General features: G+C 64.9%; 47 protein-coding genes (1 of these 47 only partly in view). 29 read left to right on the top strand and 18 right to left on the bottom strand.

The annotated features are described in order from the left end of the window. Both modC and AC4HIX_RS18465 read left to right on the top strand, forming a co-directional pair. Positions 1-444, top strand: the final stretch of a protein-coding gene (modC, locus tag AC4HIX_RS18470) for a molybdenum ABC transporter ATP-binding protein (protein ID WP_490400050.1). It extends 642 nt beyond the left edge of the window; 444 of the gene's 1086 nt are visible here — the last part of the coding sequence; its start codon lies beyond the left edge, outside the window; the stop codon is at positions 442-444. 125 nt (positions 445-569) lie between these two features. Further along, positions 570-1400, top strand: coding sequence for a bifunctional allantoicase/(S)-ureidoglycine aminohydrolase (locus AC4HIX_RS18465; RefSeq protein WP_490400049.1), 831 nt, complete (start codon positions 570-572; stop codon positions 1398-1400). A gap of 51 nt (positions 1401-1451) precedes the next feature. Here AC4HIX_RS18465 and bhcR read toward each other — a convergent pair whose 3' ends face one another. Beyond that, positions 1452-2285, bottom strand: a complete 834-nt coding sequence (gene bhcR / locus AC4HIX_RS18460) for an HTH-type transcriptional regulator BhcR (RefSeq protein WP_490400048.1) — start codon at positions 2283-2285, stop codon at positions 1452-1454. Between the two features lie 198 nt (positions 2286-2483). On the opposite strand from bhcR, the gene bhcA reads away from it, so the two are divergent. From bhcA to AC4HIX_RS18435, 5 genes are all read left to right on the top strand, one after another. Then, the gene (gene bhcA / locus AC4HIX_RS18455) at positions 2484-3674 is read left to right on the top strand and encodes an L-aspartate--glyoxylate aminotransferase BhcA (protein WP_490400047.1); all 1191 of its coding nucleotides are present in this window, start codon (positions 2484-2486) and stop codon (positions 3672-3674) included. Next, positions 3674-4642 carry a beta-hydroxyaspartate dehydratase BhcB gene (gene bhcB, locus AC4HIX_RS18450; protein ID WP_490400046.1) on the top strand — a complete coding sequence of 323 codons (969 nt, stop codon included), beginning with the start codon at positions 3674-3676 and terminating at the stop codon, positions 4640-4642. The genes bhcA and bhcB overlap by 1 nt, the downstream gene beginning before the upstream one ends. Positions 4643-4658: 16 nt before the next feature. Further along, entirely contained in the window at positions 4659-5822 is a 1164-nt protein-coding gene (gene bhcC, locus AC4HIX_RS18445; protein WP_490400045.1) for a 3-hydroxy-D-aspartate aldolase BhcC, read from the top strand. A gap of 72 nt (positions 5823-5894) precedes the next feature. Beyond that, on the top strand, positions 5895-6860 hold the full coding sequence (bhcD, locus tag AC4HIX_RS18440; RefSeq protein WP_490400044.1) for an iminosuccinate reductase BhcD: 966 nt from the start codon (positions 5895-5897) through the stop codon (positions 6858-6860). A 96-nt stretch (positions 6861-6956) separates the two neighbouring features. Then, on the top strand, positions 6957-7469 hold the full coding sequence (locus AC4HIX_RS18435; protein WP_490400043.1) for an AmiS/UreI family transporter: 513 nt from the start codon (positions 6957-6959) through the stop codon (positions 7467-7469). Positions 7470-7533: 64 nt separating this feature from the next. Here AC4HIX_RS18435 and AC4HIX_RS18430 read toward each other — a convergent pair whose 3' ends face one another. The 3 genes from AC4HIX_RS18430 to puuE all read right to left on the bottom strand — a co-directional run bounded on the left by AC4HIX_RS18430 (position 7534) and on the right by puuE (position 10984). Further along, the gene (locus AC4HIX_RS18430) at positions 7534-9006 is read right to left on the bottom strand and encodes a uracil-xanthine permease family protein (RefSeq protein WP_490400042.1); all 1473 of its coding nucleotides are present in this window, start codon (positions 9004-9006) and stop codon (positions 7534-7536) included. 74 nt (positions 9007-9080) lie between these two features. Then, entirely contained in the window at positions 9081-9572 is a 492-nt protein-coding gene (locus tag AC4HIX_RS18425; protein WP_490400041.1) for an ureidoglycolate lyase, read from the bottom strand. Further along, on the bottom strand, positions 9569-10984 hold the full coding sequence (gene puuE / locus AC4HIX_RS18420) for an allantoinase PuuE (protein ID WP_490400040.1): 1416 nt from the start codon (positions 10982-10984) through the stop codon (positions 9569-9571). The genes AC4HIX_RS18425 and puuE overlap by 4 nt, the downstream gene beginning before the upstream one ends. Before the next feature lie 151 nt (positions 10985-11135). On the opposite strand from puuE, the gene uraH reads away from it, so the two are divergent. Continuing rightward, on the top strand, positions 11136-11492 hold the full coding sequence (gene uraH, locus AC4HIX_RS18415) for a hydroxyisourate hydrolase (RefSeq protein ID WP_490400039.1): 357 nt from the start codon (positions 11136-11138) through the stop codon (positions 11490-11492). Positions 11493-11571: 79 nt separating this feature from the next. Here uraH and AC4HIX_RS18410 read toward each other — a convergent pair whose 3' ends face one another. Continuing rightward, a complete protein-coding gene (locus AC4HIX_RS18410) occupies positions 11572-12480 on the bottom strand; it encodes a LysR family transcriptional regulator (RefSeq protein WP_490400038.1) in 909 nt (302 codons plus the stop codon). Between the two features lie 105 nt (positions 12481-12585). Between AC4HIX_RS18410 and AC4HIX_RS18405 the strand changes: the two genes are divergently transcribed. After that, positions 12586-13845: a urate hydroxylase PuuD gene (locus AC4HIX_RS18405; protein ID WP_490400037.1), complete on the top strand. Its 1260-nt coding sequence runs from the start codon at positions 12586-12588 to the stop codon at positions 13843-13845. A 300-nt stretch (positions 13846-14145) separates the two neighbouring features. After that, positions 14146-14349, top strand: coding sequence for a hypothetical protein (locus AC4HIX_RS18400; protein WP_475054622.1), 204 nt, complete (start codon positions 14146-14148; stop codon positions 14347-14349). A 101-nt stretch (positions 14350-14450) separates the two neighbouring features. Here the strand turns inward: AC4HIX_RS18400 and AC4HIX_RS18395 are convergent, their stop codons facing one another. Next, the gene (locus AC4HIX_RS18395) at positions 14451-15368 is read right to left on the bottom strand and encodes a LysR family transcriptional regulator (RefSeq protein ID WP_490400036.1); all 918 of its coding nucleotides are present in this window, start codon (positions 15366-15368) and stop codon (positions 14451-14453) included. Positions 15369-15575: 207 nt separating this feature from the next. On the opposite strand from AC4HIX_RS18395, the gene xdhA reads away from it, so the two are divergent. The 5 genes from xdhA to guaD all read left to right on the top strand — a co-directional run bounded on the left by xdhA (position 15576) and on the right by guaD (position 23262). After that, positions 15576-17039, top strand: coding sequence for a xanthine dehydrogenase small subunit (gene xdhA, locus AC4HIX_RS18390; protein WP_490400035.1), 1464 nt, complete (start codon positions 15576-15578; stop codon positions 17037-17039). Positions 17040-17051: 12 nt separating this feature from the next. Next, a complete protein-coding gene (gene xdhB / locus AC4HIX_RS18385) occupies positions 17052-19370 on the top strand; it encodes a xanthine dehydrogenase molybdopterin binding subunit (RefSeq protein WP_490400034.1) in 2319 nt (772 codons plus the stop codon). A 3-nt stretch (positions 19371-19373) separates the two neighbouring features. Then, on the top strand, positions 19374-20267 hold the full coding sequence (gene xdhC / locus AC4HIX_RS18380) for a xanthine dehydrogenase accessory protein XdhC (protein WP_490400033.1): 894 nt from the start codon (positions 19374-19376) through the stop codon (positions 20265-20267). 31 nt (positions 20268-20298) lie between these two features. Continuing rightward, on the top strand, positions 20299-21894 hold the full coding sequence (locus AC4HIX_RS18375; protein ID WP_490400032.1) for a xanthine/uracil/vitamin C permease: 1596 nt from the start codon (positions 20299-20301) through the stop codon (positions 21892-21894). A gap of 63 nt (positions 21895-21957) precedes the next feature. Beyond that, the gene (gene guaD, locus AC4HIX_RS18370) at positions 21958-23262 is read left to right on the top strand and encodes a guanine deaminase (protein WP_490400031.1); all 1305 of its coding nucleotides are present in this window, start codon (positions 21958-21960) and stop codon (positions 23260-23262) included. 72 nt (positions 23263-23334) lie between these two features. Here guaD and AC4HIX_RS18365 read toward each other — a convergent pair whose 3' ends face one another. Then, positions 23335-24699 (bottom strand): sensor histidine kinase, encoded by a 1365-nt coding sequence (locus tag AC4HIX_RS18365; RefSeq protein WP_490400030.1) that lies wholly within the window; start codon positions 24697-24699, stop codon positions 23335-23337. After that, positions 24689-25360, bottom strand: a complete 672-nt coding sequence (locus AC4HIX_RS18360) for a winged helix-turn-helix domain-containing protein (protein ID WP_490400029.1) — start codon at positions 25358-25360, stop codon at positions 24689-24691. The genes AC4HIX_RS18365 and AC4HIX_RS18360 overlap by 11 nt, the downstream gene beginning before the upstream one ends. A gap of 142 nt (positions 25361-25502) precedes the next feature. Here AC4HIX_RS18360 and AC4HIX_RS18355 point away from each other — a divergent pair, with 142 nt between their 5' ends. Together AC4HIX_RS18355 and AC4HIX_RS18350 are read left to right on the top strand one after the other, a co-directional pair. Further along, positions 25503-26618: a Do family serine endopeptidase gene (locus AC4HIX_RS18355; protein WP_490400028.1), complete on the top strand. Its 1116-nt coding sequence runs from the start codon at positions 25503-25505 to the stop codon at positions 26616-26618. A gap of 245 nt (positions 26619-26863) precedes the next feature. Further along, positions 26864-29404 (top strand): AMP-binding protein, encoded by a 2541-nt coding sequence (locus AC4HIX_RS18350; protein WP_490400027.1) that lies wholly within the window; start codon positions 26864-26866, stop codon positions 29402-29404. Here AC4HIX_RS18350 and AC4HIX_RS18345 read toward each other — a convergent pair. From AC4HIX_RS18345 to AC4HIX_RS18335, 3 genes are all read right to left on the bottom strand, one after another. Then, entirely contained in the window at positions 29401-30609 is a 1209-nt protein-coding gene (locus tag AC4HIX_RS18345) for a pyridoxal phosphate-dependent aminotransferase (protein WP_490400026.1), read from the bottom strand. The two genes, AC4HIX_RS18350 and AC4HIX_RS18345, sit on opposite strands and share 4 nt — an antisense overlap. Positions 30610-30836: 227 nt before the next feature. Next, complete coding sequence (locus AC4HIX_RS18340; protein WP_490400025.1) at positions 30837-31724, bottom strand: LysR substrate-binding domain-containing protein; 888 nt, start codon at positions 31722-31724, stop codon at positions 30837-30839. A 1-nt stretch (position 31725) separates the two neighbouring features. Then, positions 31726-32616, bottom strand: a complete 891-nt coding sequence (locus AC4HIX_RS18335) for a LysR substrate-binding domain-containing protein (RefSeq protein ID WP_490400024.1) — start codon at positions 32614-32616, stop codon at positions 31726-31728. A gap of 153 nt (positions 32617-32769) precedes the next feature. Here AC4HIX_RS18335 and amaB point away from each other — a divergent pair, with 153 nt between their 5' ends. Together amaB and AC4HIX_RS18325 are read left to right on the top strand one after the other, a co-directional pair. Continuing rightward, a complete protein-coding gene (amaB, locus tag AC4HIX_RS18330; RefSeq protein WP_490400023.1) occupies positions 32770-34272 on the top strand; it encodes an L-piperidine-6-carboxylate dehydrogenase in 1503 nt (500 codons plus the stop codon). Continuing rightward, a complete protein-coding gene (locus AC4HIX_RS18325) occupies positions 34262-35533 on the top strand; it encodes an NAD(P)/FAD-dependent oxidoreductase (RefSeq protein WP_490400022.1) in 1272 nt (423 codons plus the stop codon). The genes amaB and AC4HIX_RS18325 overlap by 11 nt, the downstream gene beginning before the upstream one ends. A gap of 30 nt (positions 35534-35563) precedes the next feature. On the opposite strand, the gene AC4HIX_RS18320 is transcribed toward AC4HIX_RS18325, so the two are convergent. After that, positions 35564-36646 carry a zinc ABC transporter substrate-binding protein gene (locus AC4HIX_RS18320; RefSeq protein WP_490400021.1) on the bottom strand — a complete coding sequence of 361 codons (1083 nt, stop codon included), beginning with the start codon at positions 36644-36646 and terminating at the stop codon, positions 35564-35566. Between the two features lie 101 nt (positions 36647-36747). Here AC4HIX_RS18320 and AC4HIX_RS18315 point away from each other — a divergent pair, with 101 nt between their 5' ends. Genes AC4HIX_RS18315 through AC4HIX_RS18305 form a run of 3 tightly spaced genes read left to right on the top strand, consistent with a single transcriptional unit; the run spans position 36748 to position 38779 of the window. Beyond that, positions 36748-37230: a Fur family transcriptional regulator gene (locus tag AC4HIX_RS18315; RefSeq protein WP_475054595.1), complete on the top strand. Its 483-nt coding sequence runs from the start codon at positions 36748-36750 to the stop codon at positions 37228-37230. Beyond that, positions 37227-37976, top strand: a complete 750-nt coding sequence (locus AC4HIX_RS18310) for an ATP-binding cassette domain-containing protein (RefSeq protein WP_490400020.1) — start codon at positions 37227-37229, stop codon at positions 37974-37976. Before AC4HIX_RS18315 ends, AC4HIX_RS18310 begins: the two co-directional genes overlap by 4 nt. Then, on the top strand, positions 37973-38779 hold the full coding sequence (locus AC4HIX_RS18305) for a metal ABC transporter permease (RefSeq protein WP_490400019.1): 807 nt from the start codon (positions 37973-37975) through the stop codon (positions 38777-38779). Before AC4HIX_RS18310 ends, AC4HIX_RS18305 begins: the two co-directional genes overlap by 4 nt. Before the next feature lie 68 nt (positions 38780-38847). On the opposite strand, the gene AC4HIX_RS18300 is transcribed toward AC4HIX_RS18305, so the two are convergent. Both AC4HIX_RS18300 and AC4HIX_RS18295 read right to left on the bottom strand, forming a co-directional pair. Beyond that, on the bottom strand, positions 38848-41133 hold the full coding sequence (locus AC4HIX_RS18300; RefSeq protein ID WP_490400018.1) for a response regulator: 2286 nt from the start codon (positions 41131-41133) through the stop codon (positions 38848-38850). 18 nt (positions 41134-41151) lie between these two features. Beyond that, on the bottom strand, positions 41152-42048 hold the full coding sequence (locus AC4HIX_RS18295) for a PhnD/SsuA/transferrin family substrate-binding protein (protein WP_490400017.1): 897 nt from the start codon (positions 42046-42048) through the stop codon (positions 41152-41154). 409 nt (positions 42049-42457) lie between these two features. Between AC4HIX_RS18295 and AC4HIX_RS18290 the strand changes: the two genes are divergently transcribed. From AC4HIX_RS18290 to AC4HIX_RS18275, 4 genes are all read left to right on the top strand, one after another. Beyond that, complete coding sequence (locus AC4HIX_RS18290; protein ID WP_490400053.1) at positions 42458-46315, top strand: PEP/pyruvate-binding domain-containing protein; 3858 nt, start codon at positions 42458-42460, stop codon at positions 46313-46315. Between the two features lie 143 nt (positions 46316-46458). Continuing rightward, the gene (locus AC4HIX_RS18285) at positions 46459-46695 is read left to right on the top strand and encodes a type II toxin-antitoxin system ParD family antitoxin (protein ID WP_490400016.1); all 237 of its coding nucleotides are present in this window, start codon (positions 46459-46461) and stop codon (positions 46693-46695) included. After that, on the top strand, positions 46688-46990 hold the full coding sequence (locus AC4HIX_RS18280) for a type II toxin-antitoxin system RelE/ParE family toxin (protein WP_490400015.1): 303 nt from the start codon (positions 46688-46690) through the stop codon (positions 46988-46990). Before AC4HIX_RS18285 ends, AC4HIX_RS18280 begins: the two co-directional genes overlap by 8 nt. Before the next feature lie 49 nt (positions 46991-47039). Continuing rightward, complete coding sequence (locus AC4HIX_RS18275; protein WP_490400014.1) at positions 47040-47951, top strand: MurR/RpiR family transcriptional regulator; 912 nt, start codon at positions 47040-47042, stop codon at positions 47949-47951. Between the two features lie 9 nt (positions 47952-47960). Here AC4HIX_RS18275 and AC4HIX_RS18270 read toward each other — a convergent pair whose 3' ends face one another. The 3 genes from AC4HIX_RS18270 to AC4HIX_RS18260 all read right to left on the bottom strand — a co-directional run bounded on the left by AC4HIX_RS18270 (position 47961) and on the right by AC4HIX_RS18260 (position 50527). Beyond that, positions 47961-48395: a GFA family protein gene (locus AC4HIX_RS18270; RefSeq protein WP_490400013.1), complete on the bottom strand. Its 435-nt coding sequence runs from the start codon at positions 48393-48395 to the stop codon at positions 47961-47963. Between the two features lie 67 nt (positions 48396-48462). Then, a complete protein-coding gene (tviB, locus tag AC4HIX_RS18265) occupies positions 48463-49737 on the bottom strand; it encodes a Vi polysaccharide biosynthesis UDP-N-acetylglucosamine C-6 dehydrogenase TviB (RefSeq protein WP_490400012.1) in 1275 nt (424 codons plus the stop codon). Between the two features lie 106 nt (positions 49738-49843). After that, a complete protein-coding gene (locus AC4HIX_RS18260; protein ID WP_490400011.1) occupies positions 49844-50527 on the bottom strand; it encodes a DnaA N-terminal domain-containing protein in 684 nt (227 codons plus the stop codon). 554 nt (positions 50528-51081) lie between these two features. Here AC4HIX_RS18260 and AC4HIX_RS18255 point away from each other — a divergent pair. Then, complete coding sequence (locus AC4HIX_RS18255; RefSeq protein ID WP_490400010.1) at positions 51082-52386, top strand: AAA family ATPase; 1305 nt, start codon at positions 51082-51084, stop codon at positions 52384-52386. Further along, positions 52383-53483 (top strand): ParB/RepB/Spo0J family partition protein, encoded by a 1101-nt coding sequence (locus AC4HIX_RS18250; protein WP_490400009.1) that lies wholly within the window; start codon positions 52383-52385, stop codon positions 53481-53483. The genes AC4HIX_RS18255 and AC4HIX_RS18250 overlap by 4 nt, the downstream gene beginning before the upstream one ends. Before the next feature lie 951 nt (positions 53484-54434). Here the strand turns inward: AC4HIX_RS18250 and AC4HIX_RS18245 are convergent. Then, positions 54435-55475 (bottom strand): OmpA family protein, encoded by a 1041-nt coding sequence (locus tag AC4HIX_RS18245; RefSeq protein WP_490400008.1) that lies wholly within the window; start codon positions 55473-55475, stop codon positions 54435-54437. Positions 55476-55663: 188 nt separating this feature from the next. Here AC4HIX_RS18245 and AC4HIX_RS18240 point away from each other — a divergent pair, with 188 nt between their 5' ends. Next, a complete protein-coding gene (locus AC4HIX_RS18240) occupies positions 55664-57178 on the top strand; it encodes a caspase family protein (protein WP_490400007.1) in 1515 nt (504 codons plus the stop codon). The last annotated feature ends 263 nt before the right edge of the window (positions 57179-57441 follow it).

Below are 57441 nucleotides of genomic sequence, written 5' to 3'. Positions count from 1 at the left end.
AGCGCGGCGGAGGTGCTGGGGGATCCGGCGGTCATGCCCGCAGGCGTGCGCGCCGCGGGCGCCCTGCTGGAGGCGCGGGTCGCCCGCCACCACTCCGACGGGCTGACAGAGCTGGAGGCGGGCGGCGTGCCGCTGTTCCTGCCGCAAATCGCCAAGGCACCGGGCAGCCCGGTGCGGATACGGATTTCGGCGCATGAGGTGATCCTGTCGCGCCAGCGTCCCGAAGGGTTGTCGGCACTCAACATCCTGCCGGGCACGGTTGAGCATGTCCGCACCGGCAGCGGTCCCGGCGCCATGGTCTCACTGCAGACACCCGCAGGCCGGGTGCTGGCCCGGGTCACCCGGCGGTCGGCGCATGCATTGGAGCTGGAGCCGGGGGCGGACTGCTTTGCCGTGGTCAAAACCGTCTCCATCGCACCACAAGATATCGGCGGGGCCGGATAGGGCGGAGTCCCCTGCTTTCAAAATTTCCGCAATAATCCTTCAGGTAATCTTGATACGGAAATAAGTTCGGTTGCGCGCGCAGCGCGGGTATCAATAGGGCAGCAGTTCAGCAGGAAAGGCAGCCCATGACCAAACGATCCTATTACGCACCGGAAGGCGGGCTGCCGCCGCAGACCCAGCTGCTCACCGACCGGGCCATGTTCACCGAGGCCTATGCGGTGATCCCCAAGGGCACGATGAGCGATATCGTGGCAAGCCTTCTGCCGTTCTGGGACAAGGCGCGCTTCTGGGTGCTGTCGCGGCCCCTGTCCGGCTTCGCCGAGACGTTTTCCCAGTACATCGCCGAAGTGCAGCCCGGCGGCGGCAGCGACCGGCCGGAAACCGAACCCGGCACCGAGGCGGTCCTGTTTGTCGTCCAAGGCTCCATGACGCTGACCATCGACGGCGCAGCGCATGAGATGGACGAGGGCGGCTATGCCTACCTGCCGCCCGATGCCGCCTGGAGCTTGCGCAACAACGGCAGCGCGCCGGTGCGGTTCCACTGGATCCGCAAGGCCTATCAGCCGGTTGCCGGGCTGGACGCGCCGGAGGCCTTCGTCACCAACGAAAACCACGTCGACCCAACCCCGATGCCCGAAACCGAGGGCAAATGGGCAACCACGCGTTTCGTCGACCCCAATGACCTGCGCCACGATATGCATGTGACCATCGTCACCTTTGAGCCCGGCGCGGTGATCCCCTTTGCCGAGACACACGTGATGGAACACGGCCTGTATGTGCTGGAGGGCAAGGCGGTTTACCGGCTAAACCAGGACTGGGTCGAGGTCGAGGCCGGCGATTACATGTGGCTGCGCGCCTTCTGCCCGCAGGCCTGTTATGCCGGCGGTCCGGGCAAGTTCCGCTATCTGCTGTACAAAGACGTGAACCGGCACATGCCGCTGGTACCGCTGCGCTGACGGCGGGGTAAGCGCCCGGCCTGAAAATGTGCCCGGGCGCTGCCCGGCTTGTCAGCCGGGCGGGGATTGCTCCGCCGGCGGCGCGCCCAGCCCATAAGACAGTTTCTCTGCGGCGCCCCTGACCAGGGCGCCAATGTCGTTGATGCGCGCGTCGGGCATCCTGGACGTGGGACCAGAGACGGAGATCCCGGCCAGCACTTCGCCCTGCATTCCGAACACCGGCGCTGCCACACAACGCATGCCCGGCGCCTTTTCCTCGTCGTCGAAGGACCAGCCGAGGCTGCGGATCTGCGCCAGATCTTCGCGCAAGGTGTCGGCCGAGGTCAGGGTTTTATCCGTGAACTTTTGCAGCGTCCGCCCGCGCAGGAAACGGCTCAGTTGGTCCTCGCCGAAACAGCTGAGCAGCGCCTTGCCGATACCCGAGGCGTGCATTGGAGACGTCGTGCCAGGCGGGAAGAAGGCGCGGATCGATTCATGGGTCTCCACTTGGCTCACGAACATCACATCGCCGCCGCGCTCAATCCCGAGGTTTGAGGTCTCGCCCGTTGCCTCCATCAATTCCCGCATCACCGGCCGCGCCCGTTCGATCACGCTGGAGCGCCGCAGGAAAGCAGAGCCGAGGCGGAAAGCCATCGCGCCGATGTGCCAGGTCTGCGACTGCGGCTCCATCTCGACGATCTGGCGCGCCTCCAGGGTGGCCAGCACCCGGTACATGGTGGCCGCCGACTGATCCAGCGCCGTGGACAGTTCCGTCAGTGTCATACCACTGGCGCCCGCCAGCGCATCCAGCACGTCCAGCGCCCGGTCAAGCGATTGAATCGTCGGCGGCTGACTGGCGGAATCAAAGCTTTTGGGGCGGCCTTTGCGGCGCGGTGCTTGCGGCATTTTCAAGCCTCCCGAGGCAATTCAATAAGCAGCTTATGGATAAAACTGAAAATCACTTCTGTACAGTGAAAAAACTAAAGCCTTTGTTATTATGCACAAAATCGCCACTTTTTGCATTTCTGAAATCTTTTTTCAAAAAAATTTCCCTGCGCGCATCTTGCCTTTAGAGTGAAGGAAATCGCCACAGGAGGGCACGACATGAGCTTTCAAAATCCGGTTTTCATTCCCGGTCCGACCAATATGCCCGAAGCACTGCGCAAGGCAGTGGACATGCCGACGCTGGACCACCGCTCGCCGCTGTTCGGCCAGATCCTGCACCCGGCACTGGCCGGTGTGAAGAAGGTTCTGAAAAGCGAGAGCGCCGAGATTTTCGTGTTCCCGTCGACCGGCACTGGCGGCTGGGAAACCGCGATCACCAACACGCTGAACGCGGGCGACAAGATCCTGGCGGCGCGCAACGGCATGTTCAGCCACCGCTGGATCGACATGTGCCAGCGCCACGGGCTGGACGTTCAGGTTGTTGAAACCCCCTGGGGCGAGGGCCTGCCCGCGGACCGGTATGAGGAAATCCTGACCGCTGACACTTCCCACCAGATCAAGGCGGTTCTGGCGACCCATAACGAGACCGCAACTGGCGTCAAATCCGACATCGCCGCGGTCCGCCGCGCGCTGGACGCCGCAGGCCACCCGGCACTGCTGTTTGTTGATGGCGTGTCCTCGATCGCCTCGATGGACTTCCGGATGGATGAATGGGGCGTCGATATCGCCGTTACCGGCTCGCAGAAGGGTTTCATGCTGCCGCCGGGCCTGGCCATCGTTGGCTTCTCGCCCAAGGCAATGAAAGCTGCCGAAACCGCGACCCTGCCGCGCACCTTCTTTGATATCAAGGACATGGCCGCCGGTTATGCCAACAGCGCCTATCCCTACACGCCGTCGGTCGGATTGCTGAACGGTCTGAACATGGCCTGTGGTATGCTGCTGGACGAGGGGCTGGAGAACGTCTTTGCTCGCCACCACCGGATTGCCGAGGGCGTCCGCGCCGCGGTCCGCGCCTGGGGACTGGAGCTGTGCGCCATGTCGCCGGATGTCTACTCCGACAGCGTCAGCGCGATCCGCACCCCGGACGGCTTTGACGCCAACAAGTTCGTCAGCCTGGCGGCCGAGAAATACGGCGTCGCCTTTGGCACCGGTCTGGGCGAGGTCGCAGGCAAGGTGTTCCGCATCGGCCACCTGGGCAGCCTGACCGACGTGATGGCACTGTCCGGTATTGCGACCGCAGAAATGGTCATGGCCGACCTCGGCCTGAGCATCCCGCTGGGCTCCGGCGTGGCGGCGGCTCAGGACTATTACCGCGGCAACACCGCCTCCAGCACCAAGGCTGCCGCCTGATGAAGGATACCGCGATGTATATCCCGACCTATGAGGACATGCTGGCTGCGCATGAGCGCATCCAGCCCCACATCCGCCGCACGCCGGTGCGCACCTCGGATTACCTGAATGAGCTGACCGGGGCTGAACTGTTCTTTAAATGCGAGAACTTCCAGGAGCCGGGCGCCTTCAAGGTGCGCGGCGCGACCAACGCGGTGTTCGGGCTGGATGAGGAACAGGCGAAGAAGGGCGTCGCCACGCATTCTTCGGGCAACCATGCCTCCTGCCTGTCTTATGCGGCGATGCTGCGCGGTATCCCCTGCAACGTGGTCATGCCGCGCACCGCGCCGCAGGCCAAGAAGGACACCGTGCGCCGGTACGGCGGCCGTATCACCGAGTGCGAGCCCTCGACCAGTTCGCGCGAGGAGACCTTTGCCAAGGTGCAGGCGGAAACCGGCGGCGACTTTGTGCACCCGTACAACGACCCGCGCGTGATTGCGGGGCAGGGCACCTGCGCCAAGGAATTCGTGGAGCAAACTGGCGGCCTCGACATGGTTGTGGCCCCGATCGGCGGCGGCGGCATGATCTCGGGCACCTGCCTGACGCTGTCGACGCTGGCGCCGGAAACCAAGGTGATCGCGGCGGAGCCGGAGCAGGCCGATGACGCCTACCGCAGCTTCAAGGCGGGGTACATCATCGCAGATGATGCCCCCAAGACCATCGCAGACGGGCTGCTGGTGCCGCTGAAGGAGCTGACCTGGCATTTCGTCAGCAACCACGTCAGCGAAATCTACACCGCCTCCGATGCGGAGATCATCGAGGCGATGAAACTGATCTGGAAGCACGTGCGCATCCTGATGGAGCCCTCCTCCGCGGTGCCGCTCGCCACCATTCTGAAAAACAAGGACGCCTTCGCGGGAAAACGCGTGGGCCTGATCGTCACCGGCGGCAATGTCGACCTCGACAAGCTGCCCTGGATGAACAGCTAAACTGGGGAATACTGATATGAACGCACAGACAAATTTTGATCAGCTCGAAGTCGGCTTTGACGTCCCGGCGATCCCGGGCATGGACGAGGCTGACATCCAGACCCCGGCGCTGGTCCTCGACCTGGACGCGCTGGAGCGCAACATCAAAAAGATGGGCGACTATGCCAAGGCGCACGGTATGCGCCACCGGGTGCACGGCAAGATGCACAAGTCGGTGGACGTGGCCAAACTGCAGGAAGAACTGGGCGGCGCGGTTGGCGTCTGCTGCCAGAAGGTGTCCGAGGCTGAGGTGTTTGCCCGCGGCGGCATCAAGGACATCCTGGTTTCCAACCAGGTGCGCGACCCGCAGAAAATCGACCGTCTGGCCCGCCTGCCCAAGCTGGGCGCCCGCACCATCGTCTGCGTTGATGACATCGACAACGTAGCCGACCTTTCGGCGGCGGCGCAGAAGCACGGCACCGAGCTGGAAGTCTTCGTCGAGATCGACTGCGGCGCAGGCCGCTGCGGTGTGACCACCACTGAGGCGGTTGTCGAGATCGCCAAGGCGGTGAACGCGGCAGAGAACCTCAAGTTCTCCGGCATCCAGGCCTATCAGGGCGCGATGCAGCACATGGACAGTTACGAAGACCGCAAGGCCAAGCTGGACATCGCCATCGCCCAGGTCGCTGATGCGGTTGAAGGCCTGAAGGCTGAAGGCATCGCGTGCGAGCTGGTTTCCGGCGGCGGCACAGGCTCCTACTACTTTGAATCGAACTCGGGCGTGTACAACGAGTTGCAGTGCGGCTCCTACGCCTTCATGGACGCGGATTACGGCCGCATCCTGGACAAGGACGGCAACCGGATCGATCAGGGCGAGTGGGAAAACGCCTTCTTCCTGCTGACCCAGGTGATGAGCCACGCCAAAGCCGACAAGGCCATCGTCGATGCCGGCCTCAAGGCCCAGTCAGTCGACAGCGGCCTGCCCTTCATCTTCGGCCGCGATGACGTGGAATACATCAAATGCTCGGACGAGCACGGCGTTGTCTCCGACCCGAACGGTGCGCTGAAAGTCGGCGACAAGCTGCGGCTGGTGCCCGGCCACTGCGACCCGACCGCCAACGTGCATGACTGGTACGTCGGCGTCCGCCACGGCAAGGTTGAAACCGTCTGGCCCGTCTCGGCCCGCGGCAAGGCCTATTAACTGAACCATCCCCGAACTGGCGGAGGTGCGCATGCCGCCCTCCGCCGGCTTTTTTGTTGAGGAGAAACAGACATGTATATCGTTCCGGAAAAGGCGATTGCGGACCTGGTGACCCGTGAAGCCTCGTTCGATGCGGTCGAGAAGGTCTTTGCCGCCATGGCTTCGGGAGATGCCTACAACTTCCCGGTGGTGCGCGAGGCGATCGGCCACGAAGACGCGCTTTACGGCTTTAAGGGCGGCTTCGACCGCGCGGGCCTGACCCTGGGCCTCAAGGCCGGGGGATACTGGCCGAACAACCTGGAAAAGCGCGGGCTGATCAACCACCAGTCCACCGTTTTCCTGTTCGACCCGGACACCGGCAAGGTGAAGGCGATGGTGGGCGGCAACCTGCTGACCGCGCTGCGCACCGCTGCGGCCTCTTCAGTGTCGATCAAGCATCTGGCCCGCCAGGACGCCAAGGTGATCGGCATGATCGGCGCAGGCCACCAGGCCAAATTCCAGCTGCGCGCGGCGCTGGAGCAGCGCAGCTTCGAGAAAGTGATCGGCTGGAACCTGCACCCCGAAATGCTGCCGAACCTGCAAGAGGTGGCGGACGAGGCAGGGCTGCCCTTTGAGGCGGTCGAGCTGGACGGCATGCGCGAGGCGGATGTGATCATCTCGATCACCTCGTCCTTCGATGCGATCCTGAAGGCGGATCAGGTCAGCCCCGGAACTCACGTCGCTTGCATGGGCACCGACACCAAGGGCAAACAGGAGGTTGATCCCCAGCTGCTGGTGGCGGCAGACGTCTTCACCGACGAGGTCGCGCAGTCGATTTCCATCGGCGAGGCGCAGCACGCAGTGGCCCAGGGCCTGATCCAGGAGTCTGACGTGGCCCAGATCGGCGCGGTGATCAACGGCACCAACCCGGGCCGCACCTCCGACGATCAGATCACCCTGTTCGACGGCACCGGCGTCGGCCTGCAGGATCTGGCCGTCGCGGCCTCGGTCGTTGAAGTTGCGGTCGAGAAGGGCATCGCCATCGAGGTCGATTTCTAAGCCCCAGCCAGAAACACATTCTGCAAATATCCGCATAGCGGAGCGGCAGGAGAGAGGTGTACCTCTCTCCTGTTTTTTCTTTGAGGGACTCCAATCATGTTTCTAGGATTGAGCCTGCTGGTGGTCGGCGTGGTGCTGTGCCTGAACGGTCTCTGGCAGATGGGCCGGATACAGGACCGGGAAATCATCCTGATCGACACAGTTGCGGCGCTGGTGTTCTTTGCCACCGTCCTGCTGATCGCGCTGGATGCACAGCAGCCGGCGGACCTGCTGGATGCAGGCATGACACTGCTGTTCGGGACCACCTATCTGTGGGTTGCCTACAACCGCACCTTTGCGTCCAGTGGCGAGGGATTGGGCTGGTTCAGCGGCTTTGTCGCGTTGACCGCGGCCCCCATGGTGCTGCGGGTCCTGGCGCAGGCAGACGGGCTGTTCGATGTGTGGCTGGCCGGATGCTGGGCCGCCTGGTCCGGGCTGTGGTTCTTGTATTTCCTGAACCTCGCGCTCAGGCGCGGCAGCCCCCAGCTGACCGCCATTGCAACGCTGCTGTGCGGGATCTTCACGGGCTGGCTGCCGGGGCTGGCGGTGCTGCACGGCTTGGGCGGGTGAACCCGCACAAAAAAGCCGGCCCAAAATGGGCCGGCTCTCTCATTTTCACTCGACGCTGGGCGCGTCAGGCATGATCCTCCTGCGGCAGCGACCCTTTACCATGGCCGCTCATGCCGCCTGAGACTTCCTCAGTGGCCTCATCCGCCAGTTCCTGCGGCAGGATCAGGTTCAGCACGATGGCAATCAGCGCCGCCGGAAGGATCCCCGAAGCGGCCAGAATGCGCAGGGTATCGGGCAGGTACTGCAGCGCGTTCGGCGAACCGGGCTTGAGGTTCATAACCTCCAGCTGCAGGCCAAAGCCGATCGACAGCGCGATGGCAAAGATCACCATGTTGCGGCGGTTCCAGACCACGTCCGAAAGCATCGAGACGCCGGCGGACACCACCATGCCGAACATCACGATCACACCGCCGCCCAGAACTTCGATCGGGATGGTTCGGATCAGCGCGCCGACTTTGGGCACCAGGCCGCAGATGATCAGGAAGATCGCACCGATGGTCACCACATGGCGGCTCATTACACCGGTCATGGCAATCAGGCCGACGTTCTGGCTGAAGGAGGTGTTGGGCAGCCCGCCGAACAGGCCGGCAATGGCCGAGCCGACACCGTCAGCATAGGTCGCGCCCTGGATCTCCTTGTCCGTCGCCTCACGCCCGGCACCGCCCTTGGTGATGCCGCTGACATCGCCCACGGTTTCCACCGCGCTGACAAAGGACATCAGGCAGAAGCCGATAACCGCGGCCGTGGTGATCTCGATCCCGTATTTGAACGGGTTCGGCAGGCCGAAGGCGGCTGCATTGCTCCAGCTTTGGCCGATGCTGTCAAAGCTGACGAGGCCAAAGAACATCGAATAGACATAGCCGACCAGGATGCCGATCAGCACCGCGGAGACCGACAGCATGCCGCGGGTGAAGAACTTGAGGCCCAGCGTCGAGAAGATCACCACCAGCGCCACCGACCAGTTCAGCAGGCTGCCGTATTCTTCTTTACCGAAGGCCTTGGCCGGCACGCCGCCTGCCGCGTATTCGATGCCAACGCGCACCAGGTACAGGCCGATCATCAGGACCACGAGGCCGGTCACCAGCGGCGGCAGCGCAAAGCGGATGCGGCCGATAATAGTGCCAAGTGCTGCGTGGAACAGCCCGCCGACCAGCACCCCGCCGAATATCGCGGGGAGCGCCTCAACCCCCTTGCCGGCAACCAGCGGGATCATGATCGGAATAAAGGCAAAGCTGGTGCCCTGCACGATCGGCAAGCGCGCGCCAACCGGGCCCATGCCGATCGACTGGAACAGTGTCGCGATGCCGGCAAACAGCATCGACATCTGGATCAGATAGCTCATGTCCGGGAAGCCCTGCGCCCCCGCATCAGAGCCAAAGCCAAAGCCCGCCGCACCTGAAATGATGATCGCGGGCGTGATGTTCGAGACGAACATCGCCAGCACATGCTGGATGCCCAGGGGCACGGCCTGCATCAGCGGCGGGGTGTAGTTGGGATCGCGCAGCTGCGCTGGCGTCCCAAGGGAAGTGTCAGCCATGAATATTCTCCTGTCGGTCATGGGGATCTCGCCGCTTCTTGTTATTGTGTGAGCGGCTTCGGGTTTTTTGGGGGTTACTCTGAAACTACCGTGTAGGGGTCCTGGAACCAGTGTTCTTCCAGGTTCGGGGTCTGTCCGATGCGGTCGACCACGATGTACTGGCCAGGTGCGCCCAGCGGGGCGAGCACCCCGTGCCAGGTGCCCCGGTGCAGGTTGATGGACTGGCCCGGCTGGCTGATGAAGGCTTTAAGCTCAACCGGCACACCGCCATCGTCATCCGCCACCACCACCAGCATCGGCACGCCGCTCACAGGCACAAAGGCCTGGCTGCCGTCGGGGTGGCGCTCCACCATGTCCACCTTGTGCGGCAGATGGCGGGCCTTGGCGTCGAACAGGCTGATGCCTGCCCGGCCGCCCTCTCCGAAATCCAGGGCTGCGCGGTCGTGATGACGCCCGCACATGCCCTGATTGATCATCTTGTCCGGCGCGCCCGCGACCTCGATCACGTCACCATAAGGCGCAAAACCCTCCGCGGTCAGGGGCACGGCGGTCAGCAGGCGATTCATGGCAGCAGATCCTGCAGCCGGAACTGCGCGATACGCTCCACCTGGCGGCAGGCCTCATCGAACTCGGTTGCCCGGTCGTTGTGGATGCGGCGGTGGAACGCCTCCATGATCGACGCCTTGTTGTGGTCGCGCACCGCAATGATGAAGGGGAAGCCGTGCTTCTCCACATATTCGGTGTTGAGCCGGGTGAAGGTCTCGCGCTCCTCGTCGGTCAGCATATCAAGGCCGGCGCTGGACTGTTCCGAGGTGCTCTCGGCGGTCAGACGGCCCGCGGCTGCCAGCTTGCCCGCCAGATCCGGGTGCGCGGTCAGCACACCAAGGCGCTCATCCTCGCTGGCGGTGCGGAAGATCCGGCACAGCGCGTTGTGGACGCCGGCCGCACAGTCATGCGCCGGACCCAGCTCCAGATCAAATGCGCGGTCGGCAATCCAGGGCGAATGCTCGAAGATCGAACCGAACTTGGCAACGAACTCCTCGCGCTCCATCCGGCTGGGGCGTTCGCTTTTCACCGGCGGATGGGTTTCTGCCCAATGCTCGGCAATGTCGATGCGGCGCGGGCACCAGACGCCGTCAAAGCCCTGGATATATTCGATAAAGCGCTTGAGACCGGCAATCTTGCCCGGCCGGCCCACCAGACGGCAGTGCAAGCCGATGGTCATCATCTTCGGCGCACCGGCCTCTCCCTCGGCATAGATCACGTCAAAGGCATCCTTCAGGTACTGGAAGAAATGCTCACCCGTGATCCAGCCCGGCGAGTTGGAAAACCGCATGTCGTTGGCTTCCAGCGTGTAGGGGATGATCAGCTGATCGCGCCCGCCGGTTTCCAGCCAATATGGCAGGTCGTCGTCGTAAGTGTCGGAGATGTAGTCGAACCCGCCTTCCTCGGCCACCAGACGCACCGTGTTGGCGCTGCAGCGTCCGGTGTACCAGCCGCGCGGGCGGGTGCCGGTCACCTCGGTGTGCAGGCGCACAGCTTCGGCAATCGCGGCGCGCTCTTCGTCCTCGGCCATGTCCTTGTGCTCGACCCATTTCAGGCCGTGGCTGGCGATTTCCCAGTCCGCGTCCTTCATCGCCTGCACCTGCTCAGGGCTGCGGGCCAGCGCGGTGGCGACGCCATAAATGGTCAGCGGAATGCCCGCGCCGGTGAACAGCCGGTGCAGCCGCCAGAACCCGGCGCGCGACCCGTATTCATAGATCGACTCCATGTTCCAATGGCGCTGGCCGGGCCATTGCGCGGCACCGGGGATGTCTGACAAAAAGGCCTCCGAGGCCGCATCCCCGTGCAGGATGCAGTTCTCGCCGCCTTCTTCATAGTTAAGGACAAATTGCACGGCAGCTTTGGCCCCATTGGGCCACTGCGGGTCAGGTGCCTCAGCACCGTACCCGCGCAAGTCACGAGGATAGCGCGTCACGACTGGTCTCCTGTCTGTTTCATTGTTTATAGAACAAAATAATCCCGTTCGGCTTTCAGTATATTTTTGAAAGAACTTTTTGACTCTTCCTTCTGTATGCAATGGGCTGATGCGCGCATACCTAGGGAAACGGAATTGAAAGGAGGCTGGCATGGCCGGATTTCTGACCACCCATGTGCTGGACACCGCCCGCGGCTGCCCGGCGGAAGGGCTGAAGATCGATCTTTACCGGATCGAAGGCAAAGAGCGCATCCACCTGCGCAGCCTGACCACCAACGACGACGGGCGCACCGATGAGCAGATCCTGCCCGCGGGCGAGTTTGCCACCGGCACTTATGAGCTGGTCTTCCACGCAGGCGGCTACCTGCGCGCCACCGGTCAGGCCCGGGCGGACCCGCTGTTCCTGGACGAGGTGCCGCTGCGTTTCGGCATGAGCGAGGCGGACAGCCACTACCACGTGCCGCTGCTGCTGTCGCCCTACGGCTATTCGACCTACCGCGGCAGCTGAGCCGCACGCCCCAAGATACCTCTCCTCCCGCTTGGCATCTGTCGGCGGTTCCCGCCTCAGGAAACTGAGGCGGGCTTTTTCATTCCGGGGGCAGCGACGCCTGGATGTGATCCACCATGAAATCCATGAACAGCCGCACCTTGGGATCCTGGTGGCGGCGGTGGACATACAGGCACGCCATCTGGATCGGGATCGGCGGCTCCTCCACCAGCACCGGCACCAGCCGGCCGGAGGCAAGATGCTCCGAAATCTCGAACACCGGCTTCAGGATGATCCCGTGCCCGTCCAGCGCCCAGCTGGTCAGCACATCGCCGTGGTCGGACTCAAACGGCCCGGTGACAGTCACACGCTTGACGCCGTCATGGCTGCGGAGCGGCCATTGGAACTCCGGTGCGCCGGGATAGCGCAGGTTCAGGCAGTCGTGGGCCTCCGTCTTCAGCTCCTCGCTGTCCTTCGGCTGGCCGCGCCGCTTGATATACTCCGGCGCCGCGCACAGCACCCGTGGGCAGTCGGCGATCTTTCGGATACGCAGGTTTGAATCCTCGGGCACGCCGAGGAAAAACGCCGCGTCCAGCCCCTCAGCCGCCAGGTCCAGCTTGCGGTCCGACAGCCGCAGCCGGATGGAGATCAGCGGATAGGCTTCCTTGAACTTCGGGACCGCCGGCGCAATCAGCCGCTGCCCCAGCCCCAGGGGCGCCGCCACATACAGCGTGCCGCGCGGGGTTTGGGTAACGCTGCTGATATCAGCCTCGGCCTCATCCACCGCTTCCAAAATTTTCACTGCCCCGCGGTAGAACAGGTTTCCCTGCTCCGTCGGGTTCAACAGCCGCGTTGTGCGCTGGAACAGACGCACGTTAAGGTGTTCTTCCAGCTGGGAAATCCGCGACGACGCCACGGCAGCCGAGATCCGCATGTCGCGCGCCGCGGCGGACATGTTGCCAAGTTCATAGACCCGGACGAAGGTGCGGATATTGTCGAGATAAGCCATGCGGGTATTCTTTGTGTTATTTTGAAACAGCTTGGACTTTTTACCCAATACATGAAAATAGCGGCATGCTCTAGGGTCCTTGCCAAAGCTTATGAGGAGAGAACAATGGAAGAGCTTGTGATCATGTGGGACTGGCTGGGCTTTGCGGTCCGCTGGCTTCACGTCATCACCGCCATTGCCTGGATCGGGTCGTCCTTCTACTTCGTCGCGCTGGACCTTGGCCTGCGGAAAGTTCCGCATCTGCCGGTCGGCGCGCATGGCGAGGAATGGCAGGTCCACGGCGGCGGTTTTTATCACATCCAGAAGTACCTGGTGGCGCCGGAGAACATGCCGGACCATCTGATCTGGTTCAAATGGGAAAGCTACGCCACCTGGCTGTCAGGCGCGGGGCTGCTGATGATCGTCTACTGGGCGGGCGGAGAGCTGTACCTGATCGACTCGACCAAGGCCGATCTCGCCCTGTGGCAGGGCATCCTGATTTCGGGCGCGTCGCTCAGCATCGGCTGGCTGGTCTATGACTTCCTGTGCAAATCGCCGCTGGGGGAAAAGCCGACCTTCCTGATGGTGCTGCTGTTCGTGCTGCTGGTCGCCATGGGCTGGGGCTACAACCAGATCTTCACCGGCCGCGCCGTGATGCTGCACCTGGGGGCCTTTACGGCTACCATCATGACTGCGAACGTCTTTTTCATCATCATGCCGAACCAGCGCATCGTGGTGAAGGACCTGCAGGAAGGCCGCACGCCGGATGCCAAATACGGCAAGATCGCCAAGCTGCGCTCGACCCACAACAACTACCTGACGCTGCCGGTTGTGTTCCTGATGCTGTCCAACCACTACCCGCTGGCCTTTGCTACCGAGTACAACTGGCTGATCGCGGCGCTGGTGTTCCTGATGGGCGTGACCATCCGCCACTACTTCAACAGCAACCACGCGGGCACCAGCAATCCGACCTGGACCTGGCCCGTGACCGCCATCCTGTTCATCGGCATCATGATCCTGAGCCAGGCGCCGCTGCAGCAGGACACCTACGAAGAGTCCGAGGCGCGGGAGCTGACCAAATCCGAGCAAGTCTTTGCCAGCAACCAGCATTTCGAGGACGTGATGAATGTGGTGCCGGGCCGCTGCGCCATGTGCCACGCGCGGGAGCCCTACTATGAAGGCATCCGCCGCGCGCCCAAGAACGTGCTGCTGGAAACCCCGGCAGATGTAGCGAAATACGCCAAGGAGATCTATCTCCAGGCCGGCGCCACCCATGCGATGCCGCCTGCCAACGTGACCTATATGGAGGAAGAGGAGCGCGCCCTGATCCGCCGCTGGTACGGCAGCGCCTCCAAGGATCTGCCCTTCACGCTGGCCGCGAACTAAGGCACCGTCACCTGCAAATTCCAATGGCCCCGCCCCCCTGGCGGGGCCATTTTCCGTCCGGCACCGGGCGTGCAGCCCCTGTGCACCCCGATGCAGCAAGAGCATGGAACCAATCAGCCCCGCCGTATGTTATACTGATATGGGGTTTGCCCAATTGTGCCGGAGACCCGGTGTCTTCCGGCCTGTTCAGCCACAGCGCCGATCCCTTTCGGGCACCCTTTTACCGGCGAATAAGCCGGGTGCTGGCCGTTTGGGACCGCGGCAACACTGCGGGGTTTGGGCGCTGAAGGAGGTAATGTGATGTTTAAGAAGACTTTCGCTATTGGATTTGCACTCTGCACCACCCTGGCCGCCTGCGGTGACACAACCGGCGAGCGGCTGGTCTATGGCGCGGGCGCTGGTGCCGCCGGCGCGGCGGTTCTGGACGGCAACGTGGCCGCGGGGGCCGCTGTCGGGGCTGCGGCGAACCTGCTTTACTGCGAGGAAAACCCCCACCGCTGCTAAGGCGGGAGTCATTTCATAACAGGCGGGCCAGCTGTGCCCGCCTTTCCTTTGACGCAGTGGCTGCTTGGCAGCCGTTACTTGCCGGGGCTGCTTGGCAGCCGTTACTTGCCGGTCTCACTGTGCCGGAAGGCCGCCAGCCCGCGTTTCACCGCATAGTCGACAAACAGGCGGATCTTGGGATCCTGCAGCTTGCGGTGCGGGTACAGGCAGCCGAAAATGGTCGGCTCCGGCGGGGTGTCCGGCAGCACTTCCACCAGCGCGCCGGAGCGCAGATGCGCGGCGACGTCAAACCGCGGCTTGTTGACGATGCCGCGCCCGTCCAGCGCCCAAGCCGTCAGCACGTCGCTGTCATCGGCATCGTATTTCCCCGAAACCTCCAGCTTGCGCGGCCCGTCCGGCGTGGACAGCGTCCAGAAATATTCCGGCGAGCGCGGGTAGCGCAGCAGCAGGCAATTGTGGCCAGTGAGCAGATCCTCCGGCACTTGCGGCGTGCCGTGGCGCTCCAGATACTCCGGAGCGGCGCAAAGAACCCGCGCGCAATCGGCGATCTTGCGCATTTTCAGGGTCGAGTCATGCGGCACCCCGATGAAAAACGCCACATCCAGCCCATCGGCCAGAATGTCGACCTTGCGGTCCGACATCCGCATGCGGATTTCGGTGGCCGGGTAATCCTCGACAAAACCCGGCACCAGCGGCGCGATGATGCGCCGGCCGACGCCCAGCGGCGCGGTCACCCGGATCACCCCGCGCGGCGCCTCAGAAAACTGCGAGACCACCGCCTCGGCGTCCTCAATCGATTCGAGCACCTTCTTGGCCTCGGTATAAAACAGCTGTCCGACCTCGGTCGGGGTGAGCGACCTCGTGGTCCGGTTGAACAGGCGGACGCCAAGGTGCTTTTCAAGCTCCTTGATCCGCTTGCTGGCCACGGCGGGAGTCAGCCGCAGGTCCCGCCCGCCTGAGGTTATGCTGCCCAGTTCGACGACTCGGGTAAACACCCGCAGGGATTCCAGATAAGACATGGTTCACAGACCTTTACAGGGCGCATCCGCCGCTTGCCCTTTACCTCGGCAGGCGGCAGACACGCCGGTTCCGGCACCTATTAGCCTAACCATTTTCAACAAGGTGTTGAAAGCCTTTCGCGATTGCGGCCGTTAACCGTGGCAGTCAGACAAGGTAAAAATGAAGCAACAGAATTAGAAGCTGTCCAGCGACTACTTGGAGGCCAGATGGAACATCAAAACGACATTCGCTTACTGCTGAACGGGCGGGAGCTTTCGGTCAAGGACGTCAAGGCCACCACCACTCTGCTGGATTTCCTGCGGCTGGAGCAGCGCCTGACCGGCACCAAGGAAGGCTGCGCCGAGGGCGACTGCGGCGCCTGCACAGTGCTTGTGGGCCGTCTGCACAATGGCGCGCTGCGCTATGAGGCGGTGAACGCCTGCATCCGCTTCCTGGCATCGCTCAACGGCTGCCACGTGGTGACGGTGGAGCATCTGTCCGGCCCCAAGGGCCGTCTGCACCCGGTGCAGCAGGCAATGGTCGAATACCACGGCAGCCAGTGCGGCTTCTGCACCCCCGGTTTCGTGATGTCGCTTTATGCGCTGTGGATGGAGAACCCGCAGCCGACCGAGACACAGGTTGAGACCGCGGTGCAGGGCAACCTCTGCCGCTGCACCGGCTATGAGCCGATTGTGAAGGCCGCGCTGGCGGTGAACCAGTACGGCACCCCGGCCAATGACTACCTGAACACCGAGCGTGAGAGCCTGACCGCCAGGCTGAAGGCGATCCAGCCGCAGGCCCGCGTTGTGACCGGCCCGGAGGACGACCGCGCCATCCTGCCGCTGGATGCGGCGGATCTGGCAGAAGTGCTGGCAGAGAACCCCAAGGCGACCATTGTTGCCGGCTCCACCGATGTGGGCCTGTGGGTCACCAAGTTCATGAAACCGATCTCTCCGGTGGTGTTTGTCGCCCACCTGGAGGAGCTGAAGGCCATCGAGCTGACGGATGAGGCGCTGACCATCGGTGCCGGCGTTACCTATACCGAGAGCGAAGCGGCGATCCGCGATGCTTTCCCGCATCTGAGCGCCTACTGGGACCGCATCGCCGGCTGGCAGGTGCGCAACATGGGCACCATCGGCGGCAACATCGCCAACGGCTCGCCCATCGGGGATACCCCGCCGGTGCTGATCTCGCTGGGGGCTGAGGTGACGCTGCAGAAGAAGGGCGGTTCGCGCACGCTGCCGCTGGAGGATTTCTTTATCGACTACGGCAAGCAGGACCGCGAGCCGGGTGACTTTGTGGCCTCGATCCGTATCCCGCTGCGCCGCGACGGCCAGATTGATGCTGCCTACAAGATCTCCAAGCGCCGGGACGAGGACATTTCCTCGGTTGCGGCTGGTGTCAGCGTCACCATCAAGGACGGCGTGATTACCGACGCGCGCATCGCATTCGGCGGCATGGCGGCAACGCCCAAGCGCGCCGCCGGTGCCGAGGCGGCGCTGGCGGGCCAGCCCTGGGGTGAGGCCGCGTTTGACGCGGCAGCGGAAGCGGTGAAGCAGGACTTCACCCCCTTGAGCGACTGGCGCGCCTCTGCGGAGTACCGCGCGCTGACGGCCAGCAACCTGCTGCGCCGCTTCTACCTGGAACATGATGCGGGAACCGCCGGTGCTGTCCGGCTGGCCGTCGCCTGAGGAGATTTTGAGATGAAAGACCATCAGACCATCAGCGGCGCCGTGCACCATGACCGCCAGCACGACAGTGCCATCAAGCATGTGACCGGCCGCGCCGAATACACCGACGATATCGCCGAACCCTATGGCACGCTGCACGCCTATCTGGGCGTGTCCACCGTGGCGCACGCCAATATCAAGGGCATTGACCTGTCTGCCGTGCGCGCCGCTCCCGGCGTGGTGGACGTGCTGACAGCCGATGATATCCCCGGCGTCAATGACATCAGCCCCACCGGCAAGCATGACGAGCCGGTCTTCCCGACGGAGAAGGTCGAATTCCACGGCCAGCCTATGTTTGCGGTGATCGCCGAAACCCGCGATGCCGCCCGCCGTGCGGCTGAGCTGGCGCAGGTCGATTACGAGGTTCTGCCGCACGCGCTGGACCCGGTCCAGGCGCAGGAAGCCGGCTATCCGATGATCACCGACCCGCTGAAGCTGGAGCGCGGCGATGTGGAGGCCGGACGCAAGGGCGCTGCACACCGCATCCAGGCCCAGATGACCGTCGGCGGCCAGGACCACATGTATCTGGAGGGGCACATCGCCTTTGCCATCCCCGGCGAAGATGAAGATGTGACCGTGCATTGCTCCACCCAGCACCCGAGCGAGGCGCAGCATATGGTGGCGCATGTTCTGGGCGTGTCGAACAACGCGGTCACCGTCAACGTGCGCCGGATGGGCGGCGGCTTTGGCGGCAAGGAAAGCCAGATGAACCTGTTCTGCGCGGTGGCTGCGATTGCCGCGAAGAAGCATAACCGCCCGGTGAAGATCCGCCCGGACCGCGATCAGGACATGACCGCCACCGGCAAGCGCCATGACTTCGTAATCGACTATGACGTGGCCTTTGACGGCGACGGCCGCATCCAGGCGGTCGAGGGCGGCTTTGCCGCGCGCTGCGGCTATTCCTCGGACCTGTCGGGGCCGGTCACCGACCGCGCGCTGTTCCATGCGGATAACGCTTATTTCTATCCGAACGTGCTGCTGAAAAGCCGCCCGATGAAGACCAACACGGTTTCGAACACCGCCTTCCGCGGCTTTGGCGGCCCGCAGGGTGTGGTCGCGGCAGAGCGGATGATCGAAGAAATCGCCTATGCACTCGGCAAGGACCCTCTGGATGTGCGCAAGGCCAACTTCTATGGCGAGGAAGGCCGCGACCTGACGCCCTACCACCAGAAGGTTGAGGACAATATCCTCGACCGGCTGATCGGGGAGCTGGAGGAAAACGCCGAGTACCGCAAGCGCCGGGAAGAGATCATCGCCTTCAACAAGGAGTCGAAGATCATCAAGAAGGGCATTGCGCTCACGCCGGTGAAATTCGGCATCTCCTTCACCGCGACCTGGTACAATCAGGCGGGCTCGCTGATCCACGTCTACAATGACGGCTCGATCCACCTGAACCACGGCGGCACCGAGATGGGGCAGGGCCTCAACACCAAGGTGGCGCAGGTTGTGGCCGATGCCTTCCAGGTGGATTTCGAGCGCATCAAGATCACCAAGACCACCACCGAGAAGGTGCCGAACACCTCTGCCACCGCGGCCTCGTCGGGTTCGGACCTCAATGGCATGGCGGCGCTGGATGCGGCGGAGCAGATCATTGCCCGGCTGACCAAATTCGCGGCTGAGAAACACGGCGTGTCCGAGGCGGAAGTCGAATTCCTGCCCAACCGCGTGCGCGTCGGCAGCGAGGTCATCCCCTTTGATACGCTGGTGAAAGAGGCCTATATGGCCCGCGTCCACCTGTCGGCGGCGGGGTTCTACAAGACGCCGGAAATCCACTGGGACCGCGCGGCGGGCAAGGGGCAGCCCTTCTTCTACTACGCCTATGGCGCGTCCTGCTCGGAAGTGTCCGTCGACACGCTGACCGGCGAATACCGGGTGGAGCGCACCGACATCCTGCATGACGTGGGCCGCTCGCTGAACCCGATCCTGGACAAGGGCCAGGTGGAGGGCGCGTTCATTCAGGGCATGGGGTGGCTGACCACCGAGGAACTGTGGTGGGACGGCGAAGGCCGCCTGCGCACCCATGCGCCCTCGACCTACAAGATCCCGCTGGCGTCTGACCGGCCGCGCATCTTCAACACGCAGCTGGCCGAATGGTCGGTGAACAAGAAGCGCACCATCAAACGGTCCAAGGCCGTGGGCGAGCCGCCCTTCATGCTGGGCATCTCGGTGTTCGAGGCGCTGTCGATGGCGGTTGCAAGCACCGCGAACTACAAGGTCTGCCCGCGCCTGGATGCACCGGCCACGCCGGAGCGCGTGCTGATGGCGATCGAAACCCTCAAGGGGCAGGGCTGAGCCATGACCCGCCGCCTCTCCCTCCAGGACTTTCTGGCCAGCCACACACATGTGGTGCAGGTCGCGCTGACCCGCGTTCGCGGTTCCTCCCCGCGCGAAACCGGGACCTGCATGTTTGTGGCGGCAGAAGGCCTGTGGGGGACCATTGGCGGCGGCCAGCTGGAATACATCGCCATCGACCACGCCCGGCGGATGCTGAAGCAGGATGTGATCAGCGACACGCTGGATGTGCCGCTGGGGCCGGAGATCGGCCAGTGCTGCGGCGGGCGGGTGGAGATGTCGCTGGCGCAGATGCGCCAGGCCGACCGCGACGCCGCCCTGGCCCGCCAGCAGGCCGAGGAACAGGCGCTGCCGCATGTCTATGTGATGGGGGCGGGCCACGTGGGCCGCGCCCTGGCGGATCTGTTCCAGCATATGCCGGTGCGCTGCATTCTGATTGACCAGCGCGCCGAAGAATTAGCCTTATGCAACGCGGATGTGGAAATCCGCCAAAGTGCAATTCCCGAGATCGATATCGCCGCCGCGCCTGCGGGCAGCGCGTTCATCGTTCTCACCCATGATCATGCGCTCGACTTCCTGCTTGCCTCCGCTGCCCTGCAGCGCGGCGATGCTGGATACGTGGGCCTGATCGGATCGGCCACCAAGCGGGAGAAATTCCGCCGCTGGTGCCGGGACCATTGCGACGGTCTGGGAACCGACCGTCTCATCTGCCCCATCGGGGCAGGCGGCAGCCGCGACAAGCGGCCCAGCGTCATCGCGGCCTTCGTGGCGGCGGAAGTGATCGCTGATTTGACCTCTGAAACTGCCGCGTCCGCTCCATCACGGAGCACAGACCTGCCTGAAACGGGCAAGCAACCGGACGCAGAGGGAGACACGGCTGGAGCAATCAGCCGGTAAGGACTGCGTCCTCTGATAGGAGGAGGCCGCCATGACCACAGGGCGGAGCTATACGTACAAACTGTTCGCGCGGAATGACTTCAGTGCATTCTGGGCGCTGTTCACCGACAACCTGATCAACCTGATCGTGCTTTCAGGCATCTGTCAGTTTGTGTTCAACATGCCCGCGGACATCGTGTTCGGCCGCATCGTGCCCGGCGCCGCAGTGGCGATCCTGGCCGGTATCGCGGTTTACACCTGGCTGGCCAAACACACCGCCGAGAAAGAAGGGCGCGACGTGACCGCGCTGCCCTATGGCATCTCGACCCCGGTTATGTTCGTCTATCTGTTCGGGGTGATCGGGCCGATCTACTGGTCCACCAATGACGCCATGCTGGCCTGGCAGGTGGGCATCGGCGCGGGCTTCATGGGCGGTATCGTCGCCGCGATGGGCGCCATCGTCGGCCCCTGGCTCAAGCGGGTGACCCCGCGCGCCGGTATGCTGGGCACCTTGTGCGGTATTGCGCTGGTGTTCATCGGCACCGTACCGCTGGCGACGATCTTTGAAAACCCCTTCATAGGCTTTGCCTCGATGATCATCATCCTGTGGGGCCTGGTCGGCCGCCACCGGCTGCCGTTCAACATTCCCGCCGGTCTGCTGGCGCTGATCGTCGGTACCGTTGTGGCGCTTGGCATGGGCGAGGCTTCGGTGTCGCTTGACGGTGTGGGTGTCTATCTGCCGGTCCCCTATTTCGGTGACCTGATTGCAGGTATCCAGCATCTGTTCGCCAACCCGGAGCTGTTCCTTGTCCTGGTGCCGGTGCAGATCTACAACTTCATTGAAACCATGAACAACGTCGAAAGCGCCGAAGCGGCTGGCGACCACTATCCGGTGGGCCTGTGCCAGGTGACCGATGGTGTCGGCACCATGATCGGTGCGGTCTTCGGCTCGCCGTTCCCGACCACCGCCTATATCGGCCACCCGGCCTACAAGCGGATGGGCGCGCGCTCGGGCTATATCATCGGTGTTGGCCTGGTGATCCCCTTTGCCGCCTTCTTTGGCCTGCTGGCGTTCCTCAATAACCTGATCCCCGTGGCCGCTGCCGCGCCGGTGCTGGTGTTCGTGGCGCTGAGCCTGGTGACCAATACCGCGCATTCGGTGAAGACCGACCACATCGCCGCGGTGACAATCGCGATGATGCCGCATGTCTCTGCCTTCCTGGTGATCAAATGGGGCGCACTGGCTGGCGCATTGGGTGCACTGGGTGCCACCGGCATGGCGCAGCTGGGCGATCCGGAGCTGACCGCGGCGCTGCTGCAGCAGGGCGCGCATTACGAAGGCCATCTGGCGCTCAGCCAGGGTGCCATCCTGACCGGCCTGATCTGGGGCGCCATCGTGGCCAGCGTGATCGACGGCGACTTCCGCAACGCGGGCGGCTTTGCCCTGGCGGCGGCGGTGATGTCGCTGGTCGGCGTGATCCACTCTGCCAGCCTGCATTGGCCGGAGTTCAACGGCATCGCCCTGGGCTACCTGATCGCGGCCGGCTTCCTGTTCATCTACCCGATCTTCCACAAGGCGGATGAGCATGAGGAAGAGCCGGAGGACGGTGTGAAACCCCATGTGCCGCACCTGCCGGCGGGCGAATAATCCCAAGTGAAGAGGGGCAGGGGGCCGCGCGTCCCCTGCCTGCGAACCAAGGACATCAAAGACATGACATCGAAACAGACGCTGCTGCGCGGGCGGGTGCTTTCCTTCACCGCCGAGCCGCAAGGCCCCGAGGACACCAGCGCCTATGAGTTCATCGAGGACGGCGCGCTGCTGGTCGCGGACGGCATGATCCTGGCCAAGGGCAGCTATGGCGACCTCGCCCAGCAGGCGGCAGGCGCCGAGGTGATCGACCACCGCCCGAACATCCTGATGGCCGGCTTCATCGACACCCACCTGCATTTCCCGCAGGTGCAGGTGATCGCCTCCTGGGGATCGCAGCTCTTGGAATGGCTGAACAACTATACTTTCCCCGAGGAGGTCCGTTTCGCCGACGCAGGCCACAGTGCCGAGATGGCCGGGCATTTCTTCGACCTGCTGACCGAGCATGGCACCACCACCGCCGTCGCCTATTGCTCGGTCCACAAAACCTCCGCCGAGGCCTATTTCAGCGAGGCCGCCCGCCGCAACATGCGGATGATCGGCGGCAAAGTGCTGATGGACCGCAACGCGCCTGAAGGCCTGCTGGACACGCCGGTCAGCGGTTACGACGACACCAAGGAGCTGATTGCGAAATACCACGGCAAGGGCCGCGGCATGTATGCAATCACCCCCCGCTTTGCCATCACCTCCACCCCCGGTCAGATGGAAATGGCCGGCGCGCTGGTGAAAGAGCACCCGGACTGCTACGTACAGACCCACCTGTCGGAAAACCATGACGAGATCGCCTTTACCGCCGAGCTCTACCCGCAGACGCGCGACTATCTGGATGTCTACCAGTCCTATGGGCTGCTGACCGAAAAGATGCTGCTCGGCCACTCGATCCACCTGCAGCCGCGCGAGATTGATGCGCTGGCGGAGACCCAGGCCAAGCCGGTGTTCTGCCCGACCTCCAACCTGTTCCTGGGCAGCGGGTTGTTTGACGACGCCGGCCTGCGCAGCCGCAGCATCACCAATGCGATTGCCACCGACATCGGGGCCGGCACCAGCTATTCCATGCTGCAGACCCTGAACGAGGGCTACAAGGTGCTGCAGCTGCAGAACCAGAAGCTGCACCCGCTGCGCGCCTTCCACTGGATCACCCGCGGCAATGCGGTGGCGCTGGGGCTGGAGGACAAGATCGGCACGCTGGAAGCAGGCACTGAGGCCGATATCGTGGTGCTCGATTCCCGCGCCACGCCGGCGATGGACCTGCGGATGCAGCGGGCCGAGACCCTGTCGGAAGAGCTGTTTATCCTGCAGACCCTCGGCGACGACCGCTCCATCGCGCAGACCTATGCGGCTGGCAAGCCGATGAAGACGGCGCCATAAAGACGGCGCCCTCAAAAACCGCCGCGCCGGGCTGGGTTTCCTGGCTGCGGCGGATCCCGGTGCCGCGGCGGGCTAGAATGCGAATTTCACTTCGGCCCGCAGGCCCGGTTTTGCATCGGACAGGTGCAGCCCGGCCCCGTGCAGGCTGGCAATCGCCGCCACCAGGCTCAGGCCCAGGCCGCTGCCCGGCGTGGTCCGGCTCCGCTCCAGCCGGTAGAGGCGGCGCAGCACCTTCTGGCGCTCCGCCTCCGGGATGCCGGGGCCGTGATCGCGCACGCACAGCACCGCCGCCGCCCCGTCCCGGCGCAGCGACAGGCTGATGGCGGTGCCTTCGGGGGTATGCCGCAGCGCATTTTCAATGAGGTTGGCCAGCAGCTGGCCGAGCAAGGCGCGGTCGCCTGTGACGGTGACCGGCGCATCCGGCAGGCTGAGACTGAGAGTCCGGTTCTGCTCCTCTGCCGCCGGCCCATAGATCTCGGCAAAGGTGGCGGCAACTTCGCACAGATCCACCGCCTCGAACCGTGACCTCGGCGTGCCGTCCTCCAGCTGGGCGATCTGCAGCAGCGCCTGGAAGGTGCTGGTGATGCCGCGGGTCTCCTCCAGCGCCTTGTCCGCCAGCACCTGAGCCTCTTGCGGCAGGTCCGGCACCTCCTGCAGGCGGGCGAGCTGCACCGCCACCCGCTGGATCGGGGTTTTCAGGTCATGCGCGATGTCCGCCGAGACCTGCCGCAGCGCCTCGGTCGCCTGCTGCTGCGCCTGCGCCATGCGGTTCACGCTGCGGCCGATGCGGCTGATATCGCCGTGCGTCTGCCCGCTCTCCGGCACCCGCGCGCCAAGGTCGCCGGAAGTGAGCGCCGACAGCGTGCGCTCAATCCCCCGCAAGGAACGGGCCGACCGGCGCGCCAGCAGCACCCCGCCCAGCATCGCCAGGGCCGTCGCGGGCAGCAGGCTGAACAGGAACACCCACAGGAACGTCTGGCGCAGGTCGTCCAGCGGTTTGGCGCTTTGCGCCACGGTCAGCAGGCCGCCGTGGATGTATTCGCTGAGCGAGATGAAGCGGCCGGAAATCTCCACCGGTTCCGGCCCCAGCGCCACCACCCGGAACCCCTCCTGCTGCTGCATGATCGCCGCATTGCCCGCCACCACCCGCCCGCCGGGGCGGCGGTAGCTGAGCAGGCGGCGCTGCGGGTCGGTCTCGCGGGTTTCGGCATTGACCAGCGCCGCCAGCGCCGCGGCGGAGGGTGTGGCGCGAAAGCCTGCCATGTCCTGGGTCAGGCTCTGCTCGATCGCCTGCCGCTGGGCGCCGTGGGCCACGTAATAGGTGATCCCGAGGCTGATCGAACTGGCAGCAACAAACAGCAGCGACAGCCACAGCGACTGCCGCATCGGCGAGGAGCGCAGCAGCACCCGCGCCCGGCGGAGGAGGTCAGCCGGCAATCCGGTACCCCGCGCCGCGCACGGTTTCGATCAGTTCGCTGTCAAAGGGCTTGTCGACCTTGGCGCGCAGGCGGGAGATATGGGTCTCCACCACATTGGTCTGCGGGTCAAAGCTGATGTCCCAGACCGCCTCCAGCAGCATGGTGCGGGTCTGCACCCGGCCTTTGCGGCGCAACAGATGCTCCAGCAGGCGGAATTCACGCGGCAGCAGCTCGATCTCCTGGTCCGCGCGGATCACCTTGCGGCGGATCAGATCCATCTCCAGATCGCCCGCCCGCAGCACCGTCTCCTGCTCCTGCAGGCCCGGGCGGCGGGCCAGAGCGGCGACGCGGGCGGCCAGCTCGCCAAAGGCAAAGGGCTTGACCAGGTAGTCATCCGCCCCGGCCTCCAGCCCCTCGATCCGGTCATTCACGCCGCTCAGCGCCGTCAGCATAATGGCGGGCGTGCGCACGCCGGCGCCACGCAGGGTCTTGATCAGGCTCAGCCCGTCCAGGCCGGGCAGCATCCTGTCGATGATCAGCACGTCATAATCCGCCGCCGTGGCCTGCAGCAGGCCCTCGCGCCCGTCGGTGACGAGATCGGCGGTATGCCCTTCCTCGCGCAGCCCGGCCTGCACATAGGGGCCGGTGGTAGCGTCATCTTCGATCACCAGGATTTTCAAAGCCTTCTCCCGTGTTTCAACCGTGCCGCTAATACTCCCGAACGCGGCTCTGCGCACATTACAGATCTGTATAGAAGGCGTCAGGCGGTTGAAATCCAAGCCTTCCATCTGGCTTGCATCACTTCAACGCAAGGAGACGAAGATGTCCAATCCTGCTACCGCCCCCAAGAGATTTGCCTTTGGCCTGACCGCAGCCGCCTCGGCTGCCGCGATGCTTGCGCTGGACCCGGCCCCTGCGCTTGCGGTGCCTGCCGGCGGCTATGCCGATCTGGTCGAGACCGTCGCGCCCGCCGTCGTCTATGTCGAGGTCACCGGCAAGGCGCAGCCCGTGTCCGACCGGCAGGCGATGCCGAACGACCAGTTCATGGAAGACTTCATGCGCCGCTTCGGCGGCCGCCTGCCGCAGCAGCCGGAAAGCCGCCCGATGAAGGGCGCCGGCTCCGGCTTTGTGATTGCCGAAGAGGGGCTGATTGTCACCAACAACCACGTGATCGATAACGCCCAGACGGTGACCGTTACCCTGGCCGATGGCAGCGTGCATGACGCCACCGTCGTCGGCACCGACCCGCTGACCGATATCGCCTTGCTTAAGGTGGACGCGGACACGCCGCTGCCGGTGGTGGAGTTCGGCTCCTCCGAAGAGCTGCGGGTCGGTGATGAGGTGCTTGCCATGGGCAGCCCGTTCGGCCTGTCGGGCACGGTGACCTCGGGCATCGTTTCAGCCACCTCGCGCAACATCAACTCCGGGCCGTTTGACGACTTCATCCAGACCGATGCGGCGATCAACCGGGGCAACTCCGGCGGGCCGTTGTTCAATGCCGAAGGCGAGGTCGTGGGGGTCAACACCGCGATCTATTCGCCCGGCGGCGGCTCGGTCGGGATCGGCTTTGCGGTGCCCTCGGACATGGTGCAGAAGATCGTTGCCGACCTGGAAGATGACGGCGAGATCACCCGCGGCTGGCTGGGTGTGCAGATCAAGCCTCTGTCGGAGGACGCCGCCAATGTGCTGGGCCGCGAAGCTGGCAAGGGCGTGGTGATCGAAGGCGTGGAGGCGGACAGCCCGGCGGCCAAGGCGGGTCTGAAACCCGGGGATGTGGTACTTCGCTTTGGCGGTGCCGAGGTTGATGAGCTGCGCGACCTGACCGCTGCGGTTGCGATGAACGCCCCGGGTGAGGCCGCGCAGATCGAGGTGCTGCGCCAAGGCAAGGAGCTCACGCTGGACGTGACCCTGGGCGACCGCTCCGGCCAGGACGCCTGATCTGAACGCTTGCCGTCGCACGCCCTTCACTCCTGCCGGGAAACCGGCGGGAGTGACCGCATTTGATGCACGGGGCGGCCGCCTGGCACTGCCGTTCCGGCACGATCCCATATTTACCATAATGTTGATTACACAGATCAGCCACGCCCGCGGGGCAGCGTACGAATACGCGGTGTGCCCCGCCCCCATCAATAATTGACAAAATTTGTAAATTATCTTACCCGGCCCGCTCGAAGGAGTTCCGGATGTTTTTTGACCTCGAAAATTTGCGCGCTTTTGGCCCTCGGGTTTGCCTTTCGGCGGCGGACGGAACCCGCCTGTCCTATGCCGCCTTGGCCGATGCCGCCGCACAGTTTGCCGCCCTGCTGCCGCAGGACCGGCGGCTGATCGCGGTCGAGGCTGCACCAGATCCCGAGGCCATCACCGCCTATCTTGGCGCCCTCGCTGCGGGCCATGCGGTGATGCCGCTGCCCGAGGGCGACGAGGCGACGGCTGTCCGGCTGGAGGAACGCTTCCGCCCCGCCGCCAGTTTCCGCCGCATTGGCGGCAGCTGGCAGCTGCTGGGCCATGCGCATGAACCAGCCGCCATCCATCCGGAGCTGGCGCTGCTCCTGCAAACCTCCGGCAGCACCGGCCATGGCCGCGGCGTGCGGCTGTCCGGCACCGCCGTGGATGCCAATGCCCGCGCCATCGCGGAATACCTCCAGATCCAGCCCAAAGACCGTGCCGCGCTGATCCTGCCGCTGCATTATTCCTACGGTCTCTCAGTGCTGCACTCGCATCTGGCGGCCGGCGCCAGCCTCTGGCTCGCCCCTGGCTCGGTGCTGGACGCCGGTTTTTCCGATGCGCTGGAGGCCTCGGGCGCCACCAGCCTGGCCGGCGTGCCGCATCACTTCCGCCTGCTGGAGAGCGCGGGCCTGTCTCATGCCTTGCCGGAAAGCATCAAGACCCTGACAGTCGCGGGCGGTGCCATGGAGCCGGACCAGGTCCGCGCCTGGGCCAGCCGGATGCAGGCGCGTGCCGGGCGGTTCTTTGTCATGTACGGCCAGACAGAGGCCACCGCCCGGATCAGCTATCTGCCACCGGAGCTGGCTCTGGATAATCCGGGCGCCGCGGGCCGTGCGATCCCCGGCGGAAACTTGTTCCTGCGCGATGCCGGCGGCACGGAAATCACCGCGCCCGAGGGCGAAGGCGAGCTGATCTACCAGGGTCCGAACGTGATGATGGGCTATGCCGAAGACCACTCCGATCTTGCCAAGGGTCCGGAACTCAGCGAGCTGGCCACCGGCGACCTGGCCCGGCGCGATGCAAACGGTCTCTATCACATCACCGGGCGGCTTTCGCGCATGTCCAAGGTTGCCGGCCTGCGCATCGGCCATGACGCCATCGAGCGCGCGCTGGCCGCCCAAGGGTATGAAGCTGCGGTCTGGGGCGATGACACCCGCATCTCCATTGCTATCTGCGGGGCGGAGGATGGCATAGCCGCGCTGGCCGCCAAGCTGACCGGCGTCGGCCAGCAGCATTTCACGGTGATCCCGCGTAGGTCCCTGCCCCGGCGCGCCAATGGCAAGATCGACTATCCGGCGCTCAAGGCGCAATCCGCCAAACCCAAGCCCGCCAAGGGAGTGCTCGCTGCCTATCAGGCCGCCTTTGCGCCGCAGACCGTGGGCCGCAATGACAGTTTCGCCTCGCTCGGCGGCGACTCCTTGCGCCATGTGGAGCTGTCGCTGGCGCTCGACGAGGCCCTGGGCGGCGCCCCCGCCGGCTGGGAAGAGATGCAGATCAAGGATCTGGAACAGGCCACCCCGGCACCCGCCGCCAGCCTGCCCTTTGACCTGGTGGCCCGGGTGGTTGCCATCCTAGCGGTGGTGGTCGCGCATCAGACCTTCTGGCCGGTCTACGGCGGTGCCGCGGCGATGGTGATCCTGATGGGGATGAGCGTTGCCGGCTTCCGCTGGCAGGCATTGAAATCCGGCGACATGCGCAGTTTCTTCAAACCCGTGGCCGCGGTGCTCATCCCCTATTACCTGATCCTGGCGGGATACGCAGTGGCCTGGGAGCAGGTGCCCTGGGCCTCGGTCTTCCTGGCGGGCAACTTTGCCCTGACCACGCCCGAAACCCATCTGATGCTGCCGTATCTTTACTGGTTCATCGAGGCCTATCTGCAGATGACCCTGCTGGTGGCGCTGCCCTTTGCGCTGCCGCCGGTGCGGCGCTGGCTGGTGCGCCAGGGCGCCTTCCGCGCGGGCCTGTGCTTACTGGCGTTTGCCGTTGCCGTCCGCCTGATCGCACCGGAAGTCTGGCAGATCGGCGGGCGGGGGCAGTTCACCGTGCCTTGGGTGTTCTACCTCTTTGCCCTCGGCTGGTGCATCACTGCGGCAAGCACGCTGGGACAGCGGCTGCTGGTGCTGGCGGCGGCCTGCGTGATCATGCCCGCAGCGGCCTATCTGGGCGGCAACTGGTATGGCGGCTGGATCAAATACATGTGGCTCCTGGTGCTGATCGCCGGGCTGCTGTTCATCACCCGCCTGCCGGTGCCGCGGCTTGCCGCCCGCCCGCTGATGCGGCTGGCGCAGGCGGCCTTCCCGATCTACCTGCTGCACCGGTTTGTGCCGGAGCTGCTGATGCCGATGATCGGGCTGGAGGGCCGCAGCCCGCTGAACGATGCGCTGGCGATCTTTGGCGGCATCGCCCTGGGCCTCGCTGCAGCTGCCCTGCAGCGCCAGCTGGTGCAGGCCTGGTCCAGCGCCCGCTCGCGCCGTCAAATGGCAATGGCGCAGGCCTAGGCCAGCGCCGCCACCGCCCGGCCGATCCGGGCCAGCGCCTCGCGCAGCTCCGCTTCGGAGGTCGCGTAGGAAATCCGGAAATAGGGCGAAATGCCAAAGGCGCGGCCCGGAACCACCGCCACATGGTGCTGGTCCAGCAGATAAGCGCAGAAATCCGCGTCCGTCTCCAGCACCCTGCCCTCCGGCGTGTGCTTGCCCAAGAGCCCTGCGCAACTGGCAAAGGTATAGAACGCGCCCTCCGGCACCGGGCAGCTGATGCCTTCCATGCCATTGAGCGCCTCCACCACCAGATCGCGCCGCGCCTGAAAACTGGCCCGCCGCTCTGCCAGCACCTCCTGCGGTCCGTTCAGCGCCGCCGCCGCGGCTGCCTGCGAAATCGACGAGGGATGCGAGGTCGACTGCGACTGCACTACCTTCATCGCGTCGATCAGCGCCTTCGGCCCGCCCGCATAGCCCAGCCGCCAGCCGGTCATCGCATAGGCCTTGGAGACGCCATTGACGGTCAGCACCCGCTCCTTCAGCCGTGGCTCCACTTGCGCGGGTGTTGCGAATTCGAACCCGCCATAAGTTATGTGTTCATACATGTCATCGGCCATCAGCCAGACGTCCGGGTATCGCAGCAGCACCTCCAGCAGCGGACGGTAGTCCTCCGCGCTGTAACCCGCCCCGGCGGGGTTTGAAGGTGAATTCAGCAGCAGCCAGCGGGTGCGCGGGCTGATCGCTGCCTCCAGCTTCTCCGCCGTCAGCCGGAAGCCAGTGTCATCCCCGCAGGGCACCAGCACCGGCTCGCCGCCGGCAATGCGGATGATGTCGGAATAGGAGGTCCAATAGGGCGTGGGCACAATCACCTCATCGCCGGGGTTGAGGCTGGCCATGAAAGCATCAAACAGGATCTCTTTGGCCCCGGTGCCCGCAATGATTTCATCCAGCGCGTAGTCCAGCCCGTTGTCGCGCTGGAACTTCGCCTGGGTTGCCTGCCGCAGCGCCAGCGTGCCGCCGAGCGGGGTGTATTTCGTCTCCCCCGCCCGCATCGCCGCGGCGGCGGCCTCCTTGATGTGATCCGGTGTGCCGAAGTCCGGCTCTCCCGCGCCCAGGATGATCACCGGCGCGCCCTGCCGCTTCATCTCTGCCGCCTTGGCGCCGATGGTCAGGATTTCGGATACTTCGAGCGGGTCAAGACGGCTGGCGCGGCGGAATTGGGCCATGGCAAAGGCTCCCTGCTGGTTTGCTTCGCCAGCTAGCATGGAGCGAATGCCGTTCTCCGGAAAACCAGCCCTTTGCGACCCGACCTATTCCGGTTTGGCATCTATCGCCGAGGGCGGCGCCCGTCCGCGGGCGGAAGCGAAGCGCCCGCCGCCGTTTTGCCGGAGGCAAACCTTCGGTTTGACGGGGCGGACGGGCGCTGCCCGGCCTGTCGGCCGGGCGAAACACTTCAATCCGGCCTTGTCCGCAATTGCTTGCGCATCCAGGCTTCCAGCTTCTGCACCGCCTCCGGCACCACCCCGTGCGGGCGCACCAGGTAATAGCGCTTGCGCGACTCCAGCGCGGGCCCCGGTATGCGCAGCAGAACCCCTGCCGCAATCTCCCGCGCCACCATGTCATAGGGAACGATTGCCGCCCCCAGCCCCGCCGCCGCCGCCGCAATCACCATTGAGTGCTGGTCGAAATAGCGCCCGTCCTGCCGCGGCGCGCCGGCCAGCCCGGCCCGCTCGAACCATTCCGCCCAGGACCCCGCCCGGCTCTCCAGATGCAACAGCGGAGCCTGTGCCAGATTGGCGGCCAGCTCAAGCTGATGGGCGGCATAGAAGCCGGGCGCGCAGACCGGCACCATCTCCTCGCCGAACAGCGGCGCCATATGGGTGCCGGGCCAGTTGTCCAGCCCGTAATGCACCGCCAGGTCGAAGTTTTCCCGGGCAAAATCAAACGGCTCCAGCCGGGTGGAGAAGCTCAGCTCCACCTCCGGATGGCGCTGAAAGAAATCCGGCAGCCGCGGGATCAGCCACAGGTTGGCGAAGGCCGGCAGCACCGCAATCCGCAGGGCCGAGCGCCCGGCCCCGGCGGCGGCGGCCTTTTGCAAGGTTGCGCGCAGCCCCGCCAGATCCAGCTCCAGATCCGCCGCCAGCCCCTGCCCCGCAGGCGTCAGCACCACGCCGCGCCCGGCCCGCTGGAACAGGTCGAAGCCAAGGTCCGCCTCCAGCTCCTTCACCTTCTTGCTGACGGCGCTTTGGGTCAGCCCCAGCTCCTCGCCCGCAGCGGTGAAACTCTGGTGCCGTGCAGCGCTCTCGAAGCAGCGCAGATGTGTCAGGCTCGGCAGGCGCATCTCAATTCTCCTTCAGCTGCGACAACAGCCATTCGCGGAACTTGATCAGCGGATACTCCTCCGCCTGATCCGCAGGCCAGACCAGGAAATACTCGCCCAGGCTCACCGCCGCGCCCTCCATCGCCAGCGCCAGCCGCCCTTGCGCGATCTCGTTCTCCGCCAGGAAATCCGGCAGCAAGGCCACCCCCAGCCCATGCACCGCCCCCTGTGTCATGGCGGAAGACTGGTCAAACAGCATCCCCCGCAGTTTCGCAGCCGGCACATCATGCAAATGAAACCACTGCTCCCAGCAGTCGGGATGGGTTTCCAGGTGCAGCAGCGGAAACTTCAGCAGCTCCGCCGGGCGGGAAACCGGCCCGTCCATCAGCCCCGGCGCGCAGACCGGCAGCACATGTTTCGGCATCAGGGGCAGATACTCCACCCCCGGCCAGTCCCGCGTGCCGTAGTGGATCGCCGCCTGCGCCGTCCCCGCGTCAAAGCTGAACGGCAGATTGTGGGTGCGCAGGTTCACCGTGATCCCGGGATGCGCCGCGGCAAACTCCCTCAGCCGCGGCGCCAGCCAATGCAGGCCAAAGGACGGCAGGATCGACAGGGTGAAACTGCCGCCGTCCGGATTGGCCCTGAGCTTGACCGAGGCCTGCGCAAGCCGGGTCAGGATCGCACGCGCCTCCTTGGCAAAGCCGGTCCCCGCCGGCGTCAACTGCATCCGCATCTGGTCGCGAGCAATCAGATCCACCCCCATCTGCTCCTCCAGCTGCTTCAGCTGGCGGCTGATGGCGCTTTGCGTCAGCGACAGATCCTCCGCCGCCGCAGAGGCGCTGCCGAGCCGGTCCACCGCCTCCAGCGCCAGCAGAGAGGGGATTGAGGGCAGGAAACGGCGCGGCGCAATCATATGATCTTAACTCATGGGTGCAGGATTTACTTTCATTAGCAATCCGGCCCGCAAGGTGCAATTTCTTTATCAGACCTATGCCCGGCGGGACATTCCGGGAGATCACCCTAAAGTTTTCCTCATGCCCCGCCCTCGCACCGAAAGGACGCTCAAATGCCCCATTCCGACATCCTCGCCGCTGCCGGCCTGACCCAAGCCGAGCTGAACGGCGGCAGCCTGACCGTCACCACGCCGGTGGACGGCAGCGAAATTGCCCGGCTCAAGACCCACAGCACCGCCGAGGCCGAAGCGCAGATCGCCGCCGCCAAACAGGCCTTCAAATCCTGGCGCCTGGTCCCCGCCCCCCGCCGCGGCGAGCTGGTGCGCCTGCTGGGCGACGAGCTGCGCAAGGAAAAGGAAAACCTGGGCCGTCTCGTCACCCTGGAATGCGGCAAGATCTACCAGGAGGGGCTTGGCGAAGTGCAGGAGATGATTGACATCTGCGACTTTGCGGTGGGCCTGTCGCGCCAGCTTTACGGCCTCACCATCGCCTCGGAACGCCCCGGCCACGCGATGCGCGAAACCTGGCACCCGATGGGCACCTGCGGCATCATCACCGCCTTCAACTTCCCGGTCGCGCCCTGGTGCTGGAACGCGGCGCTGGCGCTGGTCTGCGGCGATCCGGTGATCTGGAAGCCGTCGGAGAAGACCCCGCTCACCGCACTTGCCGTGCAGAAAATCTGCGAGCGCGCCATGGCGGCCTTTGGCGGGGACGCGCCTGAGGGCCTGATCCAGGTGCTGATCGGCGAGCGTGATCTGGGCGAGGCGCTGACCGCCTCCAAGGACGTTGCCATCATCTCCGCCACCGGCTCGGTGCCGATGGGCAAGGCGGTTGCGGCCGATATGTCCAAACGCCTGGGCCGCACCATTCTGGAGCTTGGCGGCAACAACGCGATGATCGTCGCGCCGTCGGCCGATCTGGAAATGGCCCTGCGCGCCATCGTGTTCTCCGCCGTCGGCACCGCCGGCCAGCGCTGCACCTCCCTGCGCCGCCTGATCGTGCATGAAGACATCTATGACCGGCTGATCCCGCGCCTGATCAAAGCTTATGAGGGCCTGCCCATCGGCGACCCGCTGGCCGACGGCACCCTGGTCGGCCCGCTGATCGACCGCCAAGCCATGGACGCGATGCTGCGGGCGCTGGAGCGCGCCCAGGACGAAGGCGGCACCGTGCACGGCGGCGGCCGCGCATTGACGGACAGCTTCGCCAACGCGGCCTATGTGCATCCCGCCATCGTTGAGATGCCCGCCCAAACGAAGATCATGCACACCGAAACCTTCGCCCCGATCCTCTATGTGGTGAAATACGCTGACCTGGATCAAGCCATTGAAATGCAGAACGAAGTGCCGCAAGGCTTGTCTTCCTGCATCTTCTCCACCGACGTGCGCGAAACCGAATATTTCCTCTCGGCAGCGGGCTCCGACTGCGGTATTGCCAACGTGAACATCGGCCCCTCCGGCGCTGAAATCGGCGGCGCTTTCGGGGGCGAGAAGGAGACGGGCGGCGGCCGCGAAAGCGGCTCCGACGCCTGGAAAGGGTACATGCGCCGGCAGACCAACACCGTGAACTACTCACGCGAGCTGCCGCTTGCTCAGGGGATCAAGTTTGACATCTGATCTGGCGTCCAGCCTCTGGCACCAAACCTGCCAGGAAAACCCCGCCTTCCCGGAATTTTCCGGGGAGGCAGCGGCCGATCTGGTTGTGATCGGCGGCGGCTACACCGGCTGCGCGGCAGCTTTGAAAGCCGCAGAATTCGGCGCCTCGGTCCGCCTGATCGAGGCAGACGTGATCGGCTGCGGCGGCTCCGGCCGCAACGTGGGTCTGGCCAACGCGGGCCTTTGGCTGCCGCCCGAGGACATCAACGCCGCGCTGGGGCCGGAGACCGGCAGCCGCCTCTCCTCCCTGCTGGCGGGCGCCCCCGGGTTGGTGTTCTCGCTGATCGAAAAACACGCCATCCACTGCGAGCCGGAGCGCAGCGGCACCCTGCATTGCGCCCATGCGCCCGGCGGCCTGAAAGACCTGCAGCGCCGCCACGCCCAGCTCACCGCCATCGGCGCGCCGGTGGAGCTGCTCTCCCGCGAGGAAGCCATTCAGCGCACCGGCTCCGAAGCCGTGCACGGCGCCCTGTTCGATCCGCGCGCCGGGACCATCCAGCCGCTGGCCTATGTGCGCGGCCTCGCCCGTGCGGCAGCGGCAGCCGGTGCGCAGCTGCACAGCGGCACGCCTGCCACCAGCATCGCCCGCAATGGCAGCGGCTGGCAGGTCACCACCCCCAAGGGCAGCCTGCGCGCGAAACACCTGATCATGGCGACCAACGCCTATGCCCGCGAAATCACCGGCTATGACGCGCCGCAAGTGATCCCGGTGCATTATTTCCAGGCCGCCACCGATCCGCTGCCCGCACCCCTTCTGGAGAAGATCCTGCCGGGCAAGGAAGGCTGCTGGGACACCGCGCTGGTCATGTCGTCGTGGCGGCTGGATCAGGCCGGGCGGCTGATAATCGGCGGCATGGGTGCCCTCAACCACCTCGGCAGCGCCCTGCACCGCAGCTGGCTGCCCCGCAAGCTGGCCGCGCTATACCCCGAATTGAAGGATGCGAGGCTCCACAGCCACTGGCACGGCCGCATCGCCATGACCACCGAGCACCTGCCCAAGATCCTGGACCTGGACGGCGGCTTCGCCTGCTTCGGCTACTCCGGCCGCGGTATCGGGCCCGGCACCCTGTTCGGCACCGCCATGGCAGAGGCGCTGTTGAGCGGCGACCAATCGCGCCTGCCGGTGCCGCCGGTGCGCGATCACGCGATCCCCTTTGCGGGCCTGCGCAGTGCCTACTACGAGACCGGCGCCACGCTCACCCACTTGATCAGCGACCGATGAAAAAAGCGGGCCGAATGGCCCGCCCTACCCTCATTCGCAGCCGGCAATCGCCGTCCCGATCTCCTGCAGCAGCGCCGGGTAGAACTGCGGCCCCGGCTCCAGCTTGGCGCCCAGCGGATCCAGCACCGCAGTGCCTGCACCGGTGCCGTCCAGCACGGTGGCAACCACGCCCGGATTGAACTGCGGCTCCGAGAACACGCAGGACACTTTCAGATCAGCCACCACGTCACGCACCTCGGCAATCCGCGCCGGGCTCGGCTTGGCGGCATCGCTGATCGAAATCGCACCCGCGGCGTTCAGGCCAAATCCGCGCTCGAAATACTGGTAGGCATCGTGGAACACGATGAACTGCTTGGCCCGGAACGGTTCAAGCTGTGCCGAAACGCTGGCCACGGCCTCTGCAATCTCCTGCTTGCCGGCTTCGGCATTGGCCTTGTAGGCGGCAGCATTGTCCGGGTCATGCTCTGCCAGTCCTTCGGCGATCACATCCAGCCAGGCCTGGGCATTGGCCGGCAGCAGCCAGGCATGCGGATCGGCGCCCTCGTGGCGGTGGCCATCCGCATCCGTGTGGTCCTCATGATCATCATGGTCCGCGTGCCCCTCATGACCTTCGGCGTGTTCTTCATGACCGTGGCCGTCGTGATCATCATGGCTGGCATGCTCGTCGTGACCATGGTCATCGTGGCCCTCATGGTCCGCGTGGCCGTCATGATCTTCGTGCTCGCCGTGGCCCGCATGATCATCATGCCCATGCGCCTCGAACCGTGCGCCTTCGCGGAACGGCAGCACTGTTGTGCCCTCGGCTTCCAGCAACTCAACCCGGTGCGCGCCGCCGGCCAGCTCTTCCAGCGGCCCTTCCAGCCAAGGGGTCAGCGCCTCACCCAGCCAGAACACCACATCCGCCTGATCCAGCGCCCGCGCCTCAGAAGGGCGCATCGAGTAGCCATGCGGCGAAGCGCCGGGCGGCACCACCAGCGCAGGCTCGCCCAGCCCCTGCATCACCCGGGCCACAAGACCATGAACCGGCGGAATGTCCGCCGCGACCTTGGGCGCCTCCGCCCAGGCAGCCCCTGTTCCTGCCATCAGCGCAGCCACTGCTACCGCGTTCCGCATGTCATCCTCCGATGTAACTTTATAACATTCGCCCGGGTTGATAAACGTCATAACATTACATATCAAGAGCCAATCCTGCCCGCGCCCGGAGACCCCGCCTCATGGATTCCATTGGTTTTGAACCGCACGATCACGCCAGCTGCATTCAAGACGGCATCGCCGCCGTGGATGCCTATTGCCGCGCCAACGGCCTGCAATTCACCCCCGTGCGCCGCCGGGTGCTGGAGATCCTGCTGCAGGAGCACCGCGCGCTGGGAGCTTACGAAATCCTCGACCGCCTGCGCGAGGAGGGCCTGGGCTCGCAGCCGCCCGTCGCCTACAGAGCCTTGGATTTCCTGGTGAAAAACGGGTTCGCCCATAAGATCGAGCGGCTCAATGCTTTCATTGCCTGCTCCCACCCCGGCGAGACCCACGCGCCAGTCTTCCTGATCTGCCGCGCCTGCGATGCGGTGGCCGAGGCGCAGCGCGAACCCACTCAGGGCCAGCTGGGCCAGGCTGCCCGCGACGCCGGTTTTGTGATCGAGCGCGCGGTGATCGAGGCCGAGGGCCTCTGCCCCAAATGCCAGGAGGACGCCGCCGCATGAGCTTGATTGCTCTCGATAACCTGACGGTCCGGCACGGCGGCAATACAGTCCTGTCCGGCGTCAGCCTGGCGATCGAACCGGGTGAAATCGTCACTGTGGTCGGCCCCAACGGGTCCGGCAAGTCCACCCTGCTGCGCAGCGTCATCGGCGCGCAGAAACCGTCGCGCGGAGCCGTCCGGCGCGCAACCGGACTGCGGATCGGCTATGTGCCGCAAAAGCTGCATATCGACCCGACTCTGCCGCTGACCGTGCGCCGCTTCCTCAGCCTGCCGGAACGGGTATCCGACACCCGCGCCGCGGAGGCGCTGGAGCAGGCCGGCGCCGGTGATCTGGCGGCGCGGCAGATGTCAGGCCTGTCCGGCGGCCAGTTCCAGCGGGTGCTGCTGGCCCGCGCCCTGCTCAGCAATCCCCAGCTGCTGATCCTCGATGAGGCCACCCAAGGGCTGGACCAACCCGGCTCCGCCGCCTTTTACCAGCGCATCGAAAAGGTCCGTCAGGACCTGGGCTGCGCGGTGCTGATGGTCAGCCACGAACTGCATGTGGTGATGGCAGCCTCTGACCGGGTGATCTGCCTCAACGGCCACGTCTGCTGTGAGGGCGCGCCGGAGCATGTCGCCACCGCCCCGGAATACCGCGCCCTGTTCGGCACCGGCACCCAAGGTGCGCTGGCGCTCTACCGGCATGAGCATAATCACAGCCACGATCACGACTGCGCCCACAACCACCATCACGAGGCGGCGGAATGACCCTGCTTGACGACTTCCTGATCCGCGCCGCGCTGGCGGGCATCGGCGTGGCGCTGGCCGCCGCGCCCTTGGGCTGTTTCGTGGTCTGGCGCCGGATGGCCTATTTCGGCGACGCCACCGCCCATGCCTCAATCCTCGGCGTGGCGCTGGCGCTCAGCTTTGATGTTTCGGTGTTTGCCGGGGTGCTGGCCACGGCGCTGGCTATGGCCACCACCGTCTCGGCGCTGGCCGGACGCGGCTATGCGATGGACACTTTGCTGGGCGTGCTGGCGCATTCCTCGCTCGCCTTCGGTCTGGTCGCGGTCTCCTTTCTGCAAGGGGTGCGGATCGACCTGATGGCCTATCTGTTCGGCGATATCCTGGCCGTGGGCCGCGCCGACCTGGCGGTGATCTGGGGCGGCGCGGCACTGGTGCTGGCCCTCCTGTGGTGGCGCTGGTCCGCCTTGCTAACCGCGACGCTGAACCCCGACCTCGCCCATGCCGCCGGCATTGATCCCCGGCGCGAGCAGATGGTGCTCACCATCGCGCTGGCGCTGGTGGTGGCGGTCGCAATCAAGGTGGTGGGGGTGCTGCTGATTGCGGCGATGCTGCTGATCCCGGCCGCAGCCGCCCGCCCCTTTGCCGCCACCCCGGAGCGGATGGCCGCCATCGCCGCGCTGCTGGGGATGCTGGCCGCCACCGGCGGTCTGCAGCTGGCGTTTGTGCTGGACACGCCCGCCGGACCCAGCATTGTCTGCCTGGCCGCGGCGCTGTTTGCCGCCTCCAGCCTGACCGGACTGCTGCTGCAGCGCCGCGGGGGCTGATGCCACCGGCACCCGCAGTTGCTGTCTTGAGGTAGAAACCCGCTGGCCTGCCGGGCGAGCAGCCCGGATCAGCTGCCGGTCCGCAGCAGGTCCGGGCTGCCCGCCCATTTGCTGATGGCTTCGGTCAGCGCTTTCTTGTTGATCGGCTTGCTCAGGAAGTCGTCCATCCCGGCCTGCAGGCATTTTTCGCGGTGGGTCTGCAGCGCATTGGCCGTCAGCGCCACGATCGGGCATTTGCCGCTGCCGGTCTCCGCCTCAATCCGGCGCATTTCCGCGGTGGCTTCGATCCCGTCCATTTCCGGCATCATCATGTCCATCAGCACAATGTCCGGCCGCTCAGCCCGGAAGCGGGCAACAGCCTCCACGCCGTTGCCGGCAATGCTGATCGCCAGCGGCGCGTCCTTCAGCATCTTGGTCACCACCATCTGATTGGTGCGGTTGTCCTCTGCCAGCAGCACCTTCAGCCGCCGCCCCTCTGCCGGCAGCTCCGCGGCCGGCTCTGCCGCATCCGCCGTTTCCTGCGGCGGCCTGCTCAGCAGCCGGCTCATCACCTGGCGAAGCTGCACTGCCCGCACCGGCTTAAGTGCGAACTCGCAAGCGCCGATCGCCTCGCAGTCTGCCCGGCACAATGCGTTGTCAACCGACGACAGTATGACCAGCGGCACGGTTTCAAAGCCCGGCATGGCCCGGATCCGGGCCGCCAGCTCATGCCCGTCCATTGCCGGCATCTGGTAGTCCAGCAGAATCACATCGAACCGGCGCCCGTCGAGCTGCGCATCCGACAGGATTTCCAGCCCCTCATGCGCGGACGCCGCCTGTGTGCTGGCCACGCCCCAGGTGCTCAGCCGCTCCGACAGGATCACCCGGTTCAGCTCCAAATCATCGACCAGCAGCACACTGAGCCCGGCAAAGCTGCGCGCGCCGCTGTCCCGCCGCGGCGCCGCCTTGGCACAGGCCTCCAGCGGGATCCGGATGGTGAACACCGACCCTTTGCCCGGATCCGACTGCACTTCGACCGAGCCGCCCATCAGCTCCAGCAGCCGCGCCGAAATCGCGAGGCCGAGGCCAGTGCCTTCGAAATTGCGGGTGGCCGCATTATCGGCCTGCTCAAAGGCGCGGAAGATCCGTCCGATCCTGTCCTGCTCGATGCCGATCCCGGTATCGGTGACCTGCAGAGTCACCATATGGCCGCCGTCCGGCGCCTGGCTGCCGGTTACTTCGATATAGACATAGCCCTCGCGGGTGAACTTGACGGCATTGCCCACAACATTGGTGATGACCTGCCGGATCCGCCCGGCATCGCCTTCAAACACCTCCGGCAGAGCGGGGTCATAGCGCATGGTGACCTCAACGCCCTTTTCCGCCGCCTTGGGCGACAGGAGGGTGACCACGTCCTCGACCGCGGTCTGAAGGTTAAAGGGGGCACAGCTGAGCTCCAGCTTGCCGGCCTCGATCTTGGAAAAATTGAGGATGTCGTTGATGATCGTCAGCAAGGCCGATCCGGATTTGCCGATCGTCTCCGCATACATCCGCTGATCATCGTCCAGCTCGGTTTCCTGCAGCAGCTCGGCCATGCCGATCACCCCGTTCATCGGGGTGCGGATCTCGTGGCTCATGTTGGCAAGGAATTCCGATTTGGCACGGTTGGCGATATCCGCAGCCTCGCGGGCCTGCTCCATCGCAAACTCGCGCTCATCACGCTCGGCAAAGGTTTCCTCCAGCACCCCGACTGAGAAATCCAGCGCCCGGAACTCCCGCGAGGCAAACCAGGGCAGCGGTTGCAGCGGGCTGCGCAGGCCGGAAATCGCATCTGACATCCGCTTGTGGATCATCTGCAATGGGCGGAGCGCCAGCACATGCACCAGCAGCAGCACCAGCAGTGACAGCGCCAGCACCGGCACCACTGTCCAGATGATGATCTGGCGCACCTTTTCCGCAACCATCGCCTGGCCGTCACGGGTCGACCATTTCACCAGCATGGTGCCGAACGAAGCCCCTTCCAGCTCGATCGGCCTTTCATAAATCACCTGGCTGTCATCCTCCGCCGCATCAGGAGCCTGGGCCGAGGCCAGCAGCTTGCCCGATGGGTTGCGGATCTGGATCGACACGATCTGCGGCTTGCGGGCCACCGCCTCATAAAGGCCGGTTTCCAGCACCGGCACATCCTCAACGATGATCGCTTCCAGCATCAGACCGCTCAGCAGCGACACCGTCAGGTCCGCCTGCTCGGTCAGCTGCTGCTCCAGCCGCTGCACCTCCTGGCGCTGCGCCAGATGGCCAACCGCAAAGCCAACCGCCGAGGCGGCCAGCAGCAGCGACAGCACGATCTGAAAAAGGATGCCTGTTCGTTTCATGTTTTCAATGCAGCGCTCTTAAAAGGCCAGGCTGCGCTCCATCGCCCGGCGGATAATGTCATAATCCTGATCGGCTCCCAGCAGAAACCCGTTCTTTGAGATCCGGCGCACTATTTCCTCGTTTTCCGAGGCCAGCATCACCTTGCGCATCGCCGCCAGGACGTTCTCCGGCATTTGCGACGACGCCAGCCACGGCTTGGTCACATTGTCAAAAGAGGCCAGAACCCGGATCGGCACCCCCTTGGCGACCAGCTTCTTATAGGTGCTCTCCTTCAGGGCGCCTGCGCTGTATTTTCCCGCGCCAACCGCTTCGCCAACCAGGTCATGGCGGCCGAGATAGGCGAACTCATGCAGGTCGGCGCTGCTGATGCCGGCGTCCAGCAGGTATTCCTGCGCCAGATAGCGGCCGATGGTGGACAGTTCATCGCCAAAGGCAAAGCTGAGACCGGCCAGATCCTCCACCGCCTGCACGCTGCTGTCCTTGTGCACGACGATCACACCCTTGAACCGCTTTGCACCGTTCTTGGACTCCATCGCGACAATCCGGACACCCGGGTCTTCCTTCATCACATGCACATAGGACGCGGGGCCGAACCGGGCAAAATCCACCTCGCCGCTTGCAAGCTGGCGGATCCCTTCACCGTATTCTTTGGCGATCTTCAACCGGATCGACACCGGTTCGCCCAGCTCCTCGCTCATCCGCCCGGACAGGAAGGACAGGAAAGGCTGGTACTTTTTGACCGTGGAAGTAGGTTTATCCGCCGCATAGGTGCCGAAAACCAGTTCGATTCCGGCATAGCCCGCCCCTGGGAACCAAGCTGCAAGGCAAGCTGACACAACAGCCGCCGGTGCTGCCGTCCGCAGCCGTGCTAAGAAAAGCTCAATGATACCAATGGTCCACTCAAAAACGTTCACGTTATTAGCCTCCTGACTGACATTGGCTGGCACAGCGGACGGGCCTTTACCCTTCGTTACATGCCCCATGGTTAAGAATACAATGTTAACGCACCTCCAATTCTCTATAAAATTTTGCGGTTCTTTTATTCTCCGTCCGCTATATTAACGTTTCAGTAAGATTTTCGTAATCTTTTAGGCAAATTCGCCACAATTCAGAATGCCCGCACGAACTGGCTCAACAGGAAACGCCGTGAAGAATACCACTTTGACACCCGCCCCCGCCGGGTCCCACCGCCGCTCAGCGCAAATTATTGTGTTAACGACACTTTTTTCAGCGCTCCCCGTCGCTGCCCTGGCCATACCCTCGCCGGAGCTGGTGATTGGCTCGGTATCTTCGCTGTCGCAGGTGCTGGCGGTTGGAATTGCCATGGTATCCGGCCTCGGCGCTGTTATTGCGGCAAAACTTGGTTTTACCCCCAAACCGGGCGGTTCGCCGCGTCGGTACCCGGTCAAGCTGATTTCTGTGCTGGTTCTGGCAGCAATGGCGCTGGCCGCTGGCAACTACTGGCAGTATTCCTCGCATGCGCAGGCCGAGCTGGCAAGACTGCAAGCGACATTGACCCGGCCGGCGCAGTTTGACGGCACCACCATCAAGGATGCGACCCTCAAGGAGACCAGCTTCTCCAAGCAGGAAAACCATCCCCTGGCGATGAGCACGGCGGACGCGGCGGCGGCGCTGGAGGACGGCTCCACCCTCTTCTACGACATCCGGGAGACCGGCGAGAACGCCATGGGCACCCTGCCCGGCGCCACCCATATCCGCTTCCCGGACTTCCTGGAAACCCGCCCGGTGCAGCCGGGCCAGAAGGTCGTTCTGTTCTGCCACAACGGCAACCGCAGCTCTGAAACCTGCGCCAAGCTGGCGGCGATGGGCATCGACTGCAGCTTCATCGCCGGCGGTATCGAAAAGTGGATCGTCGAGGGACGCGACTTTTCCGACAAGGACGTGAAAACCCTCTCCGACCTGCGCGCGATTCCGGAATATCCGGGGCGGGACGTGCTGCTCAGCACCGATGATTTCAAAAATCTGCTGACCACCGAGGATCTGCAGATCGTCGACACCCGCTACCCGGGCGATTTCGCCTCCGGCCACCTGCCCGGCGCCGTCAACATCCCGATCCGCAAAATGACCACCGCCGACCTGATGGACCGCATCGCGGAACTGGACCCGGACAAGCCCACCATCGCCGCCTGCTATGACCGCCGCAGCTGCTTCATGAGCCAGGTGCTGGGGCTGGAGCTGTCGCAGAAAGGCATAGACTTCCGCGGCCGTTACACCCTGCCGTGGGAATACTTTGTCGCGCCCAAGCCGAAACCGCATGTGCAGGCCTGGCTGGCAGACCAGCAGTCCGGCCTGTGGGACAAGGCGATCTCGGCCCTGGCCGCCGCCCTCTTGTGGGTGCATGAGCGCAGCCATATCCTGCTTGGCCTCCTGGCGCTGTCGATCGTGACCCGCATCCTGGTGCTGCCGGTGGCGCTGAAATCCGAACGCGATCAGATCATCACCAATGAGACCGCGGATGAGATGAAGGCGCTGAAGGCGAAACTGGCCCATGACCCGGTGCGCAAGGCGCGCGCAGTGCAGGCGTTTTACGCCGACAAGGGCCTGACCCCGATGAAGAACCTCACCGCGCTGCTGTTCCTGCCGGTGATGATGCTGGGCGTCTCTGCCGCACAAGAGGCCAGCGCCAGCCTGCAAACCCCGTTCCTGTGGATGGCCGACCTCGGCGCGCCCGATCCGCTGTTCGTCCTGCCGGTGCTGTTCTGTGCGCTTGCTGCCATCTACCTGCTGTGGGCCGTTGCCAAGACCCCGCGCCAGAAAACCCTGTGGATGGTGCTCGGCATGCCTGCGCTGTTTGCGATGGTGTTCACCCTGACAGCGGCTGCAAACGCCTACCTCTGCTTCAGCCTGACACTGTTGCTGGTGCAACGCGCCTACGTGACCGGCATGCACCGCAAGCTGGCTGAGGCGCTGTCCTTGCGCGCCCACAAGCGCCGCCTCGCCAAGCTGCCGGGCGGTGTGATCCCGATGGGCTACACCGAAGAGCTGGAGCACGCCGGCAACAAGGCCCTGCGCCTGTCGATCCTGCGCAACGCCGGCCTGCCGGTGCCGGGCGGCGTCATCGTGCGCTCCGATGCGATCCACGACTACCGCGAAATGTCTGAGGCAAAGAAAGACGCCTTTGCCGCCAAGGTCTTTGCCCTCGCAGGCGGCAAACCGGTTGCCGTGCGCTCCTCCGCCAGCAACGAGGACGGCCACGACCAGAGCTTTGCCGGCGTCTTTGAATCGGTGCTGGATGTGACCGCAGAGACCATGCGCGCCGCGCTGGACGAAGTTGTGACCAGCTTCTCCTCGGAGCGTGCCGCCAGCTATTCCGGCGAAGGCGACAGCACCGACCAAGGCAACATCGTGGTGCAGGAGATGGTGCAGGCGGAATACGCCGGCGTCCTTTTCACCCAGGACCCGATGGCCCCCGGCATGGCGATGATCGAATGGGTCGAGGGTTGCGGCGAGGACCTGGTTTCGGGCCGCGTCACCCCGACCTCCCTGCGCTTTGGCCGCTACACCGGCCTGCCGGCCGCGGAAGATCAGGACCAGACGCTGGACATGGCGCCGCTGCTGGCCCTCGGCAAACAAATCGAGGACACCTTCGGCTGCCCGCAGGACGTGGAATGGGCCTATGCCAACGGCCAGTTCCAGATCGTGCAAAGCCGCGACATCACCACGCTGTCGCTTGGCACCGAGCAGGAGCAGACCCGTCTGGCCGAATGGCGCGATCTCTTGGACCGCTACGCCGATGCAGACCCGGACCAGACCATCCTGGAACAGGATGAAATGTCAGAGGTCCTGCCCCGCCCCACCCCGCTCTCCTTCTCGCTGATGAGCGAGCTCTGGGCGCCGGGCGGCAGCGTTGACCTGGCCTGCCGCGCCCTCGGCGTGCCCTATGGCCTGCCCGAGGGCCGCGACGGCCATCTGGTCAACCTGTTCGGCAAGACCTACGTCGATGTGGCGCTGAAACAGGGCATGACCCTGAAACTCACCGCCGCCAAGGCTAAGCAGCTGCGCAAACAGGCGCATCCGATGATCACCCGCTTCCGCAGCGAAGTCATGCCGGAGCTGCGAAACAAGCTGGCGATCTGGCAGGCCGTGGACTACGCCGCCCTGCCCCAGGACAAGCTGCTGGAAGCGATCTCCACCCTCAAGGACATGTTCATCCGCGAGGTCTACCTGGAGGCGGAGAAGATCAACATTCTGGCAGGCTTCACCATGGGCGAGGCAGGCACGGCAGCGGCTGGCGATCCTGCCCTGCGCGCGCACCTCATGCACGCGGAACTGCCCAATGCGCCCTCCAGCCTGCTGGCCTCCTGCACCGGCAAGGACGCCCAGGCCCGCGCCATGCAGCTGATGGGCCACCGCTCAATCTTCGACTACGAGCTCTCCTCGCCCCGCTACAGCGAGGCGCCGGCGCTGCTCCAATCGCTGCTCAGCAACACGGTGGAGCCGATCGGGTCCGTCCCGGTCCCGGCCAACCTGCCGGATGAGCTGGACGACACCATCGGCATCGCCATCGCCTATCAGGACCTCAAGGAACAGGCCAAGCACGAGGCCCTGCGCGTCGTCGCCGAACTGCGCCGCGCCCTGCTGGCGCTGGGGCAGATCAGCGGGCTGGAGGATCTGGTGTTCAGCCTGACCTTCGACGAGGTTCTTTCCGGCGACTGGTCTGCACCCGCACAGCTGCGCGCGCTGGCAGAGGCCCGCGCAGCCAAGGAAGAGCTGCGCAAGAAATCCGCGCCCACGGACGTCACCCTCACCCTGCGCGACTGCGAGCTCTTGTCGCTTGGCGCTCAGGCCCAAACGGGCGATGGCACCATGGGCGGCACCTGCGTCGCGGGCAGCGGCAGCGCTACCGCCCGGGTGTTCTGGATGGAAGACGACAGCTGCATCGACCCTGACGCCTTCGCAGACTTCCAGGACGGCGACATCCTGGTCTGCCGGATGGTCAACCCGGCCTGGCTGCCGTGGGTCCAGCGCTCCGGCGCGGTGCTGTCAGAGGTCGGCGGCTGGCTCAGCCACATGGCCATCGTCGCCCGTGAAAAGGACGTGCTGATGCTGGTCGCCTGCAAGGGTCTCGACAGCCTGAGCCACGGCGAACAGGTGACCGTCAGCGAAGACGGCACCATCCAGCCGCTGGAGGAAAAGGGCCTCAAGGCGGTTTCCGCCTGACCCGGCCAGACAGGAACAAAGAAAAGCCCGCACCATCTGGTTGCGGGCTTTTTTCGTAGGGTGGGCGATTCCGCCCACCATTCCCCTCCTCTTGCAAACTTGGCAAAGATTGCCATATCCTGTCCCAGCGAAAGGAGCCGCCCATGGCCACCATGAACGTATCCCTGCCGGACCAGATGAAGGACTGGGTCGAGGAACAGGCCCGCACCGGCACCTATGCCAACTCCAGCGACTATGTCCGCGACCTGATCCGCCGCGACCAGGCCCGCGCCACTGCCATTGCAGACCTGCAATCCGCCATCGACGCAGGCCTCGCCAGCGGCCCGGCGGAACCGCTGACGGCGCAGGACTTCAAGGCCGCCATGCGCCGCAATGGCTGAGGCACGCTGGCGGATCCGCCCCGCCGCCCGCGCCGATCTCGCCGCCATCTGGCGGTATGGCCTGGAAACCTGGGGAGAGGCTCAGGCCGATGCCTATGCCGACAGCCTGTTTGCCCTGTTTGATCTGCTGGCGGATTTCCCAGAACTGGCCCGCGAACGCCCGGAATTCACACCGCCCGTCCGCATTCACCCCACCGGCGCGCATCTGGTGATCTACCGGCTGGAGCAGGGCCGCCCCGACATCATCCGCATCCTGCACGCCCGCCAGGACCTGATGGCCTTCCTGTCGGAATAACATCCGTTCCGCTCTTGTGATTTTCCGCACATCTGCTCTGATGCGGCGCATGGACCCGCATCTCGACCCCCGGAAAACCGCCCGGCTGATCCAGCACCTCAAGGACCGGATGGACACCCTGCCACCCAAGCTTAAGGCGGCGGCCAAATACGTGATCGACAACCCCGGCGACTTCGGTCTCGACACCGTCCGCACCTCGGCAGAGAAAACCGGCATCAGCGCCAATGGCTTTGTCCGCCTTGCCCAGCACCTGGGCTATGACACGTTCGAGGCCTTCCGCGCCCCCTTCCGCGCCGCGCTCACCACAACGCACGAGGCCGACCTCGGCCAGGACTGGCTGGAGCGCATGGCCGGCGAAGGCCCCGCCGGCGCGCTGCAGGCCGCCGCCGCCCGCAACCAGCTCAACATCACCTCCCGCTCGCTGCGGCTGATGACAGCGGAACGCACGCAGGCCATCGTCGACGCCCTCACCACCGCACGCCGCGCCTATGTCACCGCCACCCGTTCCTCCTACGCGCTGGCCTATTACTTCCACTACGTCGGCCGCATGGCCCTGCCCTCATTGGACCTCGTCCCCCGCCACATGGGCGCCGCGCTGGACGATCTGCTGGACATCGGCCCCGAGGACTGCCTGATCGCGCTCACCTTCGCCCCCTACTCCGCCGGCACCATCCAAGCGCTGCGGCTGGCGGGCGAACGCGGCGCAAAGGTGATCCTGATCTCCGACAGCGAGGTGATTGCCCCCGGCATCCGCACCGACCACGTGCTGGCCGTCGCCGCCAACTCGCTGCACCCGTTCGGCGCCATCGGCGGCGCGATGGCGGTGCTGGAATGCCTGCTCACCCATCTGATTGAGGCCGGCGGAGAAGACGCCCGGCACCGGATCGAAGCCTACGACGCCCTGCGCCAGGACAGCGGCGCCTATTGGAGCGGCCCGAAACTGCCGCGCGTCGGGGGCTGACTCTTCCCCTCAAACATCCCCGTCAATGAACGGATTCTGGGCTTCCCACTCGTCCCGGGTTGCCCGCTTGTGATCGCCTCTCAGCCGCACCGCCGCCATCGCCCGGTCGGCATAGATCTCTGACCTCAGCGGCCAGTTCAGAGCGGCATCAAACAGCCCCGGCATCAGGTCATAGGGGCGGCCGTCCTCATCAACATCCCGCATCCACAGATGCGAGCCGCAGGTGCTGCAAAACGCCCGCTCGGCAAACGCCGAGGATTGGTAGCGCGAAACCGGCCCCTCGACCGCTACCGCCTCCGCATCAGCCTCGAAACACAGGAACAGCCCGCCGCTCCAGCGCTGGCACATGCGGCAATGGCAGGCGCCTGGACGCGGATCATGCGCCCCTTCAACACGGATTTTAACCGCGCCGCACAGGCAGCGGCCTTCCAGAACATCACTCATCACAGACCTCCTCGCCGATACCGCAAGGTTACAGCATATCAGGTCTCAACGGGAGGTTTCGCCCGGGTTAGAGCCGCAAATCCGCCTCTTCCGGCGCCAGCACGTACTTGAGGTCATAGACCAGCGCGCCCTCGGCCCCCAAGGCGCGGATTGCTTCCGCCCCCATCTCCCGGAACTCGGAATGCGCGACCGCCAGGACCACCCCGGCATAGGCCCCCTGCCCCGGCTCCGCCACCAGCGGAATGCCGTATTCCTCCTGCGCCTCCGCAGGGTCCGCGTGCGGGTCATAGACATCCACCGATGCCCCGTATTGCTGCAGCTCGCGCACCACGTCGATCACCCGCGTGTTGCGCAGGTCCGGGCAGTTCTCCTTGAACGTCAGCCCCATCACCAGCACCCGCGCGCCCGCCACCGGCAGGCCGCGTTTCAGCATCGCCTTGACCATCTCGCCCGCAACATAGGCGCCCATGCCGTCATTCAGACGGCGGCCCGCCAGCAGGATCTCCGGGTGATAGCCCAGCTGCTCAGCCTTGTGGGTCAGGTAATAGGGGTCCACCCCGATGCAGTGCCCGCCCACCAGACCGGGGCGGAACGGCAGAAAATTCCACTTGGTGCCCGCCGCTTCCAGCACCGCCTGAGTATCAATCCCCATCTTGTTAAAGATCTTCGCCAGCTCATTCACCAGCGCGATGTTGATATCCCGCTGGCTGTTCTCGATCACCTTGGCGGCCTCTGCCACCCGGATGCTGGCGGCCTTATGAGTGCCCGCCGTCACCACCTCGCGGTACAGCGCATCCACCCGCTCCGCCACCTCGGGCGTAGAGCCAGAGGTCACCTTGACCACATCCTTCAGCCGCCGCTGCTTGTCACCGGGGTTGATCCGCTCCGGGCTGTAACCGGCAAAGAAATCCCGGTTGAACGTCAGACCGGACCGCGCCTCCAGCACCGGCACGCAGTCCTCCTCGGTGGCGCCGGGATAGACGGTGGATTCATAGATCACCAGATCGCCCGGTTTCAGCACCCCGCCCACGATGGCCGAGGCCGCCAGCAGCGGGCTCAGGTCCGGGCGATGGCTGGCATCCACCGGCGTTGGCACGGTGACGATGTAGATGGAACAGTCTGCAATCGCCGCCGGGTCCGAGGTAAAGCTCAGGTGCTCGGCAACGGCCAGCTCCTCAGGCTCCAGCTCGCGGGTCCGGTCCTCACCCAGCCGCAGCTCTGCAATACGGCCCGGATCTATGTCGAACCCGATCACCTCCCGGTGCTGCCCGAACGCCGCCGCCAGCGGCAGACCCACATAGCCAAGGCCAATGATACAGATCTTGTCCTGCACGCTGCTCATTCCGGGCTGCTCCTTGTTTCCGCGGGGCTTTTCCAGACGAGTCCCCTGCCCGCCCACATAAGCCGCTGCCCCCAAGGGGTTCAACCGCAGGCGCGAAGTTTCGGCCTCACGCCTCCACAACAATCGCAGAGACCGCGCCATCCACATCGCGGCACGCGGCCAGCAGCCGCGGCATCAGGTGCGACATGACGTAGTTCGCATGGAACCGGCTCGGCGCCTTCAGTACCAGACGGCCGCCTGCGCGGCTGGCCCGCTCCAACCCCTGGATCCACGACGCATAATTTGCCGGGTCTTCCGCGTGCAGAACAGCCTTGGCCAGGCTCCACTCGCTGCCGTCTGTCACGTCCGGCGCGGGCGGCGCCGCACCGGGCCGCAAGGGCACCACATTCGGCGCGGGCTCATCCGCCCCCTGCATCCGGTGCTCAAAGTCCGGGCCGACAGCCGCCCACCGCTCCTGCGTATCCGCCAGCAGCCGCTCCAGGCCGATGCCGTATTCCGTGACCCGGCCGCGCGCGCCCTGGCGCTTCACCACCAGCCAGCCCATGCCGCGCAGCTTGGCCATCTCGCGCTTCACCGTGCGCTCGTCCACATCCCACAGCCGGGCAATCTCGCGCTGGCCCACCGCCAGTTCATCGCGCTGCCAGTTGTAGCGCGCGGTCATCAATGTCATGAAGCGCAGAACCAGCTTCTGCGCCCCCTTGTCCTGGCCAAGCGCATAGGCCCCCATCGCCGTGAGGATATCGTATTTCAGCGCTGAGGCGTTGCGCCCCGCAGGCCGTATGGCAAGCATTGCTGCCCCCGTTTCTCCCTCCCCTGCCCTCCTGGGCCGGGATATGCTGCCTCATATCTTCCCGGCTGGTTTCCGGGAATTGCGCTGGCCCGATTTGCTCCGAACTCAACGCTATTCGTTTGTTGTATCCGATTTGCGTCCGGAATTCCGATTCTGTCAAGCGCTGAGGGGAATTGAATTCAACCCCAATCCTTTTTTCGAAAGAAAAATTGGTATCTATGGTATGGGGGGACATGCAGTGTGTCCCCTATTCCGGCAGAAATGTCCCCCAATCTGCTGTGGCCGGGCCTGGGATGTCCCCCTAAATCTGGCCCTCAGACACTGGAAAAACCCAATGAAACGAATCGTTTGGCGGGACTGCCCCGAATCGCTCCGGCCCTTGTTTTCCTGGGCGTTCCGCAGATGTGTCCCCGCGGGGACAGGACGCTGATCCTCAACATATTAGCTTTTGCGTTTTTTGCAAATTCGGCGTAAATGAATATTGAGGCTGAATTAGCGTCCGCAGGAAATGGGCGCCGCCAAATAAGAACAACGTGTGAGACTAAGGAGCAGTGATGTTTACGCACGAAGACCTGTCCAAAATGCAGGCCCAATCTCTCAAGATGCAAAGCTGGATCCGTCAGCAGACCTTCTCCCCGGAAATGGAAAAGACCCTGCGCCGGTTCTCCTCCTGGGAAGTGGCGGAGCTGATCTTCCGCGTCAACCAGTCGACCCTGCGGGGACGCCTGGCCGCTGACCCCTCCCTGCCCCAGGGCCATGTGGAGGAGGAAGGCCGCCAGCGCTGGTATTCGCTGGAGGAGATCAACGAGCTGCGCCGCCGCATCAAGATCAACCGCAAGTCCCTGCTGCCCAAGCGCCCCGCGGGGAAACGGGCGCTGCGGGTGGCGATTTCCAACTTCAAGGGCGGTGCCGGCAAATCCACCGTTGCCCTGCACTTTGCCCATGCCGCGGCGCTGGACGGCTACCGGGTGCTCTGCGTCGACTTCGACCCGCAGGCCACCCTGTCGCACTCCATGGGTCTCAGCGACGTTACCGAGGATTATACCGTCTGGGGCATCATGGCCCGCGACCTGGTGCGCGAGACCGAGCGGATGAATGCCACCCTTCAGGGGGCCGAGTCCGGCACCGCCCTGCCCCAGCGCCAGCTTCCCGACGCCATCACCGGCATGGGGCTGCAGGATCTCCGGACCAGCGATTTCGTCAAGCCCACCAGCTGGCCCACCATCGACATCATCCCCTCCTGCGCCAACGCGGCGTTCGTGGAATTCGCCTCCGCCCAGTACCGGCATCTGAACCCGGAATGGTCGTTCTTCGCCGCGGTCTCCCGCTACCTCGACCAGCTGCCGTCTGAGGATTACGACCTGATGATCTTCGACTGCCCGCCGGCCATCGGCTACCAGTCGATGAACGCGGTGTTTGCTGCCGACATGCTCTATATCCCCTCCGGCCCGGGCTACTGGGAATACGACTCCACCACCTCCTTCATCGGTCAGCTCTCAGAGGCGCTGGAGGATCTCTCCGCATTTAACGGCGTTGTCCCCGCGGGGACATTTGCCCTGCCCAAGGTTTTTCAGGACGTCCGCTTCCTGCTGACCCGTTACGAGTCCGGTAACGATTTGCACCGTGCGATGCGTTCGGCATTTATGAAGGTGTTTGAGGGTAGGATGACCGAACACCCGATCGAGATGACCCGCGCGGTCGAACAGTCGGGGCGGTTCCTGAGTTCCATCTACGAAATCGACTACCGGGATATGACACGCGAAACCTGGCGGCGCGCGCGGGCGTCGTTCGACCAGGCTTATGATGAATTCAAAGCCTACGCGCTGGAAGCCTGGGAGAAACTGGAGGATGAGGCATGAGCAAGCGCAGAGTTTTCGACATCGACTTCACCCCTGACACAGCCGCTGTCCCCGCGGGGACAGCACCGGAAAATCCGGCGGAAAAACCTGCTGAGGCCCGCCGCGGGCCGATGGCCACCGCGATTTCCGAAAACGCCGATGCGTTGCGCACCCGGGCTGAGGCAGAGCAGAAAATCCGTGAGGAGAACGACCGGCTGGCGCATGAATTTGTGCGGCTGAAGAAACTGGGCCTGGTGGTCGACCGCATCCCGCTCGGCATGATCCGCATGGACAAGCTGATCCGCGACCGCAAGGAGGAGCGCGATCCGGAACTGGATGAGCTGAAGGAATCGATCAAATCCGTCGGCCTGTCGAACCCGATCCGTGTCGAAGAGCGCGGCGACGGCCGGTATGAACTGATCCAGGGCTACCGCCGGATGAAGGCCTATTATTCCCTGCTGAACGAGACCGGCGATGAAAGCTATGCAGCGATCCCCGCGGGTTTGGTGGCCAAGGGCGACAGCCTGCAAAGCCTGTACCGCCGGATGGTCGATGAAAACCTGGTGCGCCGCGACATCTCATTCGCCGAGATGGCGCAGCTGGCGCTGCGTTACGCGGAGGACACCCAGACCGGGGCTGAGACCATCGAGGATGCGGTCAACGACCTTTACGCCTCTGCGGGCCGCCAGAAGCGGATTTACATCCGCCATTTCGCCCAGGTGCTGATGGCCGTGGGCGACTCGCTGAAATTCCCGGAGGCGATCCCGCGGGCGCTGGGGCTGGACCTGAAGAAACGGCTGGAAGCAGACGCGATGAACGCCCAGGTGCTGCGCGATGCGCTGGTGCGGGTGCAGCCGCAGAGCGAGGAAGCGGAACTGGAGGTGCTGCGCAGCTTTGCCGAAGGCAAGCGCAAGAACGCGCCCCGCACCCCCGCCGCGCCGCGCCCCGGTGTTGCCAAGACCACGCTGCGCTGCACTGTCCCCGCGGGGACAGTCCGCTGCCAGGCGCGCGACGGCAAGATTGAAATGGCGATGGAACGCGACTTTTCCGAGATCGACCGGCACAAGCTGGAGGACGCCATTGCGGCCTTCTTTGCGGCGTTGGAACAGGACGGGTGATCCGCTGTCCCCGCGGGGACAGCTCAGAAAAACGGCAAGGGCCCGGCAGAGATGCCGGGCCTTTTTCATGCCTAACAGGCGCGTTTGCGTCTGTTTCGCGCCAGTGTCCCCGCGGGGACAGCGGATCAGGACCAACAGAACTGATACTGAGTGCGATGCCCCATCGGCAAGCGCCCGCCGCGTGGCAGGCATAGCTTCGGACGGCCGGGCCGGGACGCGCCGGTTGCAGTTTCATCGTCTTGTCCCCGCGGGGACAAATGCGAGGTTGCTGCTGATAGGCCGCAGTTTTGGCGTTGGCCGCAGAGGTGTCCCCGCGGGGACAAGCTCTGAAAACGGCCGCATCTCTTGTCCCGGGGCAGCACGTGCGGATGCAAATACCGGTCAAAACCATCAGTGTCCCCGCGGGGACAATCGGGTGAAACGGGCAGGGCGTGCGGGCAGAATTCCGGTTTGTCCCCGCGGGGACAGAATTGCGGTCTTGGCGGCGGCAGGCGCAGTCTGCCGTACGGAATATGCAATCGATACCTGTAGGGTGGGCAATCTGCCCACCGCACAACGCCTGCACCCCTGCGTGTCCCCGCGGGGACAGGCGGATAAAATCGAGCAGGGCAGAGGCGAAAACTTCGCCTGTCCCCGCGGGGACAAGGAGCGGCTTCCGGATGCGATAGGCGGGATCTCCGCCTCACACTATGCTTGGCCGGCGATCTGGCAGCCGGGCGATTTGCCCGCCAAGGAGCGCCCGCAAGCCAATGTGTCCCCGCGGGGACAACCGCCTGAAACCGGCGGCGGAAGTTCAAAACACCTGCCTGTCCCCGCGGGGACAGAATGCGAAACGCACCTTCAGAACGGTGCAGCCTGCAGCAAAAGACCCGGCGCGGGGCCGGGTCTTGGTTTGTTTTCTGCTGCTGTCCCCGCGGGGACAGCGGGCGATTTTGCCGGATTGCCGGCTGGTCAGTTCAGAACCTTGAACTCGATCCGCCGGTTCTTGGCCCGGTTCTGCACCGTGTTGTTCGGCACCAGCGGCGTGGTCTCGCCATATCCGACGGCCACCAGCCGCTCGGCCGGGATGCCCATTTGCTGCAGGTAGCCGTTCACCGCAGCCGCGCGTTTTTCGCTCAATGCCATGTTCCAGGCCGCTTTGCCCTGGCTGTCGGTGTGGCCGCCGACCTCAACCACCATGCCGGGGCAGCGGCGGATGATGTCCGACAGGCTGTCGAGGAAGCCGCGGGAGCTGGCATCCAGCCGGGCGGTGGAGGGGGCGAAGTTGACGCTGCGGCTGCGCGACAGGATCTCGAACCGGCCGGTGCAGGCCTCCCGGCTGAAATCGCCGCTGGCCTCCAGTGCTGCAGAGGCGCCTGCGGTCACTGTCCCCGCGGGGACAGAAGCGGTGCCGGGGGCGGTGCGGTCAAACAGCAGATCCAGGCTCACCAGGCCCACGGGGGTGATGGTGACGCCCGCCGCTTCCTCCAGCTTTTCGCGGCCGGGATTCAGCGCGAAGTCCTCCAGCTTGAGGATGATCGGCTGCACGGTGGCCACGGCGACGCGGTCCTTGTTCAGCAGTGTTACCGCTACCGGCGCGGTCAGCTGCGCCTCGACCCCATGCAGCGACAGGGTGACCGGCAGCTCGATCTGCTTACGCTGCACTGCAGCAAGATCGGCAACCTGATCGGGATCGATGCGGGCGGTGATGGTGGCCTCGGGGTAGGTGAAGGTCTCAAAGAACAGGAACCGCATCCGCACGTTGCGCAGGTCGATGGAGGTGTCGACGGAATCCAGCGCGATGTTGATCTTGGCATCGCCCTGTTCGGAGATGCTGCCGGAGAAGGCGGCGAAGCGGCTCGATTCCGCGATGCTGCCTTTTTTAATCGATATGAACCGTATGGCGGAGGATTCGGCGTCGAGCTGCCAGCCGTGCTCAAACGGGCCGGAGGCCAGGGCCGGGCGGAGCGTTAGCAGGAAAACTGTTAAGATTGAAAGGGTTAATCGGAGCATGCGCGATCCATTCGGTTTGGCGGACGTGAATTCCCGGCCCGGGGGCCGGGATGGAAGATACCCCTCCAGTCTAACAGCAGGGTTGCTGCATGGTGCAAGGGACGCGATAGTTTGGTAACCAAATACCCTTAATAATTGGGAAGCTGCCCCGGGCACGGTTACCGGGGGCTAAGAAGTGGAGCAGGTGCGTGCGAATTTTCGGGATGTGGATCCGGCTGGCTGTGCTGGCCGCCGCGGTGCTGGGCCTTGCCAGAGCCGCCTGGGCGGAGGAACGGCTGGCGCTGGTGATCGGCAATTCGGCCTACGGGTCGGTGCAGCCGCTGGACAACCCGGGGCGCGATGCCCGGCTGATGGCCGAGACGCTGGAGCGGCTGGGCTTTGACGTTACGCTGGCGGTGGATGCGCGGCAGATCGAGATGAAACGCGCCATCGGCCGGTTCGGGCGCAAACTGCGCGGGGCAGGGGAGGACGCGACGGGCCTGTTCTATTATGCCGGCCACGGGGTGCAGAGCTTTGGCAGCAACTACCTGCTGCCGGTCGATGTGGCGCTGGCGGATGCCGCTGACCTCGACCTGATGGCGGTGGAGGCACAGTCGGTTCTGCGGCAGATGGCCTCGGCCAGGAACCGCACCAATATCGTGATCCTGGATGCCTGCCGCAACAACCCGTTTGAGGCGGTGGCCGATCTGAACGAAAGCGGCCTGGCGGAGATGAAGGCGCCGACCGGAACCTTCCTGGCCTATGCCACCGCGCCGGGCGATGTGGCGCTGGACGGGGAGGGGGAGAACAGCCCCTTTACCGAGGCGCTGGCGCGCGAGATCGTGGTGCCGGGGGCGCCGGTGGAGCAGGTGTTCAAACAGGTGCGCAGGGCGGTTCTGGAGCAGAGCGGCGGCAGCCAGACGCCTTGGGACACGTCCTCGCTGGTCAGTGACTTCACCTTTGCCGCGGCAGAACCGGAAGCGGTGATGAGCGCCGCAGAGATCGAGGAGGCGCAGATCTGGCGCTCGGTCGAGGCGTCGCGCGATGCGATGCAGATCATGCTGTTCCTGCGCGGTTACGGCAGCGGCAAATATGCCGGTGAGGCGCGTGCGCTGCTGGCCACCCTGATGGAGGAGGAGCTGCACGGCGGCACTGGGGCGGCGGTTGCGGCTGCTCCGGCGGAGCCTGCGCCTGCTGCCGCTCCGGCGCCGGATGCCGAGACTGCGATGTTCCAGGCCGCGCAGGGCGACGGCAGCAAGGCGGCCTATGAGGCCTATCTGATGGCCTATCCTGAGGGCCGGTTTGCGGAGATGGCAGCGGCTGAGGTTGCGGCTCTGGCGGCTGGAGCGGCTCAGGATCCGCAGGCGGGGGCAGAAGCACCCCCGGCGGCGGCTGAGCCCGCTCCGGAAGCTGTGAAGCTGACGGAAGCCGGGCCGGTCACCTATGCCAGCCCGTTGCAGACAGAGGTGGCGGCGATTTCCGGGCTGACTTTGGCCGAAGCGGTCACCCGCACACCGGCCTTCCCGCCGGTGGAGGGGCTGCCGGAGAGCTACTGGAAGGACCAGTCCTGCAGCAGCTGCCATCAATGGACGCGGGAGCGGCTGTGCACGCAAGGCAATACCTACCTGAGCCTGAACATGCAGCGCTCTTTGGGCAAGCAGCACCCCTTTGGCGGCGCGCTGAAACAGGCGCTGAAGAGCTGGGCGGCGGGCGGCTGCCAGTAGCGGTCTGCGGGCCGGCTGCAGAAGGGCAGGGGAGGGCTCCCGCCTGCTCCGGTGCATTTCAGGAAATGCACGTTCCCAGTTGGGCGTGGCGCTGTGCTGCGCACAGCGCGGGGCATTCCAGGAACTGACGGACTGCCAGCCCGGTACATTTTTTCCGTTTGCTTAGCGGCGTCTTAAGGGCAGGTTTGCCCGTAAGACGCCGCGTCGAGAGTGATACGCCCATTTACGCGTCAAGGGTGAACCCCGCGTGCCGCGCGGCTGCT

Source organism: Leisingera sp. (assembly GCF_982940295.1).
This window is presented reverse-complemented; position numbering and strand designations above follow the sequence as displayed.

What these genes read in the sequence shown, in the direction of transcription:
- AC4HIX_RS18465 (WP_490400049.1), top strand. Translation starts at nt 570, where the DNA reads ATGACCAAACGATCCTATTACGCACCGGAAGGCGGGCTGCCGCCGCAG.
- bhcR (WP_490400048.1), bottom strand. Translation starts at nt 2,285, where the DNA reads ATGCCGCAAGCACCGCGCCGCAAAGGCCGCCCCAAAAGCTTTGATTCC.
- bhcA (WP_490400047.1), top strand. Translation starts at nt 2,484, where the DNA reads ATGAGCTTTCAAAATCCGGTTTTCATTCCCGGTCCGACCAATATGCCC.
- bhcB (WP_490400046.1), top strand. Translation starts at nt 3,674, where the DNA reads ATGAAGGATACCGCGATGTATATCCCGACCTATGAGGACATGCTGGCT.
- bhcC (WP_490400045.1), top strand. Translation starts at nt 4,659, where the DNA reads ATGAACGCACAGACAAATTTTGATCAGCTCGAAGTCGGCTTTGACGTC.
- bhcD (WP_490400044.1), top strand. Translation starts at nt 5,895, where the DNA reads ATGTATATCGTTCCGGAAAAGGCGATTGCGGACCTGGTGACCCGTGAA.
- AC4HIX_RS18435 (WP_490400043.1), top strand. Translation starts at nt 6,957, where the DNA reads ATGTTTCTAGGATTGAGCCTGCTGGTGGTCGGCGTGGTGCTGTGCCTG.
- AC4HIX_RS18430 (WP_490400042.1), bottom strand. Translation starts at nt 9,006, where the DNA reads ATGGCTGACACTTCCCTTGGGACGCCAGCGCAGCTGCGCGATCCCAAC.
- AC4HIX_RS18425 (WP_490400041.1), bottom strand. Translation starts at nt 9,572, where the DNA reads ATGAATCGCCTGCTGACCGCCGTGCCCCTGACCGCGGAGGGTTTTGCG.
- uraH (WP_490400039.1), top strand. Translation starts at nt 11,136, where the DNA reads ATGGCCGGATTTCTGACCACCCATGTGCTGGACACCGCCCGCGGCTGC.
- AC4HIX_RS18410 (WP_490400038.1), bottom strand. Translation starts at nt 12,480, where the DNA reads ATGGCTTATCTCGACAATATCCGCACCTTCGTCCGGGTCTATGAACTT.
- AC4HIX_RS18405 (WP_490400037.1), top strand. Translation starts at nt 12,586, where the DNA reads ATGGAAGAGCTTGTGATCATGTGGGACTGGCTGGGCTTTGCGGTCCGC.
- AC4HIX_RS18400 (WP_475054622.1), top strand. Translation starts at nt 14,146, where the DNA reads ATGTTTAAGAAGACTTTCGCTATTGGATTTGCACTCTGCACCACCCTG.
- AC4HIX_RS18395 (WP_490400036.1), bottom strand. Translation starts at nt 15,368, where the DNA reads ATGTCTTATCTGGAATCCCTGCGGGTGTTTACCCGAGTCGTCGAACTG.
- xdhA (WP_490400035.1), top strand. Translation starts at nt 15,576, where the DNA reads ATGGAACATCAAAACGACATTCGCTTACTGCTGAACGGGCGGGAGCTT.
- xdhB (WP_490400034.1), top strand. Translation starts at nt 17,052, where the DNA reads ATGAAAGACCATCAGACCATCAGCGGCGCCGTGCACCATGACCGCCAG.
- xdhC (WP_490400033.1), top strand. Translation starts at nt 19,374, where the DNA reads ATGACCCGCCGCCTCTCCCTCCAGGACTTTCTGGCCAGCCACACACAT.
- AC4HIX_RS18375 (WP_490400032.1), top strand. Translation starts at nt 20,299, where the DNA reads ATGACCACAGGGCGGAGCTATACGTACAAACTGTTCGCGCGGAATGAC.
- guaD (WP_490400031.1), top strand. Translation starts at nt 21,958, where the DNA reads ATGACATCGAAACAGACGCTGCTGCGCGGGCGGGTGCTTTCCTTCACC.
- AC4HIX_RS18355 (WP_490400028.1), top strand. Translation starts at nt 25,503, where the DNA reads ATGTCCAATCCTGCTACCGCCCCCAAGAGATTTGCCTTTGGCCTGACC.
- AC4HIX_RS18350 (WP_490400027.1), top strand. Translation starts at nt 26,864, where the DNA reads ATGTTTTTTGACCTCGAAAATTTGCGCGCTTTTGGCCCTCGGGTTTGC.
- AC4HIX_RS18345 (WP_490400026.1), bottom strand. Translation starts at nt 30,609, where the DNA reads ATGGCCCAATTCCGCCGCGCCAGCCGTCTTGACCCGCTCGAAGTATCC.
- AC4HIX_RS18340 (WP_490400025.1), bottom strand. Translation starts at nt 31,724, where the DNA reads ATGCGCCTGCCGAGCCTGACACATCTGCGCTGCTTCGAGAGCGCTGCA.
- AC4HIX_RS18335 (WP_490400024.1), bottom strand. Translation starts at nt 32,616, where the DNA reads ATGATTGCGCCGCGCCGTTTCCTGCCCTCAATCCCCTCTCTGCTGGCG.
- amaB (WP_490400023.1), top strand. Translation starts at nt 32,770, where the DNA reads ATGCCCCATTCCGACATCCTCGCCGCTGCCGGCCTGACCCAAGCCGAG.
- AC4HIX_RS18320 (WP_490400021.1), bottom strand. Translation starts at nt 36,646, where the DNA reads ATGCGGAACGCGGTAGCAGTGGCTGCGCTGATGGCAGGAACAGGGGCT.
- AC4HIX_RS18315 (WP_475054595.1), top strand. Translation starts at nt 36,748, where the DNA reads ATGGATTCCATTGGTTTTGAACCGCACGATCACGCCAGCTGCATTCAA.
- AC4HIX_RS18310 (WP_490400020.1), top strand. Translation starts at nt 37,227, where the DNA reads ATGAGCTTGATTGCTCTCGATAACCTGACGGTCCGGCACGGCGGCAAT.
- AC4HIX_RS18305 (WP_490400019.1), top strand. Translation starts at nt 37,973, where the DNA reads ATGACCCTGCTTGACGACTTCCTGATCCGCGCCGCGCTGGCGGGCATC.
- AC4HIX_RS18300 (WP_490400018.1), bottom strand. Translation starts at nt 41,133, where the DNA reads ATGAAACGAACAGGCATCCTTTTTCAGATCGTGCTGTCGCTGCTGCTG.
- AC4HIX_RS18290 (WP_490400053.1), top strand. Translation starts at nt 42,458, where the DNA reads ATGGTATCCGGCCTCGGCGCTGTTATTGCGGCAAAACTTGGTTTTACC.
- AC4HIX_RS18285 (WP_490400016.1), top strand. Translation starts at nt 46,459, where the DNA reads ATGGCCACCATGAACGTATCCCTGCCGGACCAGATGAAGGACTGGGTC.
- AC4HIX_RS18280 (WP_490400015.1), top strand. Translation starts at nt 46,688, where the DNA reads ATGGCTGAGGCACGCTGGCGGATCCGCCCCGCCGCCCGCGCCGATCTC.
- AC4HIX_RS18275 (WP_490400014.1), top strand. Translation starts at nt 47,040, where the DNA reads ATGGACCCGCATCTCGACCCCCGGAAAACCGCCCGGCTGATCCAGCAC.
- AC4HIX_RS18270 (WP_490400013.1), bottom strand. Translation starts at nt 48,395, where the DNA reads ATGAGTGATGTTCTGGAAGGCCGCTGCCTGTGCGGCGCGGTTAAAATC.
- tviB (WP_490400012.1), bottom strand. Translation starts at nt 49,737, where the DNA reads ATGAGCAGCGTGCAGGACAAGATCTGTATCATTGGCCTTGGCTATGTG.
- AC4HIX_RS18260 (WP_490400011.1), bottom strand. Translation starts at nt 50,527, where the DNA reads ATGCTTGCCATACGGCCTGCGGGGCGCAACGCCTCAGCGCTGAAATAC.
- AC4HIX_RS18255 (WP_490400010.1), top strand. Translation starts at nt 51,082, where the DNA reads ATGTTTACGCACGAAGACCTGTCCAAAATGCAGGCCCAATCTCTCAAG.
- AC4HIX_RS18250 (WP_490400009.1), top strand. Translation starts at nt 52,383, where the DNA reads ATGAGCAAGCGCAGAGTTTTCGACATCGACTTCACCCCTGACACAGCC.
- AC4HIX_RS18245 (WP_490400008.1), bottom strand. Translation starts at nt 55,475, where the DNA reads ATGCTCCGATTAACCCTTTCAATCTTAACAGTTTTCCTGCTAACGCTC.